We start from the raw sequence: 57671 nt of genomic DNA, 5'->3' as shown, positions 1-57671 counted from the left end.
GGGGGCTTTAAAGGACGTCGTTCTTTTCCGCTTTTCCTCGGGTTAGGCTGGTAGCGCAGCTTGCTCAGGAAAGGTGGTTTCGCATGCGTGGTTCACTGAAGCGGTTCGCGCTCCATGGCGCTGTGTTGCTGGCCGTCGCGGGCCTCACGGCTTGTGGCGTGGTGGATGAAGACGGCGCGGCGTCCGACGGCGTGAGCGAAGAGGCGGCGCTCAACACGGGGTGCTGTACGGCGCAGGGGGGGACGACCCAGGCCTTCTGTGACTCGATTCCCCAGACGCCCGGGCGCTGTAATGAGGTCAACCAGGGCACCTCCTGCATCTGGACGTGCACGGGGTGCTGCCAGGCGCTGCCTGGGACGACTCAGGCCTTCTGTGACTCGCTTCCCCAGACGGAAGGGCGCTGCAACCAGGTGTGGGGCGGCACGGCCTGCACCTGGACCTGCTGAGTCGCACCGCCGTACCGCGTCCACCGCCGCGCCAGTGTCCGGGCGGCGGTGGATGCAGTCCTCACGCGGCTACTGCGGCTTGGGCGCCGCGACCTTCTTCGCCGGGGGCTGGTACTTCATGCCCAGGGCGTTGAACACGAACGAGTACACGTCGACCTCCTCCTCGATGCGCGCGTTCAGCGGCGTGCCGGCGCCGTGGCCCGTCTCCGCGTTGGCGCGCAGCAGGATGGGGTTCTTCGCCTTGGTGGCCTCCTGCATCCGGGCCACCATCTTCCGCGAGTGGAACGGATCCACGCGCGGATCGTTCGCGCCGGACGTGAAGAGCACGGAGGGGTAGGCCGTGCCGTCCTTCACGTTGTGGAGCGGCGAGTACGCGTGCAGCGCCTTGAACTGCTCCGGGTTCTTCACGGTGCCGTACTCGGTGATGTTGAACTGGCCGTTGGGCGTCAGCTCCACCCGGAGCATGTCGTAGATGCCCACGCGCGCCACGACGGCGCCGTACATCTCCGGGTGCTGGGTGACGGACGCGCCCATCAGCAGGCCGCCGTTGCTGCCACCCTGGATGGCCAGCTTCTTCGGCTGCGTGTACTTCTGGTCCACCAGCAGCTTCGCGGCGGCGTAGAAGTCGTCGAAGACGTTCTGCTTGTTCGTGAGCGAGCCCTCGGCGTGCCACTTCTCGCCGAACTCCGAGCCGCCGCGCAGGTTGGCCACCGCGAACACGCCCCCCTGTTCCAGCCAGAAGCCGGCCAGCACGTTGAAGTTCGGGCTGATGGAGATGTTGAAGCCGCCGTAGCCCGTCAGCAGCGCCGGGTTGTTGCCGTTGAGCTTCGTGCCCTTCTTCTTGAGGATGCTGACCGGCACCTTCGTGCCGTCCTTGGACGTGGCGAACGCGCGCACCACCTCCACGTTGCTCAAATCCAACGGCGACGTGCGGGCCAGCGCCGTCTTCTTCACCGTGTTGTCCTTCGCCGAGTACCGGTACCAGGCCATCGGCTGGGTGAAGCTGGTGTTGATGAAGAGCACGTCGTCACCGCCCTGGCTCACGAGCCCGCCCACGGAGGACACGGGCAGGGTGGGCACCGTCCCCAGCGCCTTGCCCTTCAGGTCCACCATGCGCAGCTGCGAAGGCCCGCCGAGCTGCTCACTCACGTAGAGCCGTGACTTCGTGGGGAAGAAGCCCTGGATGCTGGCCTCGCCCTCCGGCACCACCACCGTGGCCTTGTCCAGCGTGGGCGTGGCCAGCGGCAGCCGCAGCACCTTGCCGCGCGGCGCGTCCTTGCGGCTGAGCAGGTACATCGCGCCGTCGTGGCCGAAGCGCGCGCGGATGACCTTGTCCTCGAACTTCGACACCTGCGACCACTTCCCGGCGGCGTCGCGCAGGTACACCATGTACTCGCCGCCATCGCCGTTGGCCACGACGGCGGAGATGTGCTTGCCGTCGTGGGACGTGTCCAGCTCCGTCATCGCGATGCGCGGGAAGTCCTTCCCCAGCACATACGTGTCCTTCTGGGTGGGCGTGCCGAGCTGGTGGAAGTAGACCTGCTGGAAGAAGTTCCGGTCCGCCTCGGGGCGCTCCTCGCCGCGCGGGTGGCGCGTGTAGAAGAAGCCCTTGCCGTCCGCCGTCCACGTCAGGCTGCCGCCCGCCGTACCGCTGTTCACGCGGGGCACGGTCTCATTCGGCAGTGGCTTGCCGGTGGCCACGTCATAGACGGTGACGTCGCCGCTCTCCGTGCCGCTCTTCGACATCGACACTGCGATTCGCTTGCCGTCCAGCGTGGGGACGTACCAGTCGATGGTGGTGTGGCCCGACGGGTCCACCACCATGGGGTCCAGCAGCACGCGCTCCTTGGACGTGTCATCCACCGAGCCGAGCACGACCAGGAAGGCCTGCTGCTTGGGCGGCTGGTACTTCACGGCGAACAGCGTGCCGCCGGCCTCGTGCAGCCCGCCGTAGCCAGGGGACTTCCAGCTCAGCAGCTCGGAGACGCGCTGGCGGATGGACTCGCGTCCGGGCAGCTTGTCCAGCAGCGCGCGGGTGTACGCGTTCTGCGCGTCGTTCCACTGCTTCACCTGCGCGTCGGACGAGTCCTCCAGCCACTGGTACGGGTCCTTCACCGCCGTGCCGTGGTAGGTGTCCACCTGCTCCTTCTTCGGCGTCGCGGGCGCCTTGGAGGCGGCGGCCTTGCGGGGCGCCGCCGCGGTGGGCGCGGGGGCGGGGGCGGCCGGCGCAGCCAGCGGCAGGGTCAGCACCGCCGCCGTCAATGCGGTCTTCAGCTTCACGGTTCACCTCGGGGTTGGAAAACGCGCGGCAGCCTGCCACGTCCCTCGGGACGGGAAACGGCTTCGTTGCGTCGGGAATGCCGCCGCGCGCCGGGTGTTCGCTCGCGCCTGCGCCGTGTGACTGTTGAGGATGAGACGGTGCGTCCTGACCGTCAGCGCAGCGGCAGCGTGACGAGCCCCGCCGCGAACCGGTCGAACGCCTCGTTGGCGGGCAGGGCGGTGCCATCGTCCATGTTCCCCAGCATCAGCGCGAAGACGACGCGCGGGTGCCGCGCGTCTGTCGGCCGGTCCACCACCCCCACGAAGCACCGCTGGCCGGACAGCGTGCCCGTCTTCGCGCGGATGTGGCCCGCCGTGTCAGTGGTGACGGGGCGGGCCGCGAGCGTGCCGTCCTGGCCGGCCACGGGCAGGCTGTCCAGCAGCGCGGCGCCGTAGGCTTCGCGCAGGCTGGTGAAGAGGACGCGCACCAGTCCCCGCGCGGTGGCCAGGTTGTACCGGGACAGGCCGCTGCCATCCACCGGGCGCAAGTCACGCGAGGGGATGCCGCGGCGGGCCAGCTCCTCCGTCAGCGCGGCGCGCAGGGCGCCATAGCTCTCCGTGCCCGTGAGCTCGCGCGCGAAGCGCAGGCCCAGGCGCTCCGCGTACAGGTTGAGGGACTCCTTGTTCGTCACCTTCACCAGCTCGGACAGCGGCGGGCTGACCAGGGTGACCAGGGGCGCGGGCACGGCGGGTTGCATGGGCGTGGGCGCCTCCAGCGTCATGGGCAGCCGGGGGATGCCGCGCTCCAGCAGGGACGCCTCCACGCAGGCGGCGAAGAGCTGCTCGGGGTCGTCCACCGACAGCCTCACCGCGGCGGAGCGGGGGCAGGTGTCCGCGGCGGAGCGCCACAGGCAGCGCACGCCGGGCCCGCCACGCTGGCGCACGCAGGCCAGGGAGGGGCGCTCCGCGTTCGTGTCCACGCCCACCACGGCCGTCAGCGTCGCGAAGGCGGGCGTCACCTGGATGACGGGGGGCTGCGCGCAGTCCGCGCCCGCGGCCCGGGACAGGGCCACGTCCACCACGTTCTCCCGGAAGACGAAGGCCGTGGGCGCCGCGCTGTAGGCATAGGCGGCGTCATCCCAGGCCCAGCCAGGGCCAAACGGGAGCTCCGCCTCCTTCGCGCCGCGCACGCGCACCTTCCCGCGCCACTGGCGGACGCCGCGCGCCTGGAGGGCCTCCGCCACCTGCTCGCACGCCAGGGCCGTCTCGGGGAAGCGCCACGAGCCCAGGGACGGGTCCCCAGTGGGGTCCACCACGATGTCGCCCAGGAAGAGGCCGCCCTCCAGCGTGCCCTCCAGGGCCACCGGCGTCTGGAAGCGGAAGTCCGCGCCCAGCGCGGAGAGGACGGACGCGGTGGAGACGACCTTGAGCGTGGAGGCGGGCAGGAGCCGGACGTGCTCGCGGTGGGTGAAGAGCGGCTCGCCTGTCCGCGCATCCACCACGTAGGCGCTGGCCAGGGCGCCTTCGGCCTCCAGGGTGTCGAAGAGCGCGCGGGCCAGGGAGGGGAGGGTGTCGCCCTCGGGCCGCGTCTCTCGGAAGCAGCCGGAGAGCACCAGGGGGGCCATGAGCAGCAACGAGGCGGACAGGACGCGGCGCATGTCGCCCGCCACGCTACCGCCGTGGGGCGGACCTGTCATGGGGCCGAGGTGGGCCGCCACCCACGCCGAGTGCCTTGACGGCACGGCGCTCGCCCCCCATCCTGCCGCGCCCCATGCCTGTCCTTCGTGGTGCTGTCACGCTGTCGCGCTTCCGGGTCGAACCGGCAAAGGAAGCGCCCTCGGATGTCAAACGCTGGCTGACGCGCGGCCTCAAGGCGCACGCGTTCGAGCCCATCGACCGCCGCTCCGAAGAAGAGCGCGCCGTCGGCTTCGTGGAGCTGGAGAACGAGGAGTCCAGTGAGTTCTCCGCCGGCCGTCTCTACTACGGCGAGTACGCCCTGTTCGCCTTCCGCATCGACACCATCAAGGTGCCGGCCGCGGCGCTCAAGGCGGAGCTGGCGAAGTGGGCCGCCGCCTTCGAGAAGGAGAATGGCCGTCCGCCCAGCCGGGGCGAGAAGACGCAGAGCCGCGGCGAAATCCGCCAGATGCTCCGCAACCGCGCCACGCCCCGCACGTCGACGGTGGACGTGAGCTGGAACCTGAAGACGCAGCAGGTGCAGATCTGGTCCGCGTCGCGCAAGGTGGTGGACGAAATCACCGTCGCGCTGGAGGGCGGGCTGAACGTGAAGTTCTTCGGCATGACGCCGTCGGCCATGGCGCAGACGGCGGGCATCGACGAGTCCCTGCTGGGGCCCACCACGGAGCTGATTGGCATGGACCTGCCGACGACGGCGGAGGTGGCACATGGCGAGGCGTGACGAGGCGCGGGCCGAAGCGGCCTTCATGCGCGGTGATGTCGGCGTGGACGGCGGCGCCACCGAGGAGACGAAGGACGAGGCCGAAGCCGAGAAGGGCAAGGCGCAGGACCAGCTCCTGCGTGGCCGCGCCTACCTGGGCCGGGAGTTCCTCACGTGGCTCCTGTGGCGCACCGAGGCGGGCGGGCCGCTCGTCGAGGTGGAAGGTGAGGGGGTCAGCGTCCTCTTCATGGGCCGCGTGGTGCTGCGCGGCGTGGCGGGCGACGTGACGGAGATGAGCGCCAAGGGCACCCTGGCGCCGTACTCCGAGCAGGTGAAGCACTCGCTGGACCGCGGGCTGCTGGTGGCCCAGGCCCGCCTGCGCTTCACCCAGGGCGAGAAGGAGTTCGAGGCCACGGTGGACTCCGAGTTCCTCGACATCCGCGCGGGCAAGCTGCCGGCGCTGATGAGCGAGGAGGAGGATGACCAGCTCTCCGAGCGGCTCTTCCTGATGGAGCAGCTGTCCGCCATGGTGGACGCGCTGGTGAAGGACTACCTGTCCGTGCGCGCCGGCAAGGGCTGGAGCAAGAGCATCGTCCCCGCGATGAAGGAGTGGATGCGCGGTGACGAGAAGGGCGCGGACGCGCTCGCCAAGGCCGCCCGCGCCCGGGGCCGTGACGCGCGCGCGGCGCGGAGCTGAGCAGGCCGCCCTAGCGTGGCGCCGGGGCCGGATGCGGTGGTGTCCTTCGCCGCATCCATGCCAGCGCCAGGCCGGGCAGCAGCACCATGCCCGCGAAGAGCAGCAGGAACGACTCCAGCCGCGCGGCGCTGGCGCCCAGCGCGGCATAGGTCACCGAGACGCCCAGGTTGGCCAGGGCGCTCACGGTGAGGAACGTCCGGGGGCGCATGCGGCTGGTGCCCGCGAAGAGCACGGACGTCTCCGCCAGCACCGGCACCGCGCGGAAGGCGAGCAGGAACCAGGGCCCCACCCGGTCGGCGGCGCGGGCCAGCCGGTTCAGCTCGGCGTCACCCACCATGCGCCGCAGCGCCGCCGTTCCGGCTCGCGCGCCCAGGCCATAGCCCACCGCGCAGCCCGCCATCATCCCCAGCCAGGACGTGGCCGCGCCGCCCCAGAAGCCCAGCAGGCCCCCGGCCGCGGTGCCCACCAGGCTGGAGGGCACGGGCAGCACGGCATCGCAGGCCAGCAGTCCCCCGAGCAGCAGCGCGACCTGCCAGGACGGTGGCCGCATGGCCAGGAAGTCTCCAGCCGCGGTCTCCAGGCTGGCGCCGAACCAGGCGAAGGGCACCAGGATGGCGGCCAGCAGCAGCCCGCTGAAGGCCGCCCAGCCCATGACGGCGCGGCCGGACAGCCCGCCTTCACCCGCCGCCGTCAGGCCCGGCGTGGGCTCAGCCATCCGCGATGGGGAGTCGGGACGCCGCGGCCATCAGGGACGTCTCGCGCTCGATGGCCAGCGAGCCTTCCTCGGTGAAGGCGATGCCCACCACCGCGCGCACCCGGCCTGTCGCGTCGAGCACAGGAATCGCCACCGCCGCGCGCGCGTCCACCGCCTTCGCGCCCGGCTTGATGTCGCTGGACGTGTCCTCCTTCAGGTTGCACGTCTGCACGGGCTGCTTGCGCACCTGGGCGAGCCCCGCCATTCCCTTGCCGTGTGGCACGTGCTGGACGGCCGTCATCAACGGCGGCGGGATGTTGAGGGCGGCCACGAGGAAGAGGTCATCTCCCCGCTGAAGGTGGATGGTGCCCGCGGTGGCGCCGTGCTCGCTGGCGAACGACTCCAGCCACGACTGGTAGGACGCGCTCTTTTCGTTCATGGCGCGGAAAACTGTGCGCTTTTGCTTCACCCGCAGTCAACGCGACCCTGGCCCTGGCCTCGTGATGGGAGGCGAGCAGGCATCCGCAAGTCGACGCTTGAGCTCACCCTCCGCGAGACTGTTCAGGTCACGTCATTCCAGTGTACTGGAGGGCACCTCGTGCTCCCGTCCGTGCAGGATGCGGCGCGATGCTTCCCTGGAAGGTCGCCGGTCGATGAAGCCGCGTTCGCTTCGCTTCTATCTCGGGTTGCTCGCGCTCGGCCTGCTCGTGCCGCTCGTGCTCTTCGCGGCGGGGGCGGTGAGCCGCTTCGCGGTGTCGCAGCGGGAGGCGCGGGCGCAGGGCATGCGTGAGACGGCCCGGGCGCTGACGCTCGTCGTGGAGCGGGAGCTGGGGCAGTCGGTCCGGGCGCTGGAGGTGCTGTCGCATTCAGCCCCGCTGTCGCAAGGCGACCTGGAGACCTTCCATGCCACCTGCCAGGCCGTGGTGGCGTCCCAGGCACAATGGGGTTCGCTCTTCCTGCTGGATGTGGAGGGCCGGACGATGTTCTCCACGGACCAGCCCTTCGGAACCGACCTGACGGCGCTCGTGGATGAGCGGCCCTACGTGCGCGAGGTCGTGGAGACGGGGCGCGTGGTCATCTCCGACTTTCCCTCCCCGCGCCTCCAGGGGGCGCCCACCGTGGCGGTGGCGATGCCGGTGCGGCGTCAGGGCGTGCTCGCGGGCGTGCTGGTGGCGACGTACGCCATGCAGCACTTCGACAAGCTCTGGGACGAACAGCGCGTCCCGGGGGACTGGCTGGGCGCGCTGGTGGACGAGGAGGGCGTCATCCTCTCGCGCAGCCGGGGCCGCGCCCGGTTCGTCGGAACGAAGGCCCGGCCCGAATACGTCGAGAGAATCCGCGCGAGCCGCGAGGGCTTCTTCGCGACGCAGACAGTGGATGGGATGAAGTCGTTCACGGCCTACTCGCGCTTGCGGTTGGTGCCCTGGACGGTGTCGTTCTCGGGGCCGCGCGAGGTGTTCGCCGCGTCGGTGAACCAGTCCCTCTTCGCGCTGCTCATCGCGGGGCTGGGGTGCTGTGCCGTCGCCACCGCCTGGGCCGCCTGGGTGAGCCGCCGCATGACGCGTCCGCTCCGCGCCCTGGCCCGCGCGGCCCGGGAGCGCCCGGATTCGGCGGATGCCTTCACCAACGTGGGGCCCACGGGCATCTCCGAGCTGGAGGACCTGCGGGCGACGCTCGCGCTCACCGCGGCCATGGTGATGGAGCGCGAGGCCGCGCTGCGGACGAAGATGACGGAGGCCGAGGCGGCCAACCTCGCCAAGGACCAGTTCCTGGCCATGCTGGGCCATGAGCTGCGCAACCCGCTGTCCGCCATCACCAGCGGCGTGAAGGTGCTGTCGGTGACGGAGGGCGCCGCCAGCCGCGAGCGGGCGCGCGCCCTGGTGGAGCGGCAGGCCCTCCATCTGGCGCGGCTGGTGGACGACCTGCTCGACGTGGAGCGGGTGAGCAGTGGCCGCATCCTGCTCCAGAAGCAGACCATGGACCTGTCGGAGTGCGTGCGGCGCGCCGTCGCGGCGCTGGAGTCCTCCGGACGGACGCAGGCGCACCAGGTGGAGGTGGAGGCCCCGCGGGCCTGGCTGGAGGGGGACGCGAGCCGCCTGGAGCAGGTCGTGACGAACCTCGTGTCCAACGCGCTCAAGTACACGCCGCACGGCGGCCGCGTCCGCGTCCGCGTGGTGACGCGGGAGGAGCCCGGCCACGTGGTGCTGGAGGTGTCCGACACCGGAGATGGCCTGTCACCGGACCTTCAGGAGCGCGTGTTCGAGCTCTTCTTCCAGGCCGAACGCACCCTGGACCGCGCGCAGGGAGGCCTGGGCATTGGCCTCACGCTGGTGAAGCGGTTGGTGGAGCTGCATGGCGGCTCCGTGCGCGCGCACAGTGACGGGCTCGCGAAGGGCAGCACCTTCACGGTGCGGCTGCCGCGCGGCCAGGTCGAACAGGCGCCTGTGCTTCAAGACGCGCCCGTGGCGCCAGCCTCCGGACGTCACGTGTTGCTGGTGGATGACCACACCGACAGCAGGCAGCTCGTCCGCGAGCTGCTTGAGATGGAAGGGCACACCGTCAGCGAAGCGGAGGACGGCCCCTCGGGGCTTGCGCGGGCGCGCGAGCTCCGTCCCGAAGTCGTATTGCTGGACATCGGCCTGCCCGGGCTCGACGGCTACGAGGTGGCCCGCGCGCTCCGTTCGACGGACGAAGGGCGCGACCTGGTGCTCATCGCCGTGACGGGCTACGGCCTGGAAGAGGACCGGCGCCGCGCGCTGGAGGCAGGCTTCGACGAGCACCTGGTGAAGCCGGTGGACCTCGCGCGCCTGCGGGAGTTGCTGCTACCGACGAAGCGAGCCGCGCCGGCCTACTCCACGTAGCCGGGACAGCTCTGGACCGCGGGCTGGCACAGTTGCAACACGCGCGCTGGGGCCGTGAAGGTCTGCTCCCGGGCCTGGAGGTAGCAACCCGCGGGGTCTTCGTCGGGCGCGGCGAACTGGCACAACTGGACGGCCTGGCTTTGCGTGAGTGAGCCTTCATCCTGGGCGCGCACGAAGCAGTCGGCGGGCGTGGATGAACGAGCGCCGCGGCAGAGCTGGGTGGCCAGGGAGTCGCCGAGTCCGCCGTCGGTCGCGCGCTGGTAACAGGACACCTGGGGCACGACGCCCTGGGCGACCGCCGCCGCGGGCACTCCCATGAAGGCGAGCACGGCGGCGGTGAGCGCAGCGCCCGCGAACGGACGAACGAAGCTGGATGTCCCACTGCCTGTCTTCATGAGGCCTCCTCTCCGAGCAATCTAGGGGCTTGCGCGCGGTGAGGCCGGCCCCCGCAGGGCCGTCCGCCCCGGGACGGCGCGACACGGGAAGGGGTCGCTCCGCTGTCTGCCTTTTTCAGCGGGACCGTCAGGCAGCGCGCCGTGTCCGGGGGAAGACGTCCCAGGGACGATGCGCGGTCCTACTTCACGACGCCTGCCAACCACGAGGTCCGGCATCCGGCAGAGGCCGCCCCAGCCGCGAGGTCCAGTCCCTGGCGTTTCGCCCCATGCCGAACCACCACAGCAGCGCCATGAAACAACGACGACCGTCTGTCCTGATGCTGCTGGGCGTGGTGGCGCTCGCGATGGGCCTGCTCGGCATTTCGCTCGCATGTCCTGGCTCCTCGGGTGACCGCTCCGGTCGCCCTGGGGACGAAGATGAAATCATCGACCCACAAGCAGACGGAGGGCCAGGCACGGATGGAGACGGGAGCACGCCGACGGTGCCAGATGGTGGGGGCCCGGATGCCCATGCGCTCTTCGGGCTCGACGTGCGCCCCGCGAACCCGACGTGTGTCGCGCCTCCCCGGCCCCCGGACCCCGCGGGGGCCACGCTCTCGCGCGCGTTCCCGGAGCTGAGCTTCACCCAGCCCTTGTTCGCCCTCCAGGCGCCGGGGGACAGCCGCCGCATCTACGTGGTGGAGCGGGGGGGAAGGGTGCGCATGTTCGACAAGGACGCCGCGCCGCCCACCAGCTCCGTGGTCATCGACCTCTCCGGACAGGTGAACATCGAGCATGACGAGACGGGCTTGCTCGGGATGGCCTTCCACCCGGCGTTCGCCACCAATGGCCAGGTGTTCCTCTCCTACGTGGGGAACAACGCGATGGGGGGACTCCGCTCGTACATCGTCCGCTACCTCAGCCCGGATGGTGGGGCCACCCTGGACCCGGCGAGCGCGGAGGTCGTGCTCGAACAGGACCAGCCGTTCTCCTTCCACAACGGCGGCCACCTCGCGTTCGGACCGGATGGCTTCCTCTACTTCGCCTTCGGTGACGGCGGCGGACGGGTGGACCCGAACCAGACGGCCCAGAATCCGGAGCTCCTGCTGGGGAAGATGCTGCGGCTCGACGTGGACAGCGCGCGGCCCTATGCCATTCCGCCCACCAACCCCTACGCCACCAGCGGTGGGCGGAAGGAAATCTACGCCACCGGCTTCCGCAACCCGTGGCGCTGGAGCTTCGACCGGAGCACCGGCGCGCTCTGGCTGGGCGACGTGGGCGAGAAGCTCCTCGAGGAAATCAACCGCGTCGAGCTGGGCGGAAACTACGGCTGGAGCATCCTGGAGGGGACCGAGTGCGCCCGTGGGAGCGGCTGCGGCACCGCCGGGTTGACGCCGCCCGTGGCCGTCTATGGCCGGACCGAAGGCGTCTCCATCACCGGCGGCTACGTGTACCGCGGCGCCGCCGTGCCGGCGCTCTCCGGAAAGTACGTCTTCGGTGACTTCGGCTCGGGCCGCATCTGGACGTTGCCGGGCGACGCCGTGCCTGGCGCCGCCGCGGTGCCGCAGGTGCTCGTCACCACGCCGCTCAGCATCGCCTCGTTCGCCGAGCTGAACGACGGCGAGCTGTTGGTGGTGGACTTCGCCGGGGGCGGACTGCACCGCATCCACGCGTCCACGCCCCCCGCGCCCGGCGGCGAGGCGTTCCCCGCGCTGCTGTCCGTCACGGGCTGCGTGGACCCGGCGAACGCCAACCTCCCCTCGGCGGGCCTCATCCCGTACGGCGTGAATGCCCCGCTCTGGTCGGACGGCGCGCAGAAGGAGCGGTTCCTCGGCGTGCCGGACGGGACGGTGATGACGGTGGGGCCGGAGGGCGTGCTGGACGCGCCTCCCGGCACCGTGACGGTGAAGACGTTCCTCCTGGGCGGCAAGCGCGTGGAGACGCGCCTCTTCATGCGCCATCCGGACGGCGTCTGGGCGGGCTACACGTATGAGTGGAACGAAGCGGGGACCGACGCGACGTTGCTGGAGACGGGCAAGGTGAAGACGGTGGGGGCGCAGACGTGGACATACCCCAGCCGGGGCGAATGCATGCAGTGTCACAACGCCACCGCGGGCTTCGTGCTGGGCCTGGAGGTCGCGCAGCTCAATGGGGACTTCGAATACCCGGGCGGGCGCATCGCGTCGCAGCTCCGGACCCTGGAGCACATTGGCGTGCTGACCCTGCCGGCCCCGGTGGAGCAGCTCCCCCGGATGCCGACGTACACCGGGCCGGAGCCCGTGGAGGCGCGCGCGCGGGCCTACCTGCATGCCAACTGCGCCGTTTGTCACCGGCCCAATGGCCTGGGCCGCGGTGAGTCGGACCTGCGCTACGCCACGTCGCTCGCCGCCGCGAAGATTTGTGGCGTGGCGCCGCAGCAGGGCGAGCTGGGCGTGCCCGGCGCGATGCTGGTCACACCGGGAGACCCGTCGAAGTCGGTCCTGTCGCGGCGCATGCACTCGCTGTCGATGACGCGCATGCCGCCGCTGGCCAGCGCGGTGGAGGACACGGAGGGCGCGGGGCTGGTGGATGCGTGGATTACGTCCCTGCCCGCGTGTCCCGCGGGGCCCTGAGGCCTCGCGGGACGGGGGCGCCAGCGCCGGTGCGGCTGGCGCATCAGGTGGGCCGCTGGACGGTGCCGGAGGCGGGCTTGCCGTCCTTCAGCCCCGGGGTGCGCACGTCGTAATGCGCCACCACGGGCTGGTGGTCGGAGGACTCGGTGCAGCGGTCCACCTCGAAGAGGCGGGGGACCAGTCCAGGGCTGGCGTAGAGGTTGTCGAAGCGCTTGCCCGTCGCGGGCACCACGCCATTCTCATCCGGCAGCGAGGTGAGGGTGGCGCTGTCGGCGATGTCCTGGAGCCGCAGCCAGTGTTCGCTGCCGCGCTGCACCCGGCCGGAGCGCAGCTCGGCGCACGCCTGCTTCGGCGTCATGAGCGCCCCCCCTGGCAGGCGCACCTGCGCGGTGGTGGCGTGGGCGATGGTCTCCGGCAGGCTCTGCTCCAGCACGTGCAGTTCGTGCCGCAGGCGCGGGTCGGCGATGTTGCCCACCCCTTCGTCCCCCACGCTGGCGTGGGGTTCGCCGTAGCGCACCTCGTATTCCTCCACCGTGTCGGTGTCGTCGTACGTCCTGAGGTGCGCCATCAGCCAGGAGCCGCCCGTCTTGATGGCGGTGTTGGCGTTGAAGTCCCCCAGCACCACCGCGTGCATGACCTCACGGTGGTGCAGCAACGCGTTGAGCTGGCGGAGGTTGCGGGCGTTGATGCCGGAGTCGCCCAGGGTGTGGTGCACGTTGTAGAGCACCACCGGGTGGCCCTCCACCTCCAGGCGCACGTACAGCGCGCCCCGGTCCTCGGGAATCTCGCAGGGGTCGCCGCCGCGCCGCATGATGGCCGCGTCCCGCTCCGCGTCGGGGGTGGCGTACGTGAAGTGCGCCGCGTCCACCAGCGGGTGCCGGGTGAGGAAGGCCTTTCCGTTCACCAGCCGCGCTCCGGGACCGCCGTCATGCCCCTGGTACGCCAGGTGGAAGCCGTAGCGCTCCGCCAGGAGCACGGAGCTGGGGACGTTGGCCTCCTGCAGGCCCAGCACGTCCGGCAGCCGCCCCTGGGCCTCCAGGTCGTCGAAGTAGCCCAGCAAGGCCTCGCGGCGCTGTCCACCGAGCAGGATGTTGTACGTCATCACCGTGAGCCCTGGACCGCGAGGCGAGCGCACCGCCGGGTTGCGGACCACCAGCGTGCGGCCGTCGCCCAGCGCCCGCTCTGTCTTCGGTAGGGGTACGGCGGCGAAGTCCGGAAGCGTCACGGTGGTCTCCCGGCGCGGCACGGCGTCCTCGTGCCCGTGCGCAATCCGGCCAATCAGGGGGCCGACCCCCGGCAGGTGCTCCAACATCTCCGGAACCTTCATCGGGGCTCCTGCCGCGGGAGCGGCTGCGCGGGTTGAGGGCGGAAGGTGTCTTCGTGAAAGGCAACTGGCGCCACAGGTCCTCCTCCATGCCCTCAAGGTCTGTGCTCGCCCTCCCCATGACCAGGGGGCTCCCAGGGAATGGAGGGCTGGCCGGGCTGCCCCGTTCGGGTGGAGGGCGACCAGGCACCCGGGCGCGGCGTCCCGGGCTTGGAGACCGAGGAAGCCCGGGCGCGCTTGTGGTTGAATACCGGACATGCGGCAACTGGCGTTCCTGGCGGTGATGTGTCCTCTCCTGGTGGCGTGCGTCACGACCCAAGCGTTGCCCCGCAGCACCTCCTGCGAGAAGGGCCACCTGTGGGCCTGCAACGAGTGGGGCGAGCAGCTCCTCCAGGACGGCGACCGGAGCCAGGCGGAGACGGCCTTCTCCAAGGCCTGTGACGGTGGCTCGGAGCAGGGGTGCCTGGCCCTGGGGCGCCTGCGCATGGCGGACGGCAACCTCGCGGGCGCCGAGGCGCCGCTCGTCACGGTGTACGAGACGGACAGCGAGGAAGGCGCCCTGGCGCTCGCGGACCTCTACGACGCGCGGGGGGGCGAAGCGCACGCCCTGGCGGCGGCCCGGCTCCGGTGGGAGGCGCCGGCGCTGGACAAGCCGCCCTTCGACTTCGCCATGCAGTACCGGGTGGGGGCGTGGCGGCCGACGGCGGACCTGGCCCTCACCATCCAGCCCATGGCCTTCCTGAGCCGGCGGCTCAACATCGGCTCGAACCTGGCCTACACGAGCCGGGGCATCTCCGAGTTCAACGGCTTCGTCGGCTACCAGCACTTCGTCAATTCCTGGGTGGTGCCCTACGGCCGGTTGATGATGGGCACCGCGACGCGCGCCTCGCGCGACCCGGGCTTCAACGTGGGCGCGGAGGTGGGCACGCGGCTGGCCCTGGGGTACTTCGGCCATGTCAACGTCGCGGCCGGCCTGTCCCGGGCGAGCGGCAACTACATGTCCGTGGGCGTGGGCCTCAACGGCCTCTTCGTGCTGCTGGCGCTGCTGCACGTGCGCTGACGCCTCAGCGCGTGGGCCGCCCCAGCACGTAGGTGATGGCGGCCTTGCCCGGGGCCTTCGCCTCGCCCACCTCCCAGGTGTATCCCTCGCGCGCCAGGGCCGCCGTCATCCGCCGGAGCTCGTCGGGTTGGTGCGTCCTCAGCGCGGACACCAGCCCGTCCCAGAAGATGATGAGCGGGGCCACGGGTACTACGTAGGTGAGCAGCAGCCGCAGCGGCGTCAGCGGCCTCACCAGGGGCGTGAAGAGCAGCACCAGCAGGGGCACCAGCAACATGGACAGCAGGGCCGGGGGCGTGCGGCGCACCGTCTCGAACGCGGCGATGGGAACGCCGCGGGCCTGGGCGTCCACCAGCACCGCGCGGGCCTCGTCCGGCCGGAAGTGGTGCAGGGCGTTGAAGAGGGTGCGCATGCCCCGCAGGTCCGTTGGAACCTGGAGCGCGTCCACCGAGCGCTCCAGGTACTGCACGCCCTCTGCCCGCGCCCGTTCGGCGGCCTGGGCGTTGGGGAACTTGTCGGTGAGCACCACGCGCGCGTCGATGCCGTGCTTCTCCGCGAGCAACTGTCGCAGGCGGGGCAGGGGGCCTCGGCCGCCGGAGCCCAGGTCCACCAGCTCAGGGCCCTGTGCCGCATTCAGCCCGCGCGCCAGGACTTCCGCCGCGGCGTCGAACATTCCCAGGCGCGTGCTGACGGTGTGGAGGTAGTCGGTCGTCAGGTCCCGCAGCACGGCGGGGAACCACGCCTGGTCGGTGAACTCGAAGAGATGCAGCCGGGGGAGCAGCGAAGGCGTGTCGTCCATGAGAATCCAAGCGTGCGCGCCCCCCGTCACCCGCGCACTGACGGATGGCGACAGACCGGCTTGCTGTCCGCGCCACCGCGCCATTAACGTCCCGTTCGTGGCGCGGCCGCCTCCGTCCTCATCCTCCGAGCCGTCCTTGTCCGCGCGGATGGCGCGGCAGGCGCTCCGGCTCGCGGCGACGCGAGGCTTGCCGGTGGAGGCGCTCTGCCGGGAGGCGGGCTTCCGGATGGAGGACCTGGAAGACCCGGAGCTGCGAATTCCCTACGCCGCGCTGGACGGACTGCTGGAGCGGGCGGAGGCGCTGTCCGGGGACGCGAACCTGGGGCTGCACATCGCCCGCGTGGACGTGGTGGACCTGGATGACCCGGCCACCTTCGTCGTTCTCACCTGCGCGACGCTGCGGGACGCCATGGAGCGGGGCTGCCGCTACCAGCGCGTCTGGGGAGACGGGGAGCGCTTCCTGCTGGAGGAGACGGAGCGTGGGGTGCGCATGCGCTTCACGCCCGTGGGCGCGCCCCGGCCCGCGCACCGGCACCTGGTGGACGCGGCGCTGGTGCAGTTCGCCACCGGGGTGAGGGCCTTCACGGGCGTGGAGGTCCGGCCGCTCGTCGTGCGCTTCACCCACACCGCGCCCGCGGACCTCCGCGAGCACGAGGCGCTCTTCGGGTGTCCCTTGGAGTTCGGCGCGCCCTTCAACGCCATCGAGTTCTCCCACGAGGACGCCCAGCGGCCCTTCCTCCACGCGAACGCGCTGCTCAACGCCATGTTCCAACGTCAGGCGCAGCGTGCGCTGGAGCGTCTGCCGGACGTGTCCACGACCACCGAGCGCGTCCGGGAGCAGGTCCGGCGCGAGCTGGCCGGCGGGGACTTCTCCTTCGTGGCTGTCGCCCGGGCTCTGCGGCAGCCGCCGCGGACGCTCCAGCGGCGGCTCGCGGCAGAAGGGCAGCGCTACGCGGCCATCGTCGAGGCCCTGCGCCGCGAGCTGTCCGAGTCCTACCTCCAGCGCCGCATGTCCATCGCCGAGGTGTCCTTCCTCCTCGGCTACGCGGACCCGGTGGCCTTCCACCGCGCCTTCAAGCGCTGGTGGGGGCTGAGCCCGGAGGGCTTCCGGCGGGAGCGGCTCCAGGCCCCACGCTGAGCCATGGCCGCCGTCCGTCCGAGCGGCGGCTCAGGCCGCCTCGCGTCCGCTCTCCGCCGCCGCGCGCGCCAGCCGCTTCTGGATGGCGAGGAACAGCGCCTCGTGCGTGGCGGGGGAGGCGAGCTCCACGTCGCCACCGGCCTGTCCGAAGGCGGCCACCGCCTCACGCAGGGCCTCGCGCGCGGACATGGCCAGCATCAGCGGCGGCTCACCCACGGCCTTGCTGCCGTGGATGGTGTTGTGCTGCTGCGCCCGCTCCAGCAGCCGCACCCGGAAGTCGATGGGCGCGTCGCTGAAGGCCGGCACCGCGTAGGTGCTGGCGGAGTGCGTGAGCAGCCGGCCATTCGCGTCCCAGCGGAGCTCCTCGCCCGTGAGCCAGCCCAGGCCCTGGACGAAGCCGCCTTCAATCTGCCCGCGGTCCACGCCGGGGTTGAGCGAATCACCCACGTCCTCCAGCAGGTCCACGCGCAGCACGCGCTTGATGCCCGTGTGGCCGTCCACCTCCACCTCGCACACCGCCGCGCCGTAGGCGAAGTAGAGGAAGGGGCGTCCCCGGCCCTTGGCCTTGTCGTAGCCGATGCCCGGCGTCTGGTAGTAGCCCGTCGAGGACAGGCCCACGCGCGACAGGTACGCCGCCTCCACCACGTCCGCGAAGGGCAGGGCGACCTCGGGCTCCCCGCGCGGGCCCACCTTCCCGTCACTGAACAGCAGGGCGTCCGGCGCCACGCTCCGCCCGTGCCGGTCCGACAACAGGCGCACAGCCACCGGGGCCAGCCGCTCCCGCAGCGTGACGCAGGCCACGCGCACGGCGGCGCCGTTCAAGTCAGAGCCGCTGGAGGCCGCCGTGGCGGAGGTGTTGGGCACCTTGTCCGTCGCCGTCTTCGCCATCCGCACCGCGTCCGCCGTGACGCCCAGCTCGCGCATGACCACGCCCAGCACCTTGGTGTGCAGGCCCTGGCCCATCTCCGTGCCACCGTGGGACACCATGACCGAGCCGTCCCGGTACACGTGCACCAGCGCGCCGGCCTGGTTGAGGAAGGTGGCGGTGAAGGAGATGCCGAACTTCATGGGGGTGATGGCGAGCCCCCGCTTGATGAAGGGGGACTGGGCGTTGAACGCCGCCACGTCGCGCCGCCGGCGCTCGAACTCCGACGACTGCTTGAGCTCCTCCCACACGCGGAGGATGCGCTCGTCCTCCAGCTCCTGGCCGTAGTGCGTGGTGTTCGTCTCTCCGGCGCCGCGGTAGAGGTTGCGCTCGCGGACCTCGTCCGCTGGCAGCCCCACGGCCCGGGCCACGCGGGCGAGGACCTCCTCCGTCACCAGCATGCCCTGTGGACCACCGAAGCCGCGGAAGGCGGTGTTGGAGACGAGGTGCGTCTTCGCCACCCGCCCGGAGTACGCCAGCGCCGGCACGTAGTACGCGTTGTCCAGGTGGAAAAGCGCGCGGTCCAGGATGGACTCGGACAAGTCCAGGGACCAGCCGCCATTGGACACCAGCTGGACGCGCAGGGCCAGCAGCCGCCCCTGGTCGTCGAAGCCCACCTCGTAGGAGGCCTGGAACGGGTGGCGCTTGCCCGTCACCGCCATGTCCACGTCGCGGTCCAGCATCCACCGCACTGAACGCCCCGTGTGCCACGCGGCCAGCGCGACGAGCGCGGCGGGCGCGTTGCCCTGCGTCTCCTTGCCGCCGAAGCCGCCGCCCATGCGCGGCGACTTCACCACCACGCGGCTGCGCGGCAGGTGCAGCACATGGGAGATGATGGCCTGCACCTCGGACGGGTGCTGGGTGGAGGACACGACGGTGATGTCGCCGTCGTCACCGCGCTCGGCGAAGGCGGCCTGGGTCTCCAGGTAGAAGTGCTCCTGCCCGCCAATGGCCAGCGTGCCCGACAGGCGGTGGGGGCTGCTGTCCAGCGCGGCGTCCACGTCGCCCCGGCGGATGACGTGTGGCTCGGTGTGGTAGCTGCTCCGCGCCACGGCGTCCTCCACCGTGAGGATGGCGGGCAGGGGCTCGTACTCCACCTCCACGGCGCGGGCGCCCGCGCGGCAGGCCTCCACGGACTCGCCCACCACCAGCGCGACCATCTGCCCGTGGAAGAGCACCTCGCGGTCCGCCAGCAGCGGCTCGTCGCGGCGGATGGGGCCGGTGTCATTCATGCCGGGGATGTCCTCGGCCATGAGCACCTTCACCACGCCGGGCACCTTGCGCGCCGCCGTGGGGTCTCTCTTGAGGATGCGGGCGTGCGCATGGGGCGAGCACACCGGCCAGACCTCCAGCATGGGCCGCTGCTGCGCCTGGTCGTCCACGTACCGCGCGCTGCCCGTCACGTGGCCCAGCGCGCTCTCGTGCCGCAGCGCGCGCCCCGCGTCCGCGGGGGCCTGAACGTCACCCGCGTCGAAGCCCGGCGCGGCGTCCAGGGCCGGGCTGTGCGAGCCGGAGAAGAACTTCTCCAGCAGGCTCGCCACCAGCCCTCGCCGGTACTCCGCGCTGCCGCGCAGGTCGCTGATGGGCGTGAGCTCCTCCGCGAGCACGGGCAGCGCGCGCGCCACCGTCTCGGCCGTCCAGGGCTGCCCGGTGAGCACCGCCTCCGCGCGGCGCGCACGCACGGGCGTGGCCGCGACGCCGCCGTAGCCCAGGCGCGCCAGCGTCACCACGCCGCCCGCGTCCAGCTCCACGCGGAAGCCCGCGGCGACGATGCTGATGTCCAGCTCGCGCCGCTTGGACACCTTGAAGGAGTCGGAGAGCCGCCGTCCTCCCTCGGGCACGGCGGCGTGGGGGATGACGATGTGGCGAACCACTTCGTCCGGCTGGAGCGCCGTCTTCCGGTAGGCGAGGAAGAAGTCGGACAGCGCCACCGTGCGCTCGCCGCGCACCGAGCCCAGGACGAGCGAGGCCTCCAGGGCGAGCAGCACCGGCGCCATGTCGCCAATGGGCGACGCGGTCACCAGGTTGCCCGCCAGCGTGGCGCGCTGGCGAATCTGCCGGGAGGCGAAGACGTTGAGCATCTTCTTCACCTCGGGCAGCTCGTCACCCAGGGCCTCCTCCAGCGCCACCAGCGAGGCCGCGCCGCCCACATACCAGCCGTCATGCTCACGGCGGACGGCGCGCAGGGACTCCACGCCCTCGGTGGAGATGAGGAAGGGGTAGCGGCGGGCCTTCTTGGTGATGTCCACCCCCAGCTCGGTGGCGCCCGCCACCAGGTGGGCCTCCGGGTGCTTCGCGCGCAGGTCGAGCAGCTCCTCCCACGACGTGGGGCGCAGGAACGTCTGTCCACCGGCCTCGTAGCGCAGCGGGGACAACGGCTCGGCGGGGCCTTCGAGCGGCGCGGAGGGAATCGCCGTGGCGGGCGCGGGTCCTTCGTCGCGCTGGGCCAGCGCCTCCATCATCGCGTCGCGGATGGGGCGGTAGCCGGTGCAGCGGCAGAGGTTGCCACAGAGCTGGTCCGCCACGGCCGACGGGGTACAGACGTCCTTGCGGGAGTACGCCTCCGCCATGGAGACGATGAAGCCCGGCGTGCAGAAGCCACACTGCGAGCCGTAGTGCTTCACCATGGCCTGCTGCACCGGGTGAGGCTTCTCGCTGCTGCCCACGCCTTCCACCGTCACCAGCTCACGGCCGGCCACCATGGGCACCAGGGCGATGCACGCGTTGAAGGCGCGCAGGCAGCGGTTGCCCTGGGCGTCCCGGTCCACCAGGGCCACGGTGCACGCGCCGCAGTCGCCCTCGGCGCAGCCCTGCTTGGTGCCGGTGAGGCCGCGGGCCCGCAGGAAGTCGAGCAGCGTGGTGTTGGGGGAGACGCCATCGACGTGGACCGTCGCGCCATTGAGCCGGAACTCGAACATGTTGCTCATTCTCCTGACGAGACCCCGCGCAGGCGGGGCGTCTCCGAGGACGGGGCCCCGGCGGTAGTTTCGGTGTCTTCACCCGGGGCGCCCAGGTGATGGAGCTGGAGGAGGCCGGCGGCGATGCTCACCGCGACCTCCTGGGGCGACTTGCCGCCAATCTCCAGCCCCATGGGGCAGCGCACGCGGGCCAGCTGCGCCGCCGTCGCGCCCCGGGCCTCCAGGCGCTGACGGAAGCGGGCCCACTTGGTGTTGCTTCCAATGAGGCCCACGTAGCGCGCGGGCTTCTCCAGAGCGAAGGCGATGATGTCCTGGTCCAGGTCATGCCGGTGCGTCATCACCGCGAGGTACGTGCGGCGGGCGTCCCAGACGGCGCGCGAGGCGAAGATGTCCCACGGCTCCTCGTGGCGGATGACGGAGGCGGGGATGCGCTCGCCGTGGACCCACTCGGGGCGCTCATCCACCAGGTGGACCTGGAAGGGCGTGCCGTCCAACGTGCGGCACAGGGCCTGACCCACGTGGCCGGCGCCGAAGAGGTACAGGCGTGGGCCGTGGTTCACCGGCTCCATGAAGACGTCCACCACGCCGCCACAGCACTGGCCCAGCTTCGAGCCCAGCGGATACCGGTAGGCACGGGCTTCCCCTTTCTCCAGGCAGGCGCGGGCGTCCGCGAGGACGAGCTGCTCCAGGTGGCCACCGCCCACGGTGCCGTGGAACGTGCCGTCCGCGCGGACAAGCAGCTTCGCGCCGGGCTCGGCGGGGGTACTTCCCTGACACACCGTCACGGTCGCCACGGCGAACGGAACTTCGTCCCGCGACCACTCCGCCAGTTGGCGGACCCAATCCCACATGGTCCGGCCGAGTCTGCCACAGGCCGGGCCGCCCACGTCACGCCCATGACGCGGAGTCCGGCTCAAAACGCGTAGCGCACCTGGCAGTAGGGCAGGCGGCGGGCCAGCAGTTCCTTGAATTCAGCGACCAGGCGGCCCTTGAGGCCGGTGCGGTAGCGCACGTTGTGGCCGCCGCCCTGGGACACCTTGGCCTCCTGGGTGTCCGGCGTCCACAGCAGGGACTCCGCCTTCGGGTGCCAGCGGAGGTTCACCTCGTGGAGGCCCGGGTGGTGGGTGAGGAAGATGACCTCGGCGGCCAGCTGCGCCTTCGCGGCGGGGCCCAGGCCCGCGTCCACCTGCTGGAACAGCGCGTCGTACTCCTCCTGCCACCCCTCGTAGACGACGACGGGGGAGAAGTTGAGGTGGACCTCGTAGCCGGCGGCGACGAACGCGTCGATGGCGGCGATCCGTTCGGCGATGGGGCTGGTGCGCACGTCGAGCAGCTTCGCCTTGGCCGCGGGCATCAGGCTGAAGCGGAGGCGTGTCTTGCCCTTGGGGGCGTAGCGGAGCAGCTCGGGGTTCACCAGCTTGGTGGCGAAGGTGCCCATGGCGTTGGGCAGCGTGGTGAACAGGCGCACCAAATCCCGCACGTTGTCGCTGAGGGCGGCGTCCGCGGCGCAGTCGCTGTTGCAGCCGATGTCATAGGCCCAGTAGCGCGGGTCCACGCTGTTGGGCTCCGTCTTGGGCCCCAGCTTCCCCGCGTGCCGGCGGATGGCGGCGACAATCCGGTCGATGTTGACGAAGACGGTGACGGGGTTGGCGTAGCCCTTGTGCCGGGGGACGTAGCAGTAGGCGCAGCTCATGACGCAGCCGTTGGCGGCGGAGGGCGGGATGAAGTCGCAGCTGCGCCCGTTGGGTGTGAAGGACATCGTCTTCTTCACGCCCAGCACCAGGGTGCTGCCCTTGATGCGGTTCCACGCCTCGGCGTTGCCCGCGTTGCCGAACAGCCCGGGGATGCCCTGGTGCGAGGCCACGGGGATGCGCTCCGCGTCCGGGAAGCGCGCGAGGAGCTCCCGGCCCCGCAGGTGCTCCTCGACGCCCGTCTCCACGTAGATGCGGGACACCTTGAGCAGCCGGTCCAGCGGGCCGGGCTCCGAGGGCGGCGGGGCCGGGGGGAACAGGTCCAGGTTCGACATGGGCCGTGAAAGTGCTCACTGCTCGCGCAGGGGGAAACTCCAGGCTGTCGCGCGCGTCAGGTAGGGCTGCTGAGACTTGAGCTCTGCGACGTACGTCCCGGACGATTGGGCCGTGAAGGTCTGGTTCTCCGTTCCCGCCTCGTACGCCAGGGGGGCCTGCGCGCCATGGGGATCCAGGATTCGGAGGGTCGTTCTGCTGCCACTCACGACGTAGCTCCGGCCCGCCTCCAACTCGAAGGAGAGGACGTCCACGTCCGAGCCCAGCTCGAAGACGCCGGCCGTGCTCATGGGAACGGCCTGCGGCGTGGCGTGTCCAGCGTCGTCACCGTGGTCATCCGTGCTCGTCGGGTCCAACCGGAAGGTGAAGGTGTAGGGAGTCGACCTCGCGCTGACGATGAACGTGACGAGCCCCGAAGTCAGCGTATGGACGTGCCACAAGCCGTCCTCGGCCTTCAGCATGTAGAGGGGGGCGCCGGAGGTGCGCGTCGTCAGCGTACAGTCCCGGGTGCAGGACAGCCGGTAGAACACATTCGCGTCGAGCGGAACCGAGATGGCGTCCAGGTCCGGCACCTTGTGGATGAGCCCGGTGACGGTCTCCCCTACGTCGGCGAGGGTCGCCGTCTGGGGCGTGTCGCCATGGTCATCCATCCCCAAGTCGTCGACCCGCATCTCGATGTCGCTCCCCCAGGATGGATTCGGCAGCAAGTGCACGTAATACGTCCCCGTCGCCGCCGCTTCATGGACGATTCGGTTCCACTGCGTCTCCGCCAGCGTTTCGCCGTCCGCGTCCGTGAGTTTGAAGCGCCGCTCATACACGGCGGGGAGGAAGCGGAGGTCGTAGATGTGTCCCGCGGTGGCGAAGAAGGAGAAGACGTCCGCGTCGTTGGGGCCGTGGAGTCGTACGGCCATGGGGCTTCCCACCGTCAGCGGCGTCGCCCCCTGAAGCGCATTGGCGTGGTCATCCTGGCCCAGGTCGTCCAACTGGCACTGGGTGGCCAGGGTCGCGTCGAAGCTGCTGTAGACCCTGACGAACCAGGTGTTCGCGTCCGGGCGCAGCTGGCCCGCGCTGACGCGTGACGCGTCCCTCGTCACCCCATTCACCGGGGTGCCCTCGGCGTCCATGAGGTGCACCGAGACACTCTGGCTCTCGCAGGAGAACCGGAAGCCCTGGTTCGGCTCGGTGCGGAAGGTGAAGACATCCGCGTCATCCTGGAACTCGAGGGCGAGCGGGAAGGGGGTGTTCATCAGCGCGAGCGGCGTCGCCGTGGCGAGCGTATCGCCGTGCGAGTCCCGGCCCAGGTCCTCCAATCGGTACGCATACGTCCCCGAGGCACCGCTGCCTTCCGGGGCGGCCACGGTGATGAACCGCGGGGCCTCCTCCGTGGAGACGAACTCCACGCGGGTGCCTTCATTCGTCTGGAGGGACCACGTCCGCACCTCGCGCCCCGATGTCTCTACGAGGCGCACGTCCACGGAGGCCAGCGTTCCGGACCGGACGATGATGCGATAGCCGTGCCCAGCCGCGGTGGGCATGGCGAAGACGTCCCGGTCCGCCTTCGCTCGGAAGGGCGGGTGGATGATGCCCTCTTGGAAGTCCACCGAAGGGGCCAACGCCGTGGCGGTCTCCGGGGTGTCACCATGGTCGTCCGACTGCCGGTAACCGACGATGGCGCAGGTGAGGCCCGCGGCCTGCTCCCAGGCGCCGCAGCGGCAGACGGGCGCGCTGTTTTCGGCGACGCAGCGCCCCGCGCTGCATTCCACGTTGGCACAGACGCGTGCGTCCTCTTCAGCGGAGGGGCCACCACAGGCGGCGAAGAGGCCAACGGCCATCAGCGCGAGCAGGGGCGTGAGGTTGTCGGAGCGATTTCGGGGCACTGGGAAACCTCGGATTGACGCCGGTCGAGCGACCGTCATAACCGAACGCGTGCCCATGCAAACGCTCTCTCGTCCCGCCGCGCGGACCCTGGTCTTGCTGTCACTCCTGGTGTCGTGGCCGACCTTCGCGCAGCAGCCCGAGGAGCGGGACCCGGGCTTTCCTCGCTGGCTCGCCCTCTCCGCGCGAGGGGGCTACCTCATGCCGGGCGGGCGCATGGACGGCGCCGCTGAGCCGCTCTATTTGTATGAGGTCTACAAGGGGCTCTTGGCCGCTATCGTGGAGCCCACCATCCGGCTCGGCTCCAGCATCGAGGTGGGACCCTGGGCCCAGTTCTCCCATGCGCAGATGCGCATTCGCTGCTCCGCTGAGCGGGCGTGCAAAGGCAGCAACCTGCGCTTCGGCCTCCAGGGGAACTACCACTGGAACCCATCGGGACCCATCGACCTCTGGTCGGGGGTGGCACTTGGATACGATACGAGCTCGTTCTCGGTGCCCGCGGCGGAAGTTACCTACTCGGGGCCTGACGTCACGCTCCAGGCCGGGTTCGACAAGAACTTCGGCGGGAACTTCTGGGCCGGGCTCTTCGTCACCGGCACAGGTGGCCAGTACAACAAGCTGGAGGTGCGCCTGCTCAATGGCGCGGGGAGCGAAAGCCTCCGCGAGCGCGCCTTCCATCTGTGGCTCGGCTTCGGTTTCCGGGTGAGGGTGGCCGTTCCTCACCCGGCGGCCACGAACTGACGTCGCCAGGTCGAGCCCGTCACGCCGCCAGGGGCGCGGGCGGTGGGGCGGACACGGCGCGCCGCATGGGCTGTGCCTTTCCGTACGTCAAAGAGCGCCACGCCCACTCCACGGGCCCGAAGCGGAAGCGTGACAGCCACAGGTGGCTCCACAGCACCTGGACGCAGAAGACGCCCACGCAGATGACGACGCACGCGAACGGTCCCCGCTTGCCCGCCTGTCCCAGGCCATAGCCGTAGAAGATGAGCAGGCTGATGACCGTCTGCGCCAGGTAGTTCGTCAGCGCCATGCGCCCGGCGGGCGCGAGCAGCCCCAGCGCCCGCTGCCAGGTGGCGCGCTGGAAGAGCAGGGTGATGCCCGCCACGTACACGCCCGCGAGCCCCACCTGTGCCAGGTTGCGCAGCGGCGCGAGCACCAGGGGCAGCCACACGGGCATCGTCTCCGGCGTGAGCACCTTGTTCTGCATGAGCACCGTCACCGCCAGGCCGGGCGCGGAGCCCACCACCGCGGCCACCAGCCCCCAGCCGAGCAGGCGACGAAAGAACCCCAGGTGCGCGGGGACGTCCTGGAAGATGCCGCGTCGTCCCGCCCAGAGCCCGAGCGCGAAGCGGCCCAGACAGGTCAGCAGTCCGGACAGCATCATCAAGAAGAACTCATCGCGGTAGAACCCGGCGCTGGTCTTCGTCACCTCCCACCAGCTCCCCCCGGTGATGGCCGTCAGCATCCGCGCTTGAAGGGCGGTGGACTTCTCGCGGGCCGCGGCCATGGCCGCGGCACCGGCCTCGGGTGACTCCGCCAGGAGCTGCGGCAGCCGAAAGAGGAGGTTCGTGAGCACCGGCAACAGCAATACGAGCACCGCCGCGATGATGAGCACCGTCCGGTCCGAACGCCGCCGCAGGAGCAGCAGGGCGAAGCCCATCAGCGCATACGAGGAGAGGATGTCGCCGTACCAGAGCAGGAACAGGTGCAGGACACCCAACACCAGCAAGACGGTCAGCCGCCTCGCGTAGAGCGGGACGAACCCGCCACCGCGCGCTTCGGCCCGGCCGAGCTGCACCGCGAAGCCCAGGCCGAAGAGGAAGGCGAACAGGGTGATGAACTTCCCGGAGACCAGCACCTCGAAGGCATACCGGGTGACGGTGTCCAGGAGCGAGGCATTGGCGATGGACGCCTCGGCTTGTTCCCGGGGCAGGAACACCCTGCCGCTGAACCACATCTGCACGTTGGAGATGAGGATGCCGAAGAGCGCGAAGCCACGCAGCGCGTCGAGCAGCTCCAGTCGCTCACCCGCCTCGACTGGGCGGGCTTCGGCGAGCGGCGCGGATGCAGCGGAGGAAGGGGCGGTGGGCATGATGGCGTAACAACGTCATACAGCGACCGCCATTGCGAATTCCTTCGCTTTTGATGCGTGTCTTTCCGCGTCCCAGAAGCGGACAGGGATTGGGTTACACGCCGATACGCGGACATACATCCTTCACGAGGCAGTCATCGCATTTCGGTTTCTTTGCGGTGCAGGTGTAACGCCCATGGAGGACGGTGGCGGGGCCAAAGAAGGTCCACTGTTCCTGGGGCACCAGCTTCATCAGGTCTTCTTCAATCGCCTCGGGTTTGTCTTTCTTCGTCAGGCCCAGGCGCTGGCTGACGCGCGCCACGTGTGTGTCGACGATGATGCCGGACGGGAGATTGAAGGCGGTGTTGAGGACGACGTTGGCCGTCTTCCGCGCCACGCCTGGGAGCGTCACCAGCTCGGCGATGGTGCGGGGGACTTCACCGCCGAACGTGTCGAGCAGCGCGCGGCTCATGGCCTGCACGGACTTCGTCTTCTGCTTGAAGAAGCCGGTGGGCTTGAGGTCCTCCTCCAGCGCGGCGGTGTCCGCGTCGGCGAAGGCCTGGGGACCTGGGTACTTGGGAAAGACAGTGGCGGTGACGCGGTTGACGCGCTCGTCGGTGCACTGCGCGGCCAGGATGGTGGCGACGAGCAGCTCGAAGGGTGTGGACCAGTTGAGTTCGTAGCGCGCATCCGGATGGGCTTCACGGAGGCGCTCGAGGAGGAGGGCGGCTTTCTCGGCGGGATTCATGGTGGCGTGCGTGGGCGCCACCCTACCTGGAGCGTCTGACAGGAGCCACGGTGTTGTCGCCTCTTCTTCTCGCGCTCCGACATCGAACACCCTGTCTTCACATAGGGGGCCACGGATGGGCGAAGCTCAAAGTGACCAAGTCGTATTGGTCGATAGTCGAGGATTCGCGGCATGGCACGACGCAACCGCATTTCGGAATCAGGAGAAAGGTGGGGCGTGAATGCCCCACTTGATGCGCCATCCTATGGAAGCGGGTCCCGGTACTCGAATTGGCTAAGGTACGCATCGTCGAGCATGCCGGATGGCTGAAGACTGTGTTGGCCTAGCGCGAAGCGGCCCGAGTCCGGATCCCAGAGGCGATACTGGTCGATGCTTGCTCGCTTGAAGGAAAACCACGGGCTGATGTCGACCGTCTCAGCGGGCGTCGTATTGCAGGGATTCGGGCTCAGGTGGTGGTAAATGCGATAGCCCTTGAAGTCGGTGATGAGCCCCTCCGCCTTGACCAGAACGGCGCCGTCCCAGATGGCCTTGTGCGCGCCGTTCGGCGTGGTGCAATTGCCATTGGCATCCAGAATGATGTCATGGGCGCCACTCGGGACCTTGTGGGAAGCCCCCGGGAAGCGGGCTTCGAACTTCTTGATGATGTCCGCGACCATCAGCGGACTGGTCGCGACCGCTGCGTCACTGAATCCCTTGCCAGTGTCCTCGATGAAAACGTCTTTCACACCGAGAACCCGGGCGCTGTTGAGCAACTCCACCCGCCGCATCAGGCCGATGTCCTCCTCCGACATGTCGTGGTTGTGGTGGGCCGGGTGAGCGCTCGGATTGGAGGGGTTATAGAGGGGGCAGTTGGCGACGCTCGCGGAAAAGTCACATTCGGAGCTGCCAGGCACCATCGGCTCCGAGTTCAACATGGCCCGAAGGCAACTGTTGTGCCCGTCAGTGATGAGGACGAGATAGACGGGCCGTCCCGCCTCGACGTGCTCGCGGATTCCTCCCGCCATGCCAATGGCCTCGTCGTCGGGATGCGGGATATAGAAGATTACGGGCCACTCGCTCATGGCTCGCTGTGCACTCGCGCGATGGAAGAGCTCCGAGGGCGAGCTCCCTTCCTGGCATGCCGGAGTCAACGCAAGGAGGCATACTGCCGCGATCAACTTTTTCATCGTACCTACCTGGGAAAGAAGACACGTACCCCACTGAGCTGCGGAGTGCCGGAAACGAAGCACCAGGGAAATGATACCCCACTCCTTTGTCTCTTTGGGGCTGGGGCCGAGTCACTCACGACAGGCTTCGGGCTACTTGGACATTTGTGTCTGAGGTGCGTGCGTGAGCTACCCTCGGGAGCATGGCGCCAGATCAGATGCGCTCGGTCGATGCCGCGCTTCGCGAGTACCTTGAGCGAAGGTGTAAGGGGCGCGTAAGCGTTCACGGGGGTAGTGCTCGCCTGAGGGGGCAGTTGGGTTGCGACCGGTGGGCCCTACCACGCTCGACGTAGGCCGGGGGCGAAATAGAAATACTGAGACGTGGCCACGCTCGACCCGAAAGATGCGCGCATCGCGGAACTGGAGCAACAGTTGAGCGAGGCGCACGTGCGAATCGAGCAACTGGAGGCGCGCATCGTGGAGTTGGAGGTGCGGCTGCGTCGCACTTCGCGCAACTCCTCGTCGCCCCCTCCTCGGACCCGCCCGGTACGCCGCCCAGGAAATCGGAGCCAACCGGCCGGAGGCCAGCCCGGCCACAAGGGCCGCAAGCGCGAGTTGCTGCCATTGGAGCGGGTGAGTGAGGTCGTCGAGGTGCCAGCGCCGGAGCGGTGCACTGGACGCGCCTGACGGGGTTCATCGCGCTTTGTACCGGACGCTTTCGGTGAGCGTCAAGGTTGATGTCGCGTGAAAGGATTCAGCCAATGCGCTTCAACTCGTGCACTGCCGGGCTGAGTCTGTTCGAGGGCAAGACCCTCTGCAGCAACTGCCATCCAAGCCAGCGCGGTCCCAATGACGAGCCTCCGCTCTTCACCGATTACACCTTCGACAACCTCGGCGTACCTCGCAACCTGCTCAACCTCTGGTACTGGGAGTTTCGGTTCAACCCGGAGGGGCCATTCTGGCTCGACCTGGGCCTGGGCGCCTTCCTGCATACGCGGCCTGACTACGCGCCCTATGCCCGCGCCAACCTGGGCAAGGTCAAGGTCCCCACGCTGCGCAACGTGGACAAGCGCCCCTTCCCGGCCTTCGTCAATGCCTACACCCACAACGGCTACTTCAAGAGCCTCGAATCCATCGTCCACTTCTACAACACGCGGGATGTACTGCCTGTATGCCTCGCGGGTGACTCCAGTGCCCCTGGCGTGGATTGCTGGCCTGCCCCCGACGTGGGGTTGAACCTCAACACCGACGAGATGGGCAACCTGGGGTTGTCGCCGCAGGAGGAGCAGGCCATCGTCGCTTTCATGAGGACGCTCTCGGACGTGTACTACGCGCCCACGGCGGATTGAGGGGCTGCCGGGGGGGGGCGCTCAGCCACCCCGGGGCGCCATCTGCTGGAGCAGCCGCACGGTCTCCGGCGCGGCCAGTGTGGGCGCATACGCCGTGAGCGCGACCCCGGACACCACGCGGGTGATGTTGTGGTCCACCTTTCCAGCCTGGGACCAGACCGCCCCGGGCGGCGCGGTGATGTACGCGGAGAAGGTGTGGTGCCCTGTACCGGGCCGCTCGCCAATGACGTGGATGAGGGCCCGGCGACGGGCCGCGTCCTCCAGGCCCGCGTACAACGCCTCGCCCACGCGGTAGCCCGCGCGAACGCGCCCGGACGTGAGCACCAGATGCTCCGGCGCGGGCTGGTACCCCGCGTCAATCAGCGCCGCGCGCAGCGCCTCCAGATAGGGCGCGAGTTGTCCCTCGTCCATGATGGCCAGCGCGTTGAGTCCATCGGACACCATCAACTGCACGTCATACCGTCCCGCGTGCCGTGTCCTCAGCGCGCGCACGACCTCCAGCGACGCGGCATCGAGCTGCTCTCCGGTCTCCGGATGAAGGATGTACTCCGTCCGGTCTTGCGACTTCGACACCAGCCGCACGCCCTCCGGCACGGTGGTGATGAACGCGGGCGTCAGCTCCGTCCACAGGCTCTTCTTCGAGTCCGCATAGACACGGCGCAGCTCCGCGTCCAGCGTGGGCTCCAGGTCCCAGGGGTGCGCGCCGTATCCACGCGCCATGGGCACGCCGCGCGCGCGAATCGCGGAAAGCTGCTGCTCCGCGTCCGCCCGGATATCCGCCTCCGGCCGGGCATCGCCCTTCGCGCGCAGGTACTGGAGGTAGACCCAGATCGGATCTCCGAAGTGAGAGGTGGGTTTCCCCTGTGCGTCGATGACGCCCAGGCGCTGGAAGAAGGCCCACATCCGGTCATCCACCTTGTAGCCGAACTGCTCGCGGACGCGGACGTGGTCCTGGAACCCGGTGGTGAGGTAGCCCAGCATCGGGTCGTTCTTCGTGGGCAGCGCCATGAGGTACGCCGGATTCGCCGGCATGATGCGCTCGATGCACCAGTCCAGGTCGTCCAGTGACACGTCCATGTGCAGCGTGGAGCAGATGTCCAGGCCGATGGTGAGCCCGTGCAGCTTGCCCATGGCGATGTCTTCCAGGCAGCAGCGCACCAGTTGCTCGCGGGTGCGGAACACCTCCGGTCCAATGAAGCCCGCCACGTCGTTGAGGTGCACCCACGGCGCCGCGCCCTGCCGCGCACGGGCCACGCGTTGGGACAGGGCCCTCGCGAAGCCGTACTTGCGCGACTCATGGAGGACCATGTCGTAGCCATGGCCGTGGCCGTTGGTGAAGTCCGCGCCCTGGCCCGTCTCGAAGTAGAGCCCATAGGGGCCGGTGCGCGCGTCCGCATAGGCGAGCATCTTCTCCACGGAGATGTCGAAGGTCGCGTTGGCGCTGTCGCTGCCCGCGATGCTCTGGAACCAGACGCCCGTGGTGCCGGGCTGCCGCCGCTCCACCTCCGCCTGCACGTCGATATGGGACAGCACGCAGTGGGGCAGCACGTCCGTCAGCCCGAAGGTCACCAGCACCTCGAGCAGCGCGGACTCGATGGCGGCCACGGACTCCGGCGAGGAGGACACCGGGTTGCACCCGAGCACCACGTCGCCCACCGCGTATGAGAAGCCGTCGAACACCTGCCAGCGGATGTCGTCCACGTTGTCGGTGGGCGAGTTGGGCTGGATGCGCGCTCCCATGTAGCCGCGCGCGCCCACGTTGCTGCCCGGCAGCGGGTTGAACACCTTTCTTCCCAGCGCGATGAGCTCCGCGTCGCTCATCAACTTGACGACGCAGCCAATGGCGTCGCTGCCCAGGCCGGGACTGATGGCATGAATGGCGGCCTCGTCGGACTCCAGCAGGAATCGCCGCAGCCGTCCCAGCGTCCAGTCCGCCGTCCGCGCCGTCGCCTGAGGGTCCTCGGCCTCCAGGCTCAGCGCGTGCAACGCGTCCTGGAGCAATGGGTGTCGCCGCACGTCCGCCAGCCGCGTGTGCCCCAAGAGCCTGCGCGCATTCGCACGCGAGTGCTCATCCGCGGCGGCGACGCCCACCAGCGAGTCGCCTTCCTTGAAGGTATTGGCCGCGCCCAGCACCTGCTTGTAGAGCGTGTCGTCGAAGCCGCCCCGGAGCCGCTGGACGTAGCCGAAGACGTCCTCGCCCGACTTCACGTCGGGGATGTAGACGCCCTCCGGCGTGGGGGTGGGCGTCGGCTTTCTCCGGCAGCCCAGGACGGAGGCGGCCGCGCCTCCCACCATCGCGGTCAGCACTGCGCGCCGGTGCAGCAGGAACCTCGGGTCCAGGTGCATGGTTCTCCCTCGCTCAGGACTCACCTGGCGGCAGGGAACACCCGTCTTCCCGCCGCGCACAAGCAGGGCCCTGGCGCTGCCGCGTGTCGCTGTAGGGCGCCCAACGGAGCGCTACGGCTGGGGTCTGAGCACTCCCGCGAGGTTCGGACAATTGGCCCCCGTGCGGGCTGCGCGCGCATCCCTGGACGGGCGCTGCCGCTGCGCCTAGGGTCCGCGCGCATCCACTTCTCTCCCCCCGAGTGAGAACACCATGGTCTCGGACATCTTCAATCCAGCGCGCTGGAAGGCCGTCGAGGGCTTCAAGTGCAAGGACATCACCTTCCACCGCGCGGTGGACCAGGGCACGGTCCGCATCGCGTTCAACCGCCCCGAGGTGCGCAACGCCTTCCGGCCTCGCACCGTGGACGAGCTGTCCCGGGCGCTGGAGGCCACGCGCTTCATGACGGACGTGGGGTGCGTGCTGATCACCGGCAACGGGCCGTCGCCCAAGGATGGCGGTTGGGCCTTCTGCTCCGGCGGTGACCAGCGCATCCGCGGCAAGGACGGCTACAAGTACGAAGGCGAGGAGGGCGAGTCCGACCCCGCGCGCCTGGGCCGGCTCCACATCCTGGAGGTCCAGCGGCAGATTCGTTTCCTGCCCAAGGCCGTCATCGCCGTGGTGCCGGGCTGGGCCGTGGGGGGTGGGCACAGCCTCCACGTCGTCTGTGACATGACCATCGCCAGCAAGGAGCACGCGGTGTTCAAGCAGACGGACGCGGACGTGGCGTCCTTCGACGCGGGCTACGGTTCGGCGCTGCTGGCGCGGCAGATTGGCCAGAAGCGGGCGCGGGAGATCTTCTTCGTGGGCGCCAACTACTCGGCGGAGGAGGCCTTCCAGATGGGCATGGTCAACGCCGTGGTGCCCCACGCGCAGCTGGAGGAGTTCGCGCTGGAGTGGGCCGCGGAGATCAACACGAAGAGCCCCACGGCGATCAAGATGCTGAAGTACGCGTTCAACCTGCCCGACGACGGACTGGTGGGCCAGCAGCTCTTCGCGGGCGAGGCCACGCGCCTGGCCTACGGCACCGACGAGGCGCAGGAAGGCCGCGACGCCTTCGTCCAGAAGCGCAAGCGCGACTTCAAGCGCTTCCCCTGGTCCTACTGAAACGGCGGACGCCGAGGCGGCGCGGACGCCCTGGCCATACCCATCCAGGGTGATGGTCGGCGGAGGGGGCCTCGTGTTCTAGGCATCTTCCATGCCGAACCTCTCCGCGTCCCTCCTCGTCGCGCTCGCGAGCCTGGCGCTGGGCTGCTCCAGCGGCGCCACGGGCCCTGTCAGCCGTCGCGCAACCTCCGCGCCCGCTCCGGCTTCCACCACGGCGTGTCTCGACACCACCTCATGTTGCCTCCAGCGTCATCCGACGCAACCTGAGCTGTGCGGCCTCTCCGCCTCGGAAGCTGTCGTCTACCTGTCGGAAATCCGGGCCGTGACGAAGGAGCGCGAGGTGAATCGGGACGACGGCGCGAATGCCGGATGGAAGCGGCGCTGCGTGGACACCCATGCCCATTGCAGGGAGGCGGGGAGGGGACGATGGGCGGGAGACTGCTACGCCTGTTTCGTCCGCTGCGAGCGCGAGCGGGAATGGCCCTACGCCAGCTGTCACCGGAGATAGCGCTGGCGTCAGGCGCCGCCCACGATGTCCAGGATGACGGCGTAGTGCACGCCCGCCGCGGCCACGACGAGCAGGTGGAAGATTTCGTGGTAGCCGAAGACGGTGGGAATCGGGTCGGGCCAGCGGCGCGCGTAGATGACCGCGCCCACGGCGTAGAGCACGCCGCCCAGCACGAGCCACGCGACGCGCCCGGAGCCAATCACCTCCGGCAGTCGCAGCATCACCGGCGCGGCCACGGCGCCCAGCGCGACGTAGAGCGCGGAGCGCAGCCCCCGCGAGGTGTGCACCCCCATGAGCGTGAGGCCCGCGCCCGTCAGCGCGGCGACCCACATCAACCAGAGCAGATACCGGCTGGTGTCACCCGTGGTGTCCAGCGTGGCCATGGGGGTGAATGAGCCCGCGATGAGGATGTAGATGGCCGCGTGGTCGAAGCGCTGGATGCGCCGGTACGCGTCCATGCCCCAGGTGAAGCGGTGGTAGGTGGCGCTCACGCCGAACATCAGCACCAGGCTGCCGCCGAACACCAGGTCGGCCACGTATTGGGGGCCGCGCGCCGGCAGCAGCGCCAACTGGATGCACCCGAGCAGCGCCGCCACGAAGGCCACGGCGTGGGACACGCCTCGCAGCCGGGGCTTGACGCTCTCGATGAGGAGCAGGGTATCGGTGCCATCTGGGGACGACATGGACTGCTCGTAATCATTGAAGGTCATCACCGCGTCAGCGCGCGGTACGTCTCGTCCACCTTCTGACGCCCGGGGCGCCCGAGCGTCCAGCGCCGCGCGATAAAATCGCTTGCTGGTATCGAGGTCCGGGAGGCGCGGATGGACGTGATCGAACAGCCGGCCCTCGTGGAACGCCCTGAGGCTCCTCCACGGTGGTATGCCGCACTGTCCCCAAGCGGTGCGTAGGGAGGCGCGGGGCTGACATGAAACCTCACATGCTGACCTTCTTTTGCGAGCTGGAGGCGGAGCCTCTGCGCGAGCTGTTCGCCACTGCTGGCGTCGTGGAGGACCTGGCGGCGCTGGAGGCCGGGGTGAGCCTGGGCCTGCTCGACCTGGGGCCGGAGCGGGCGCAGGTGGTCCAGCGGCTGAACCGGGTGGGCATCCCCGTCACGGCGTGGCTGCTGCTGCCCGACGACGAGGGCTACTGGTTCCATGCGGGCAACGTGGCGCAGGCCACGGCGCGCTACGAGGACTTCCAGGCCTGGACGGCCGAGCACGGCTTGACGTGGGAGGGCGTGGGGCTGGACATCGAGCCGGACCTCCGCGAGCTGCGGCGGTGGATGGAGGGCGGGTGGCGGCAGCTGGGCGAAATCCTGCCCAGGCTCGTGCAGGGGCGCCGCGTCCGGGACGCGCGGGCAGGGTACGCGCGGCTGATGGAGCGCATCCGCGCGGACGGCTACCGGGTGGATGCCTACCAGTTCCCCATCATCGTGGACGAGCGGGAGTCGCGCTCCACGCTGGTGCAGCGGCTGGCGGGCGTGCTCGACCTGCCGGCGGACCGGGAGGTCCTCATGCTCTACACCAGCTTCCTGCGGCCCTACGGCCCCTCCGTGCTCTGGAGCTACGGGCCCGGAAGTCAGTCCCTGGCGGTGGGCGTCACGGGCGGCGGCGTGGAGCTGCCCGGCGCCTTCGCCGCGAAGCCCCTGGATTGGACGGAGTTCTCGCGCGACCTGCGTCTGGCGGTGCGCTGGACGCATGACCTCCACGTCTTCAGCCTGGAGGGCTGCGTCCAGCAGGGCTTCTTGAACCGGCTCCGCACCTTTGACTGGGATGCGCCCGTCACCCCGCCAGCGACCGCGGCGCGCCGCGTGGATGCCGTCCGGCGCGCGGCCCGGCTGCTCCTCCGCACGAGCGCCTGGGTCCTTCGTTGAAGGACGGACGGACAGCCCGGTAGCCGCCGTGCGTCATCACCGTGTCGTGGCACATCGCGATTGACGCTCGGGGAGGGCGGGGGTGTCATGCGCCCCGGCCACCTCCACCCGATGCCCGGCGTCCCTTCCGGGCTGGGAGCCTCATGTCCGCTTTTCGCATGACGTCCAAGCTGCTCGGCGCGCTGCTGCTGTCCGCGAGCACGCTCCACGCGGCACCCTCATGGGCCGCCGCGCCCGCCTCCTCGCCTGTCGCCGTGCCCAACGGGAACTTCGAGATTGCGGGGGGCTCCGGCTCGCTCCCCGCCTTCTGGAAGGCCCGAGGCCAGGGGAAGGCGTCCGGAAGCGCCGCGGCGAAGGTGGAGGGCGCTCGCGGGCTGGCCATCGAGAACCCGGTGGGCGGCGCCGAGACGACGGTGGAGTCCGAGGCGATGAAGCTCCAGGTGGGCCAGCTCTACCGGCTCAGCGCCTGGGTCCGCACCCGAGGCGTCCAGGCGGACCCGCAGGCGCGCTACCCCACGGCGCACGGCGCCTGCCTGTCGATGAAGAGCTTCCCCTTCACCAACTGCTCGCCCGCGCCCGCGACGGAGGCGGGAGGCCGCGCGTCGGTGCTCTTCTTCGCCACCCAGTCCTCGGACCGGGTGCAGCTCCACCTGGGCCGCAACGGCAAGGCCACGGGCACCGCCTGGTTCGACGACGTCCGCATGGAGAAGGTGGACGACATCACCGCCTACATCCCCCTGGAGTCGGTGCGCTGGGCCGGCAAGGGCTTCCGCTATGACGAGGGCGGGTGGATCTATGTCCACATCGAGGGCGAGCCCTACGAGCGGGGTCACCAGTTCGGCCGGCTGGTGCCACAAGAAATCGTCCGCTACATGGAGAAGCTCGGCATCGAGAAGGACAAGACGGACGCCTCCAAGGGGTGGAACCACCGGCGGCTGCTCGCGGACGCGCTCTTCCTGCGCAAGTACGACACGGAGTTCCTGGAGGAGATGAAGGGCATCGCGGACGGCGCCAACAAGGCGGGCGCGAAGTTCAAGGACCGCGAGCTGGACCTGCTGGACATCGTCACGCTCAACTCCGCCGTGGACGCGGGGCAGCTCGCCGAGGCGAACCGCGCCACGGGCACGCCGCTCACCGGCCGCACCTTCCTCAAGGCGGAGGAGGACGCGGAGCGGGCGGGGAAGGGGGACCACTGCTCCTCCTTCGTGGCCACCAAGTCCGCCACCCCGGATGGCCGCGCCATCATGGGGCAGATCTTCATGTGGGGCGGCTACACGGGCGTCCACTGGGACGTGGTGCTGGACGTGAAGCCCACCAGGGGCCACCGCTTCGTGATGCAGACCTTCCCCGGGGGCATCCACAGCGGCGCGGACTGGTACGTCAACGCCGCCGGCATCGTCATTGGCGAGACGACGGTGGGGCAGTCGCCGTTCGACATGAATGGCACGCCCCAGAGCAACCGCATCCGCAAGGCGGCGCAGTACGCGTCGTCCATCGACGACGTCGCCCGCATCATGAAGGACGGCAACAACGGCCTCTACACCAACGACTGGACGCTGGCGGACACGAAGACGGACGAGGGCGCGTGTCTGTTGCTGGGCACGAAGAAGACGCGCCTGTGGCGCACCGGCGGCAAGGGGCAGGCCGGGGACACGCCGGGCAACCTCAAGGACTTCATCTGGGCCAACAACAACAACCGGGACCTGGAGGTGCGCAAGGAGTACGTGCCCAACCCGGACAACGCCCCGGTGGACCTGGCCTTCAACACCTGGAACCGCGACATCGCCTTCCAGGAGTACTACGCGAAGCACGGCAAGAAGGGCTTCGACCTGGACACCGCCATCCGGATGCTGGCCTCCAGCCCCATCAACCGGCCGCACGCGTGTGATGGCAAGGTCACCACGTCGGAGATGGCCCAGAAGCTGATGTTCCTGGCCCACTACGGCAAGACGACGCTGCGCGAGAAGATGGTGGGGGGCCGGTGGATTCCCGACCTGCCCGGCGCCACGCCGCACCTGTCGCTGGGCTACACGGCGTTCAGCCCCGTCGTCGTCGCGGAGAAGCTGGAGGCCGCTCGCAAGGGCTGGACGCCTCCCGCCGCGCCGGCCGCGCTCAAGCGTGACGTGTCGAAGGTGAAGGACGCGTTCGTCTTCGGCCGGCCCCTGCTGTGGGCCAACACCGTGTTCCCCGCGACGGATGGGGAGAACTGGCTGGTCAGCGGCACCGCCGCGTACTGGAAGCTGCTCAAGGGCTTGCCGGCAGGTGGAGACACGTCCGACAAGGCCTTCGAGTACCAGCGCGACGCGCTGGCCGACCTCAACGCGCGCTACCTCTTCACCACCTCGCGCGAGGCGGACGTGGTGCCGGCTTCCGCGAAGACGGACTACGGCCGCTACGGCGCCTACATGCTGCCGCGCATCAAGGGCACCTTCCTGCTGCACCAGCTCCGGCTGCTGCTGGGCAACGCCCCCTTCTCCAAGGCGATGAACGCCCTGCATGGCCGCTACGCCAACAAGAACGTCACCACCGCGGACTTCAAGCGCGCGGTGCTGGAGGCCACCGGCCGGGACGTGGGCCTCCTCGTGTCGCAGTGGGTGGAGCAGACGGGGCTGCCGCAGCCGCGCCTCCGCGCCAGCGCCGCGCAGGTGAAGGACGGCTACGAGGTGACGCTGAAGGTGGAGCAACCCGGCTCGCGCCCCTGGCACTTCGTCACGCTGGTGGAGGTGCGCACCGCGAAGGGCGCCACGCTGGAGCGCGTGGAGGTGAAGGGCCTCAACGAGACGTTCACCTTCCGCACGGCGGAGCCGCCCGTCCGCGTGGTGTTCAACGCCGGCAATGACATCCCGGTGCCGCGCGAGCACCACCAGACGCTGTCGAACCAGCTCGACGCCTGGGAGAAGCTCCTATTGGTGCACGGCACAGCGCGCCAGACGGAGTCCATGCGCACGCTGGCGCTGGGCTACCGCGAGGTGCTGGCGGACGCGTTCGTGGAGTACCTGATGCCCATCAAACCGGACGCAGAGGTGACGGACGCGGAGCTGGCGGACCGGGACCTGGTCCTCTTCGGCGGCGCGGAGGACAACGCGCTGCTGGCGCGGCTGGCGACCGAGAAGCAGCTCCCCGTGGAGCTGGGGCGGCGCTACTTCCGCTGGCAGGGCAAGACGTACGGCCGCCCGGATGATGGCCTGGCCGTGGCGCTGCCGAACCCCTGGAACCCGAAGCGGTCGCTGTACCTGTTCGTGTCCAACAGTGGACTTCAGCTCTGGCACATGACGCGCGCCTACCAGCGCGGCCTGCCGGGCTGGGCCCTGTTTCGCGGCGCCGAGGTGAGCGCCAAGGGCTTCCACGACGTGGACGCCCTGGCCCAGGACGTCGCGGTGACGGTGACGCCCGCTGTACCAGCGCCCACGCCCGCGCCTGTACCGGCGCCCGTGCTGGGCCCGCCGCGGCGGTAGCGCGCGCAGTGAGGGGTCCCACCGCGCGGAAGGTGCGGGTGGGGCCCGCTCCATGGAATAGGGTCCGCGCCCGGATGTTCTTCCTGCCTGCCCGGAGGGACGACGACCCTCCGCGTCTGGCAGCATCCGCCGCCCCTCATTTCTCTCGGAGCCGCATTGAGCCCCCTGAAGACCGTCTCCCGCCGTGCCTGGGCCCGCAGCGCCCTGGGCACCCTGCTCCTCACCGGCTGTGCCACCACGCAGCAGCCGCCCCCTGCAGATGATGCGCCGCCTCCGGCCGTGCCCGCCGCCCAGGCCGCCTCCACGGAGGCCGTGCGTTCGCTGGGCGTGGAGCTGAAGCACCTGGACCGCGGCGTCCGGCCGCAGGACGACTTCTACACCTTCGTCAACGGCAACTGGCTGAAGACGACGTCCATCCCCGCGGACCGCGCCCGGTACGGCACCTTCATCGAGCTGGCGGACAAGGCCGAGCTGGCCATGCGCGCCATCATCGAGGAGTCCGCCGCCGCGAAGGAGCGCCACCCCGGCTCCACCGCGCAGAAGGTGGGGGACCTGTACAACAGCTTCATGGACACCCAGCACATCGAGTCGCTGGGCCTGAAGCCGGTGAGCGACGAGCTGGAGCGCGTGAAGGCCGTGAAGCGCGCGGACGCGCTGCCGGAGCTGTTCGCGACGCTGCTGCGCGAAGGCGTGCCGGCGCCGTTCGGCATCTTCGTGGGCCAGGACCAGAAGCAGGCCACGCGCTACACCGTCTACGCCACGCAGCTGGGCCTGGGCCTGCCGGACCGGGACTACTACACCAAGCAGGAGCCGCGCTTCGTCGAGGTCCGCGCCGCGTACGTGGCCTACCTCGAGAAGCTGCTCACGCTGGCCGGTGAGAAGAACGCGAAGAAGGCCGCCCAGGATGTCATGGCGTTCGAGACGGCGCTGGCCGCGAAGCAGTGGGACCGGGCGCGCAACCGCGACCGCGAGAAGACGTACAACCCCAAGACGGTCGCGGAGCTGGACGCGCTGACGCCGGGCTTCTCCTGGGGCCGCTTCCTCAAGGCGTCCGGCGCGGAGGCCACGCCCTCCGTCATCGTCCGTCAGCCGGACTACATGGAGGCCCTGGGCGGGCTGCTGAAGTCCACGCCGCTGCCGGTCATCAAGCAGTACCTGACGCTGAAGGTGCTGGACACCCGCGCGCCGCTGCTCAGCAGCGCCTTTGAACAGGCGCACTTCGAGTTCCGCGGCAAGACGCTCCAGGGCCTGGAGGAGAACCGCCCGCGTTGGAAGCGCGGCGTGGCCCAGGTGAACGAAGTCGTGGGCGAGGCCGTGGGCCAGCTCTACGTGGAGCGCCACTTCAGCCCCGACTCCAAGAAGCGCATGCAGGAGCTGGTGGCCAACCTGCGCGAGGCCTTCCGCAAGGGCATTGACGGGCTGGACTGGATGAGCCCCGCCACCAAGGCGCAGGCCCGGGCCAAGCTGGAGAAGTTCGGCGTGAAGATCGGCTACCCGGACAAGTGGCGGGACTACTCTTCGTTGGACATCGTCGCCGGGGACTTGGTGGGCAACGTGCGCCGGGGCGAGCTGTTCGACCACCAGCGCGCGGTGGGCAAGCTGGGCAAGCCCATTGACCGCGAGGAGTGGGGCATGACGCCGCAGACGGTGAATGCCTACTACAGCTCCACGATGAACGAGATTGTCTTCCCGGCCGCCATCCTCCAGCCGCCGTTCTTCAACCCGGAGGCGGACGACGCGACGAACTACGGCGCCATTGGCGGTGTCATCGGCCACGAGTTCAGCCACGGCTTCGACGACCAGGGCAGCCGCTCCGACGGCGACGGCAACCTGCGCGACTGGTGGACGCCCGAGGACAAGACGGGCTTCGAGCAGCGCACCAACATGCTGGTGGAGCAGTACAGCGGCTTCAGCCCGCTGGAGGCCATGAGCGTCAACGGCAAGCTCACGCTGGGGGAGAACATCGGGGACCTGAGCGGCCTCACCGTGGCGTACCAGGCCTACAAGCTGTCCACCCAGGGCCAGACGCCGCCCGTCATCGACGGCTTCACGGGCGACCAGCGCTTCTTCCTGGGCTGGGGGCAGATCTGGCGCGGCCTGTACCGGGATGATGCCATGCGGCAGATGCTGCTGACGGACCCCCACTCGCCGCCGCAGTACCGCGTCAACGGCGTGGTGCGGAACATGCCGGAGTTCTACGAGGCCTTCGGCGTGAAGCAGGGCGACGGCAACTGGCTGCCGTCCGAGCAGCGCGTCAAGATCTGGTAGCCCCGCCGGACGGGGCTGGTGGACAGCGGCCACGGACTGTCTAGGCTGGAGGGGTGAACGCCTTCATCCTTCGGCTCGTCTGTGGCTTGCTGTTCGCCATCCTGGCGGCAGGGGCCATCGTGAGGCCCCCTGACAACCTCACGCAGGGGCTGGGAATGCTGCTCCCCGCCACCATGCTGCTGGGCGTGGCCCTCAAGGGGCCGCGCCGCTCCATCATCCCCAAGCGGCGCGCCCCGCCCGCGGCTCCCACGGCAGGGGAGCCGCCTCGGCCCTGAGCGTCAGGGGCGGGTGGCTCCCGCTCAGGCCTTCTTCGCCGCCGACGGCTTGTTGATGTTGGCGAAGAAGTCGTTGCCCTTGTCGTCCACGACGATGAAGGCCGGGAAGTCCACCACCTCAATCTTCCAGACGGCCTCCATGCCCAGCTCGGCGTACTCGAGCACCTCTACTTTGGTGATGCAGTCCTTGGCCAGCCGCGCCGCCGGGCCGCCGATGGAGCCCAGGTAGAAGCCACCGTGCTTCTTGCAGGCCTCGGTGACGGCGGGGGAGCGGTTGCCCTTGGCCAGCATCACGAAGCTGCCGCCCGCGGCCTGGAACTGGTCCACGTACGCGTCCATGCGACCGGCCGTCGTCGGGCCGAAGGAGCCCGAGGCATAGCCCTCCGGCGTCTTCGCCGGGCCCGCGTAGTAGACCATGTAGTCCTTGAGGTACTGGGGCATGCCGTTGCCGGCGTCCAGGCGCTCCTTGATTTTCGCGTGGGCGATGTCGCGCGCCACCACCAGCGGGCCGCTGAGCATCAGGCGCGTCTTGATGGGGTAGCGCGACAGCTCGGCGCGAATCTCGCTCATGGGGCGGTTGAGGTCGACCTTCACCACCTCGCCGCCGAGCTGGCTGTCCGTCGTCTCGGGCAGGTACTTCGCCGGGTCGGCCTCCAGCTGCTCCAGGAAGACGCCGTCCTTCGTGATCTTCCCCAGAATCTGCCGGTCCGCCGAGCACGACACCGCGATGGCCACCGGGCAGGACGCGCCGTGGCGGGGCAGGCGGATGACGCGCACGTCGTGGCAGAAGTACTTGCCGCCGAACTGCGCGCCAATGCCGGTGCGCTGCGTGAGCTTGAGGATCTCCTGCTCCAGCGCCACGTCGCGGAAGCCGCGGCCCAGGTGGTTGCCCTCGGTGGGGAGCGAATCCAGGTAGCGCGCGGAGGCGTACTTGGCCGTCTTCAGCGCGTACTCGGCGGAGGTGCCGCCCACGACGATGGCCAGGTGGTACGGCGGACAGGCCGCGGTGCCCAGCGCGCGAACCTTCGCGTCCACGAAGCTCAGCAGGCTCTGCGGGTTGAGCAGCGCCTTCGTCTCCTGGAACAGGTAGCTCTTGTTGGCGGAGCCACCGCCCTTCGCCATGAAGAGGAACTTGTAGGCGTCACCGTCCGTCGCATAGAGCTCGATCTGCGCGGGCAGGTTGTTGCCGGTGTTGACCTCCTTGTACATGTCCAGCGGCGCCATCTGGGAGTAGCGCAGGTTCGACGTCTGGTACGTGTCGAACACGCCTCGGGAGATGGCCTCCTCGTCATTGCCACCGGTGATGACGTACTGGCCCTTCTTGCCCATGACGATGGCGGTGCCCGTGTCCTGGCAGGAGGGCAGCACGCCGCCGGCGGCGATGTTGGCGTTCTTCAGCAGCTCCAGCGCCACGAAGCGGTCGTTGGACGACGCCTCGGGGTCCTCGAGGATGTGGGAGAGCTGCTTCAGGTGTCCGGGGCGCAGCAGGTGCGCGATGTCGCGCATGGCCTCGCGGGTGAGCAGGGTGAGCGCCTCGGGCGCGACCTGGAGGAAGGTGCGGCCGCCAGCTTCGAAGGTGGAGACGTGGTCCTTGGAGAGCAGCCGGTATGGCGTCTCGTCCTTGCCCAGCGGCAGCATGTCCTGGAACTGGAAGTCGGTCATACCCGTAGGCGTAGCGCTGATGTGGCCCTCGTGGGTAGCTGGAACTCGTGGCGCGAGAAACCTCGCCGCATGGGAGCTACAAGTCCCTTCACTCCTGAAACAGCCTGATACCTGGACAGGGGAGGGAAGGCGGCCGAGGGTTGGCTGGCCGTCAGCCGGGGTGGCGGACAACTCGCGGAGCCGCCAGGTTGTGCGATGCTGTGAGCCCCCGTGGCCGCCATCTCCGCTCAAGTCCCCCTTCTGGTTTTCATGGCCCTGCTCGCCACCTCCGCGCGCGCGGCGGAGCCTTCCGCCGTGGAGCAGCGGGCGCGCGAGGACCTGGACCGGCAGCTCCAGGCGCTGGTGAAGACGCCGCCGCCGGAGATCGTCATCTCCTTCGAGGGCCTCCCCGGCGCGGGCACGTCGCGGGGCTACAAGCTGGTGGAGGCGGACTTCCTCGTCAACGGCCAGCCTCTGGCCATCCCCGGCCTGGACAAGCTCAACGGCCCCGGGGTGCATCGGCTCGCGGTGCTCACCGTGGAGGAGGGCTCCTACACGCTCGTCTCGCACGTCACCTACGCCAACGAGTCCTGGAACCTCTTCAGCGAGGAGAGCGGCTTCCTCTGGAAGCTGACGGCGTCGGTGACGGTGCAGGTGCAGCGCGGCCTTCGGGCGCGGGTGCGGGTGCTTCCCGCCATCAACCCCACCGCGCCGGATCCCCGGCTGAAGCTGAAGCTGTCCCATGACGTGAAGGCGGAGATGACGGCCGCCCTGGCGGACGTGGCCATTCCGGATGTTCCGGACGCGGGTGTACCGGTGGCGCGGGCGCCCGCGAAGCCACCCCCGCCGCCCGTGACGAGCCCCATCTCACCGACGCCGCCCGTGGCCGCGCCGGTGAAGACGGTGGAGGCGCCGGAGCAGGGGCCGGTGGCGCCCGCGAAGCTGCTGCTGAAGGTGCTGGCGGGGAAGCGGCCCGTCGCGGCCACGGTGTACGTGAAGTCCACCTCGGGGGCGCCGCGGCGGGTGATGGTGGACCGCAAGGCGCGCAAGCCGGTGGAGGTCATGTTGCCGCCTGGGGAGTACTGGCTGGACGTCCTGTCCCAGGGCTACCTGGCGCAGACGCGAAAGGTGACGCTCTCCCGGGAGGCGGTGCCCACGGTGTCCTTCACCCTGGCGAAGGCGCCGGTGAAGAAGTCCCAGAAGGTGCGCCTGAAGAAGGACGTGGTGGAGCTGCCGCGCGCGCCGCGCTTCGCGGAGAAGCAGGCCGCGCCGCGCAAGGGAACGACCGCGGGGCTGGCCCTGTTGATGGACATGTTCGTGCGGGACGAGAAGCTCCGGCTCCGCATCGAAGGGCACACCGACAACCGCGAACGCCCCGCCGCCGCCGCCCGCAAGACGCTGTCCGAGGCGCGCGCCGACGCCGTGGCCAAGGCCCTGGTCGCCGCGGGACTGGAGGCGTCGCGCATCGAAACCGTGGGCCTGGGCGACACCCGGCCCAAGGCGCCGAACCTGCTGCCCCGCGGGCGCGAGCTGAACCGCCGCGTGGAGTTCGTGCTGCTGCGCAAGGAGTAGACGGAGGGCAACGTCATCACGCTGGCGTCCGGACGGGCGGCAGCTGCTGGTGCACCTGCTCCAGCAGGCGTTCGAGCGAAAAAGGCTTCTTGAGGAACCCCGCCCAGTCGTAGTCGGGCGGCCGCACCGACGGGTCGATGGCGCTCATGATGAGCACCGGCAGCGACGCGAACTCCCGCGAGCTGCGGATGGCCCGGATGGTCTCGAAGCCATTCATCACCGGCATCATGATGTCGATGATGGCCAGGTCTGGACGCGCGTCCTTCAGACAGTCGAGTGCCTCACGGCCATTCGAGCAGGTGACGACCCGGTAGCCCTCGTCCTCGAGGATGGACTTCACCGCTTCCGCGATGTCCCTCTCATCGTCGACGACCAGAATCGTCTTCATGAGGGCCTCCGCCCCGCGGGCTTCCGCTTGGGCTTCCGGGCCGCCTTCTTCGCCGCCGCCTTGGCGCCCATGGGCGGCTTTCTCTTGGCCTTGGCCTTGGGCCGTGCTCCCCTCACCACGGCATGGCCGGTGAGCACGGCCTCGGCGCTCTCGAAGGTCTCCGCGACGGTGATGCCTTTGTCGGTGATGGAGAACTCCCGGATGCCGCTGTCGTACTGGCTCTCCCGCATCTTCATGATGGAGATCAGCCGGTAGAGCTGGGAGCGCAGCTCCACGTAGCGCAGCAGGATGACGTTCTCCACGTACGCGGTGGCATCTGGCTGCGGGGCGTCCACGTTCGGGGAGAAGAGGGCCGTCTCATCGGAGTAGACGGTGGTGACGTCCAGCATCCGCAGCTGGTGGGACAGGGCGGAGAAGAAGCGGCTCATCCGCTCTGGGTAGACGGACGCCGAGCGGAAGCCCGCGATGCTGTCGACGAAGAGCCGCAGCCGTTTCACCTTGCGCTCCTGGATGCGCTCCAGCAGCCGCTCGGCGAGCGCGTCCAGGTTGTGCTCCAGCGGCGGCTGCCACTGGATTTCGATGAGCCCCGCGTCCACGTACTTCTTGAAGTCGCCCATGCTCACGCCCTCGGCTTTTTCAATGAGCCGCTGGGACGTTTCGTAGAAGCCGAAGTAGACACCGGGCTGTCCCTGTCTGGCGCCCTCCAGGAGGAAGCGCAGGCCCAGCAGCGTCTTGCCCGTGCCGGGAGCGCCCAGCAGCAGGGTGGTGGACCCCGACAAGAGGCCGCCGTGGAGGGACTTGTCCAGGCGAGGAACCCCGAAGGCCATCCGGCTGCGCTGCCCCTCTTCCTTCTCCTGGGGATTGGAGAACAGCACCTCGGTGCGAGGGTGGATGATGATGCCCCGGTTGGAGATTTCGAGCTCGTGCTTGCCGAGCAAGGAGTCACTGCCCCGGAACTTGAGCGCGACCAGCTCGCGGACGGCACGCGGTCCCGACAGCCAGAGGGACAGCTCGAAGACGCCATCCACCGCCGTGGTCTCCGGGGGCATGTCTCTGGCGAAGTGAGGTGACAGCAGTATCGTCGTGCAGCCGATGATGCCGATGAAGGTCTGCAGCTCCTGCAGGAAGCGTTTGTAGGTCAGGTCGCCGCGCGCGAACTCCTTCGCCGCGTCCATGCCGTCCATGATGAGCAGCGTGGCCTGGTGTTGCCGGGCCGCGCGCCGCACCAACTCCAGGAGCCCCTTGAGGCCCTCGGTCTCCAACTGGTGATAGGCGCTGATGTAGTGGAGCTTGTCGGGGATGACGGACGCGTCGAAGAACGACATCGCCTCCAGGTTCGCCAGCATGCGCGCGTGGGACTCCGTGAGCAGCGTCACGTAGAGCGCCTTGCCGCCATGCTTGACATGCCAGAAGGCAATCTGGTGCGCCAACAACGTCTTGCCCGAGCCGGGAGGGCCCAGCACCGCGTAGGATGCGCCCTGGATCAGGCCGCCCTTGGTGATGAAGTCGAGCCGGCGTACGCCGGTCTCCAACCGGGCTGGCATCGCCTTGCGCTCGCTTCCACCGTCTTCCCCTGACGACACGACACGCCTTCCTTTCGGTCAGTACGCTTCCACCCGGTGACGGGGCAGCGTGACTTGAAACGTCGAGCCTTCGCCCGGCTGGCTCTCCACGGTGAGTGTTCCTTCGTGCGCGGCGACGATTTCCCGGGCGATGTAGAGCCCCAAGCCCAGCCCCTCCGTGCCCGCGGTGGTGACCGCGCGCTCGAAGCGGTTGAAGATGCGGGCCAGGTCCTGCGCCGCGATGCCAATGCCCTGGTCCCTGACGCGAATCCGGAGGACGTCCGGATGTTCCTCCACCATGAGGCGGACGGGCTTGCCGTCGCCGTAGCGAAAGGCATTGGTGAGAAGGTTGCTGATGACCTGCTCCAGCCGGAGCCTGTCTCCCGCGAGCAGCGCGGGCCGCTCAGGCAGGGCCAGCGTCAGCTCCACGCCGGCTGCCCGGGCATGCATGGCCAGCCGCTGCGCCACGTCGCGCGCGGCCTCGGCCAGGTCCATCATCTCCAGATGGAGGCGCATCCTCCGGTTTCCCACCCGGGACACATCCAACAGTGTGTCCAGAAGCTGCTGCATTCGGACCAACTGACGCAGCGCGGGTGCGGTGCTGGCTTCAACGGTCTTCCGGGACACCGTATCGCCCGGCGTGCGGGCCAGGTGGTGGAGCACGCGCTCCAGGTTGAGCCGCAGCGCGGTGAGCGGTGTCCTCAGCTCGTGGGCCGCGATGGCGAGGAACTCGTCGCGGAGCTGCACCGCCGCCTGGGCCCGTGTCTGCAGCCGCAGCAGTGCTTCGATATTGGCGAGCAGCTCGTCGTCGCCCAGGGGCGTCGTCCAGTAGGCGTCCGCCCCCTGGGCCAGCCCGCGGAGCCGGTCCTCGCGGCGGACGGAGACGGCGGACAGGTGTGCGATCAGCAGGTCGCGCGTCTCCTCCTGCCCCCGAAGGCGCCGGCAGACCTCGTAGCCGTCGATGTCGGCCAGGTGCACGTCCAGCAGCACCAGGTCCGGGCGCCCGCTCGCCAGCCGGAGCGCCTCCGTTCCGCTGGTGGCTTCCACGACGTGATAGCCCGCGTTCGTGAGGATGCGGCCCGTGAGGTAGAGGATGGCGGGCGTGTCATTGACGTTGAGGATGGTGGCGCGCACTGGCGCGTCCTCCTTCGGTCGTCCTGACGCGCTGCTGGGTTCCATTCCAGGAAGATGGGCTTGGATTCACCCGAACGGAATCCCCAACGTGCGACGGCGTGCCGGGAGAGGTGTGTGGTGTCGCACAGTTCGCCGCCCACCGCGGGGTGATGGGTACTGAATAGATCCGCGGAGCATGCGTCTGTCCTCATGAACACGACGGCGGGCCCTGAGCTCACGAGGACGCACCCCATGAACCGCATCGCTTCCGCGCTGGTCGCAGCCCTTCTCCTCACTGGCAGTGCCCAGGCCCAGGGCTACGGCCCCCGTCCCACGCGCGTGGAGCGGAGCGAGCTGCGCGATGACCGCCGCGACGTGGAGGACCTGCGGAAACTGCTGGCCCGCTTCGATGCCGCGTGGAGCAGCCGGAGCGAACAGCGGATGGCGAACGTGGAGGTCAGTCTGCGCAAGCTGCTCCGTGCCGAGCTGGCGGAGAGCGAGCGGGAGCTGTCCAAGGATTGGGCGCAGTCGCGGCGGTCCCGGCGGGATGCGCGCGTGGCCCAGTGGGGCGGACCCCGGGCGGCCCAGTGGGGCCGGGCCTCCGCCGCCGAAGCTCGGAGCGACCTGCGCGCCGAGCACGCCGCGCTGCGGACACGGAAGGCCATTGCCCGCGAGCTCGACGAAATCGAGGGACTGCGTCAGCCCGGGGCCTTGAGCTACAAGCGCACGCTCATCCTGGAGCTCATCCAGGTGGCGGAGCGGGAGCTGAACCAGTCCCGGCGGGAAGTCCGTGACGACCGGCGTCCCCCCAGCCGGCGCCGCTGAGCGCCCGGCGCGCTGCCCCGCCGGCCAAGGTTACTCCGCCTTCTTCGGCGCGGTGGCGGAGCCCACCACGCGGTGCACCGGGTACAGCTCACCCGGGGTGATGGCGCCGTCGAGGAACTGCCAGCGGCAGAAGCCATCATCGGAGTGGGGCTCCAGCAGGTACACGGCGAGCGTTCCGGCGCGCTGGGCCGTGGGCACGTAGAGCGTCCCCGCGGGGAACTCGCGCGTGGCGCGCTCCGGGGCCACCGTGAGGACCGTCTCGAAGCGCACCGGCTTGGGCTTCTGGCTGAGCGGCACCTCGGCCTCGCCGGGCGGCGGCACATTCGCCGCCACGTCGGGGCTGAACGTCTCCTCGCGCCGGGCCACGCGGTAGCTGTCCACCGTGATCGGCCGGGGCTTGGGCAGCCGCTCGAACTGGATGCCATGGCCCTCCAGTCGGGGCGCGAGCTCCGCGGGGGCCAGATAGGCCTCCGGGGTGCTCACGGACTGGGTGGGGACGAAGGTCCGGTGGTGCGGCATCGTGTAGGTGCGCTTGCGCTTACCAGGGTAGCGCCGCGCGGTGATGCTCGCCTCGTCGAACGCGAGGATGTTCGCCGTGTCCCCGGGCCGGGCGTACGCGGGGTACTCGAACGCCAGCGCGCCCTTGTCATCGCGCGTGGCCACGCCGTAGTTGATGCCGACGAGCGTCTCCACGTCGGGAGCCTTGCCCCGCGCGATGATGTCCGCCTGCGTCTCGTCGGTGATGGCGCGGTAGGTGGCGGCGTTCCGGGCCGCGTCGCGGAAGAGCTCCAGCAGCCACGCGCGCATCACCGCGCAGCGGCGCGGGAAGTCGATGTAGCTGTACGTCTCCAGCAGCACGTCCAGCCGGCCGAGCAGGCCCCGGTAGTGGCTGCCGAAGCGCGGCAGCGCCGGGTACGTGTGCCAGCCCGAGCGCGGGTCGCCTTCGTCCTTGTAGTTGCCGTACCAGAAGCTGTCGAAGCCGTGGCGGCCCTGCACGGCCTTGGCGACGCGCTCCAGCAGGCCCCGGTTGTAGGCGCGCAGCTTGGAGAAGAGCGGCTCGTTGGAATGGGACGTGTCGAACGTCAGGTCGAAGGCGTGGATGCTGCCGTCGGTGGTGTGGCAGTCGATGAAGACGTGGGGCCACCAGGTCTGGTGCAACGCGGCCATGGCGCGCGTCTCCGGGGCCTCCTGCTTCGTGCTGTCGCGGTTGAGGTTCCAGCCCTCTCCCGTGTAGCGGGTGCCCACGCCGCCCTCGGGGTTCACCTGTCCCTCGAGGTCCTGGAGGTTGAGCTTCCGGTTGTTCGGGCTGATGCGGTCGTTGCCGTCGGGGTTGAAGTCGGGCACCAGCACCAGGCACACCTTGTCGAGCAGCGTCTGCCCCAGTCGGGTGAGGGTGAGGTCGCGCGCGAGCGCGAGCACGGCCTCCTTGCCTTCGACTTCGCCCGCGTGGATGTTGGCCTCCACCATCACCACGACCTTCTTCTGCTTGCGCGCCTGCTCGGGCGTGAAGCAGCCGCGGTCGCTCACCACCAACGCCGCCAGGGGCTGGCCCTCGCCGCTCAGGCCGAAGTCCACCCGGCGGGCGAGCTTCGTGCGGGCGCAGAGCGCGTCCACGAAGGCCAGCACGTCGGAGTGAAGGGACGTTTGCGTGTAGTTCGACGCTTCAGCGCGGGTCAGCAGCCGGTTCATGGGGGCGCATCCGAGCGCTCCCGCCCAGGCGCGTCAAGTCCCGCCGCGCCGCTGGAAAGAAGTGAGCCCGAGCAGGGTGTCCTCCTGCCCGGGCTCGGGGTGCTGCCATGGATGAGACCCGCACGTTTAAGTTCCCGCCTGCGGTTGAGACCTCGGGTCCTGCGATTGAACGACCGCCGCGCAAGGTGGAGTGGAGCGGCGGGCTGGAATTGCACCAGCATCACGAGGGAGGGGGCGGGAACGGTTGATCGGGCCTGCGACAGCGAATGCTGAGTCTGGAGTGGGAACTTGAGTTTGGGGTGCTTCGCGCGCTCGTGGTGCCGCCTGCCTCTACCGTGATTGGGCTACCCCGCCGCAGGTGGTGCTGAATGGCGGGGGCAGGGCTCGAACCTGCACTGGGGGACGGCCGGAGAACGCTCGGCGTGAAGCTGCTGCTGAGTTTGAGTCTGGACTCCAAAAGGTCTGCGGCCGTGAGTCTAGCCGAACAGGTAGCCGAGGAGGGCCTCGCCGGCCTTCATTTCCTCCACCTCGACGGCGTTCGCCTCTTCGCGGGCGAACTTGACGGCCTGCTGCAATTTCTCCACGCGCTCCAGCAGGTCATTCATGCGCGTGGCGGGGAGGGCTCCGGAGAACTTCACCGTCTTCCAGTAGCCGACGACGATGTCCTCGTAATAGACCTCCACCTGGGCCGGGTGCTTCTCGGTGGCCTCGGACTTCACGTGGTTGCGGGGGACCTTCTTCGTCTTCGCCGTCTGCACGGGCTCGGTGGCCCACAGGCCCTGCGCCGGGTCGGGAACCCACGACTCCGACGGGTCCAGCGTGGGCAGCTTCATCACGAAGGTGTGGAGGTCCACCAGCTGCTTCTCCAGGAAGAGGAGATAGGTGGCGGGGACACCCTTCAGCAGGACCCTGCCATCCACCCGCACGTCCGCCTTCGCGTGACAGTTGGTGAGGTCCTTGGTCGCGGTGACGTCGAAGAGCCGGGTGAGAATCTCTTGCGTCTTCTTGAGGACGTCTTGCGTGCGCACCTGCACGCGGGTGGATTCGGGGGGGAAGCGCTCACCCTCCTCGTCGCGGGGCTGATACGTGCGGGAGATGCCGCTGAGCAGCTGCGGCTTCTGGAGGTCGTGGTGGGCCTGCGTCAGCTCCTGCTGGGAGCGGTTCTTGACGCCCTTCTCGACGGCGATGATCTGGTTCAGCTTCGGCATGGCGCCCCTGACGCGGCGTGGCGCCTCGCCCTGACAGTCATTGTGGTATTCATGCATTCAAGGGAATTCAAAAGGGGACAGCCATGCGCAGCTCGAAGACGGGGTCCACGCCACCGCCGAAGCCGAAGCCTGTCACGCCGCGTGAGCCGCCGAGGCCCACGCAGCAGCAGTCCGCGCCCCCGGCGCGGAGCACCTTCGAGCGCGCGGCGTCCGCGCCCCTGAACCTCACGGGCTTCGACGTGCCGCGGCCCACGGCGGCGATGCAGGCGCGCGCCGCCCTGATTCCAGCCAGCCACGCGCTTCGAGGCCAGCCGCTGGCAGCGGCGCGTCTGGCGCAGGCGCCGCTCACGATGGGCGCGCAGCCGCTCCTCGCGGAGGACGGCGCGATGGATGCACCTCCGGCGGATGCCGCGGAGGCCCAGGCTCGTGCGGAGGATGCGCGCACGGCGGTGGGGCGCAATCCCGACACGGTGGCCCAGGACGCCGACGCCGCGCTGCGGGCCATGCGAGAGGCGAACGCCCTGGCGCTGGCGGAGAACAAGCCGCCGCCGTACCCGCAGGCGGAGAATGTCCAGGACGCTGCCGCCGCCATCCGCCTGGATGCCCAGTTGCAGACGGAGTTGTTCGGCGCTCCGCTGGCGCTGTCGCAGCAGCAGCAGGTCACCGCGGACGTGGCGACGCTCGGGGCCGCGCAGGACCCGGCGGCCGCCGCCGTCGAGCTCGAGCGGATGCTGGCCACGGCGTCGCCGGAGTACCGTGAGGCGCTGCTGTCGCATCCCGACGTGCAGCGCATGTTGGAGTCCTTCGCGCGGTACGAGCCGCCCTACGAGCAGCGCGAAGCGTACCGGGCCGGTCTGCAGAGCCTGGTTCGCCTGGGCGACGCGATGGGGTCGCAGTCACGCCTGCTGACCGACCCGATTGCGCGTGGCTACCCGAGCAACCCGGTCAACCTCACGTTCCTGGACACCCTCCGGTCCGTCACAGGGACGTCCCAGCCCATGGCGGATTCGTCCGGACTGGGCTTCGCCATTGCCCTGGACGCGTCCCTGACCGCCGCCCAGGGCGAGGTGGTGGCCAGTGATGTGCGGAACATCGCGATGCAGGGGTTGGTCGCCGCGGAGGGTGAGTTCGAACAGGTGGCCGAAGAGGTCGCCGAACTCCAGCAGCAGCTCGCGCTCTGGCTCCAGGACATGGGGCCGGCGATGACGGACGAACAGCGTCAGGCGGCGCTCGACACCTTCATGCAGCAGCACGCGGAGGTCTTCGCCCGGTTCGAACAGCTGGGCGGCCTGCTGACGGGCGCGGCCACCTCCATCGACGCGAACTTCATGCGCGCGGGCAACGAGGCCTACGACAACCACGCCGAGCGCATCCTCTACTCGTCGCAAGCCCTGGGGATGACCCGCGCGGGGAGCCAGTTCTTCCAGGACATGGTCGCCAGCGCCAACCCGGACCAGCCGGGGTTGATCGACCACGCGCTGACCCTCGCGGAGAACAGTCCTGACTTCGCCCAGGGCGCGGCCACGGTGTGGGTCCAGGCGCTTGGCAATCACGCCGCGGAGCTGATGGCGCGCGGAGACACCGCGTCGGCGCGGGTCCTCCTGCAGGGCCCCATTGGCAAGTACGCGGCGTTGTTCGGACTCGACGAGTCGAAGTTCCAGCAGGTGCTCGGTGAGCTCGACACGCTCCTCACGAGCGCGCCCACCACCGGTCCAGCGGCCCAGGCCGCGTTCCAGGACGGGCTGCGGAAAATCCAGGACCTCATCGGCGACAGCCGGCTGCTCAGCGCCTTCGGCGGCGTCGCGCTGGGGCTGGCGACCTTCAGCTTCGCCCAGAGCATGGAGGTGCCCGAGGACCTGGGGGATGCGCTGAAGCTGGCTTCCGACGCGGTGGGCATCGGGCCGGAGATCGCCGCGGTGGCCGCGAAGATGGTGGGCAACACGTCCGTCGCGTCGTGGATCGACAACGTCGGTGGCAAGGTGCTCGCCCGGTTCGGTGTCGGCATTGACGTCGTGCGCTCCATCCACGCCTTCGCCAATGGCAACGCGGAGATGGGCGCGGCGCTCGGGCTCCAGGCTGTGGGCGGCGCGGTGATTGCCTTCGGTGGTCCCGTGGGGTGGGTGGTGGGCGGTGCCATGGTGATTGGCAGCGCCCTGTGGCAGGGCGCCATTGAAGGCGAGAGCGACCGCCGCGAGGCGCGTGAGGCGTTCCTCATCAGCGCGGGTGTACCGCCGGAGACGGCGAAGCGGCTGGCTGGGGCTCCCGACGGCCGCCTGCAGCAGCTGGCCGCCATGGGCCTGGACTACGAACAGATCGTGGCGCTTGCGGAGGCCAACTCGCCGCTGCTCAGCGATGACACGACGCCCGAAAGGCTCACGGAGTTGAAGGACCTGGGCTTCACCGCCAGCCAGCTCGTGGAGCTCAGCCGGACGTCTCCGGACCTGTTCACCCAGGAGTCTGGCAATGGCTTCTCCATGGAGCGCCTGCGCGACTTCATGAGCCAGACGGGCATGGATGCCGCGGCGCTGACGGACTTCCTGGGCGCGCTCGCGGCGACCGTTCCGGAGAGCGGCGCCGGGGCGACCTCGTTCTTCTTCCAGGTGCTCAACGCGCCCGAGAGTCCTCGCACCGAGGCGGAGTGGATAGCGCGGTTCCAGGAAGTCGCGGCGCACTGGCGGGAGCGCGACCCGGACGTCGCCGCGCTGTTCGACGCCGCCGTGGCGCACCTCCAGGCCCACTGACCGCCAGGAGCGCGCTCCTTCCTCGGCTGGCCCGGCGAGCCGGGCGCCTGGGCCTCGGCCGCCGCACTGTGTGCGTCCATGGGGGTGAGCCCTCATGCATGACGTCAGCACAGCGCCGCGCCCGGAAGGTCGCGCGGAAGGAGACACGCGTCATGACGGAGCAAGAGGCCTACGTGAAGCAGATGGATGCGGAGAAGCGGAGGCTCGACGCCCGGATCGCCGAAACGGAGGCGCAGGCAGACGTCCGCCAGGCAAGCGACGAGCTCAAGGACATGTCCGCGATTCGCCGCGTCTTCGACAAGTTCCGCCTCAAGCTGGATGAGTTGGGCAAGCGGCAGACGCAGAACTTCGACCAGGGCAAGGTCGAGCTCCGGAAGTCCTACGACGACACCAACCAGGCTGTCATCGAGATGGAAGCGAAGATGGCGCTCGTCCGTGCCGCCTACGAGCGCAAGCGGGAGGCGGAGCTCCGAGCGCTTGGCGCGCAGGTGGATGGCTGGGAAGCGTCCGCCGCGCAGTCCCGGGCCGAGGACTCACGGCTCACGCGGCAGGAGCTCGAGTTCATCCGTCGCTCGCTCCATGACACGGAGTCCGCGCTCCGCCGGTTGATGAGCAGCCACGGCGAGAACTGGTCGAAGCTGAAGAAGGACTACGAGGACTCGTGGCGCGAGCTGCGGGAGCGCTCCGACAAGATTCGCGCGGGCGCGGACGTGCAGCCGTCCTCTCGCGCCTGAACCTGGACGGCACGAGGACCGGACCGGGTGAGGTCCGGCCTCGCGCCGGGGACCGCGGACGCCGCGTCAGAACGCGCGGTTCACCGCGTAGCCGCAAAGCTTGTGCTCGGCCTTGTACGTGTTGGGGCCGGGGATGCCGTCGTACTCCGTCGTCGTATGCGGCAGGCCACCACCGGTCGGCGGAGGCGTGCCACCGCCCGCTTGGGATTGGCGGCGGCGAAGGCCCGCGCCCTGTCATAGACGGGCGAGTTCAGCTCGGATGTCTCGGTTTCGAGCGCGTCCGGCGTGAGCGCCTCCGTGTCCTCGACGGCGCCGCCCCACGCACCCAGCAGGATGGCCACCGACAACAGCGCCGCGTCCCACGTCATCCCATTCGTCTTCATCCCGTGGCTCCTGTCATCGCCGCTCAACGCGAGGTTGTCGGCGGGAGCACGGCTGGAGCTTCAAGGAAGCTAAGTTTTACCTGTGTCCGAAGTTTTCCTGCGAACGTACTCCCAGGCTTCGATGAGCCTGCGCGTTTCCTCCTGCGCCAGGGCCTGCAGCTTGGGGCCGAGCTGCGCGACCTTGTCTGGATGGTACTGGGCCACCAGCGACAAATAGGCCCGCCGTGCATCCGCGAGCGGAGTGTCGGGCGTGACGCCCAGCACCTCCCAAGCAGACGCCACAGGCTCAGGCTCCGCGACTGGCGAGTCGTCCGCGTCGTCGGCTTCCTCGGTGGTGTCGTCGGCCTTGGCTTCTTCCTCTCCCTCGACGGGAGGCTCGACGGGAGGCGCGGGCCGGTCGAAGCCCACGCCGCAGGTGGCGCACAGGAGCTGCTCCTGGGGCTCACCGGAGGCGGAGGGAACGACGCGTGTGTCGAAGCAGTCCCCACACACGATGTTGCGACAGGACTCACAGCGCGCGGCGGAGGGGGCGTCGTCCAGGTCCTGGCCGCACCGGAGACAGTCGTCTGGCAGGGGGGCCTCTTCGCCACATCGCACGCAGTGGGCCCAGGCGCGGTCCAGGCGGTGCTCGCACTCCGTGCACTCCAGGCCGCCGCCGCTCGCGGGCTCCCAGTGCTTCGCTTCTCCGCACCACGGGCAGCAGGGCATCAGCCACGCCAGCTTCCCGGTGCAGTCGTCCGCGTCGCAGTCGAACTCAAGCCGGTAGCCCTGGGCCACGGGCTCGGGCGCGTTGGCCTCGTCGAAGGGCTCGCCACAGGCCCAGCAGTGATTGAAGCGCGGGTGCGAGGGCGCCTCGCACGCCACGCAGACGGGGTTGCCGTGCTCGGCCTTCCATTCGACTTCGTCGCCGCAGCCGGGGCAGAAGCCCATGGCCTGCGTGACATCCGGGTGCTGGCAGGATGACCTCGCCGCGTGGGCGGCTCGCTCGCGCTGTCCAGGCGGGGCGGGGAAGGGGGGCTTGAGGCCTCGCTCCGTCAGGTGCTCCCACCAGCAGGCGCGGCAGACGCGGCCCCGGGCCTTCCGGTTCGCGTGGCCGGGCGCCACCGGGCGTTGCTGGAAGTCACCGGCCTCCAGGACCTGCGTGCTCAGGCACACCTGACAGACCCTGTCGCCGCAAACCTCGCAGCTTCCCGCGAGGCGGCGGACGCCCAGACCCAGGATGCCGGCGGTCAGCACCTCCCTGCAGCACGGGCAGGCTCGCATGGACTCCTCTCGCGGGATGGCCGGGCCAGGTGGGGCCCCGGGTGGGCCTCACGCATGCCCCATTCAGCCGGCCAGGTCCAGCGCGCTTACTCGCAGCCGATGCGCCGCGGGCCCACGGCGAGCTCGTCCATCCACCAGTCAGTGGGCACGGGGAGCCCCTGGTAGAGGAACACGCCGACCTCGAGCACGGTGAAGTCGCTGACCTTCTCGCGCACCGGTCGCTCCTGGGTCGGTGGATCGGAGAAGACGAAGGTCTCAGGCCACTGAAGCTCGGTGCCGTTGAGCCAGACGCGCGGCTCGGCGGCCTCCGGTTGCGTGCCATTGGCGCCGTCGAAGAGCCATTCCAGACACGCCCATTCGTCGAGTACGAGCGGGGTGTCCGACACCCGCACCCATTCGGGGAACCCCGGCGGCTCGGGTGGGTGCCAGATGGCCATGTAGCGCTGCCGGTACGTGGCGACCTCGTACCAGTCGAGCGTGTCCAGGGCCCCGCCCGCCTGGCCGGGCCTGGGGTAGCGGGCATTGAAGAGGCCCGCGTGGGACATGGGGCGCGCGGGGGACGTGTAGACGTAGACGCGGCCCCACAGCACGGGGCCGAAGTGGGCGGGCAGCTCGAAGCGGAGCGTCTTCTTGGGCCCCCCTTGGCTTCCCTCCGTGCCACCGACGAGCTGACGGGCATGGAGGGCGTACCGGCCCCGATATGCGCGGGTGTCGTCCACGAGCAGCTTGCCGCTGAACTCGTCGCGGTGGGGCGTCCAGCCGTCGGGGATGCGGCCCTCCTCGAAGTCCCAGCAGCGCGTTCCAGGAGACTCGCAGGCGTGCAGGGGACGGTGCCGCGCGGGAGGCGGGCGGGCGCAGGCGGCGGCCAGGAACGTCAACATCAACCGGGGAAACCACCCGCGGTGTCGAGCGCGCATGTCACGACCCTGTTCGGTGAATTCAAGGAAAATAGAATGGGGCGGGGTGGGGGAC

At 69.7% G+C, this 57671-nt stretch carries 45 protein-coding genes (1 of these 45 running past the window's edge); 20 read left to right on the top strand and 25 right to left on the bottom strand.

The annotated features are described in order from the left end of the window. Both HV826_RS18725 and HV826_RS18720 read left to right on the top strand, forming a co-directional pair. Positions 1-11 carry the 3' portion of a winged helix DNA-binding domain-containing protein gene (locus tag HV826_RS18725; protein ID WP_176418396.1) on the top strand. 1090 nt of this gene lie to the left of the window's left edge, so 11 of the gene's 1101 nt are visible here — the last part of the coding sequence; its start codon lies off the left edge, out of view; its stop codon occupies positions 9-11. A gap of 72 nt (positions 12-83) precedes the next feature. Continuing rightward, a complete protein-coding gene (locus tag HV826_RS18720; protein WP_255207796.1) occupies positions 84-446 on the top strand; it encodes a hypothetical protein in 363 nt (120 codons plus the stop codon). A gap of 69 nt (positions 447-515) precedes the next feature. On the opposite strand, the gene HV826_RS18715 is transcribed toward HV826_RS18720, so the two are convergent. Both HV826_RS18715 and dacB read right to left on the bottom strand, forming a co-directional pair. After that, entirely contained in the window at positions 516-2726 is a 2211-nt protein-coding gene (locus tag HV826_RS18715) for a prolyl oligopeptidase family serine peptidase (protein ID WP_176418395.1), read from the bottom strand. Between the two features lie 152 nt (positions 2727-2878). Then, complete coding sequence (gene dacB, locus HV826_RS18710; RefSeq protein ID WP_176418394.1) at positions 2879-4363, bottom strand: D-alanyl-D-alanine carboxypeptidase/D-alanyl-D-alanine-endopeptidase; 1485 nt, start codon at positions 4361-4363, stop codon at positions 2879-2881. Positions 4364-4476: 113 nt separating this feature from the next. On the opposite strand from dacB, the gene rdgC reads away from it, so the two are divergent. Both rdgC and HV826_RS18700 read left to right on the top strand, forming a co-directional pair. Further along, the gene (rdgC, locus tag HV826_RS18705) at positions 4477-5121 is read left to right on the top strand and encodes a recombination-associated protein RdgC (protein ID WP_163778037.1); all 645 of its coding nucleotides are present in this window, start codon (positions 4477-4479) and stop codon (positions 5119-5121) included. Continuing rightward, positions 5108-5797, top strand: coding sequence for a hypothetical protein (locus HV826_RS18700; protein WP_176418393.1), 690 nt, complete (start codon positions 5108-5110; stop codon positions 5795-5797). Before rdgC ends, HV826_RS18700 begins: the two co-directional genes overlap by 14 nt. A gap of 10 nt (positions 5798-5807) precedes the next feature. Here the strand turns inward: HV826_RS18700 and HV826_RS18695 are convergent, their stop codons facing one another. Continuing rightward, positions 5808-6512 carry a TVP38/TMEM64 family protein gene (locus HV826_RS18695; protein ID WP_176418392.1) on the bottom strand — a complete coding sequence of 235 codons (705 nt, stop codon included), beginning with the start codon at positions 6510-6512 and terminating at the stop codon, positions 5808-5810. Beyond that, complete coding sequence (locus HV826_RS18690; protein WP_176418391.1) at positions 6505-6930, bottom strand: GAF domain-containing protein; 426 nt, start codon at positions 6928-6930, stop codon at positions 6505-6507. The genes HV826_RS18695 and HV826_RS18690 overlap by 8 nt, the downstream gene beginning before the upstream one ends. A gap of 214 nt (positions 6931-7144) precedes the next feature. Here HV826_RS18690 and HV826_RS18685 point away from each other — a divergent pair, with 214 nt between their 5' ends. Beyond that, entirely contained in the window at positions 7145-9352 is a 2208-nt protein-coding gene (locus tag HV826_RS18685) for an ATP-binding protein (RefSeq protein WP_176418390.1), read from the top strand. On the opposite strand, the gene HV826_RS18680 is transcribed toward HV826_RS18685, so the two are convergent. Beyond that, complete coding sequence (locus HV826_RS18680) at positions 9340-9747, bottom strand: hypothetical protein (RefSeq protein ID WP_176418389.1); 408 nt, start codon at positions 9745-9747, stop codon at positions 9340-9342. The two genes, HV826_RS18685 and HV826_RS18680, sit on opposite strands and share 13 nt — an antisense overlap. Before the next feature lie 290 nt (positions 9748-10037). On the opposite strand from HV826_RS18680, the gene HV826_RS18675 reads away from it, so the two are divergent. Continuing rightward, positions 10038-12338 carry a PQQ-dependent sugar dehydrogenase gene (locus HV826_RS18675; protein WP_255217283.1) on the top strand — a complete coding sequence of 767 codons (2301 nt, stop codon included), beginning with the start codon at positions 10038-10040 and terminating at the stop codon, positions 12336-12338. A gap of 43 nt (positions 12339-12381) precedes the next feature. Here HV826_RS18675 and HV826_RS18670 read toward each other — a convergent pair whose 3' ends face one another. Then, on the bottom strand, positions 12382-13665 hold the full coding sequence (locus tag HV826_RS18670; RefSeq protein ID WP_176418387.1) for an endonuclease/exonuclease/phosphatase family protein: 1284 nt from the start codon (positions 13663-13665) through the stop codon (positions 12382-12384). Positions 13666-13918: 253 nt separating this feature from the next. Here HV826_RS18670 and HV826_RS18665 point away from each other — a divergent pair, with 253 nt between their 5' ends. Beyond that, on the top strand, positions 13919-14722 hold the full coding sequence (locus tag HV826_RS18665) for a hypothetical protein (protein WP_176418386.1): 804 nt from the start codon (positions 13919-13921) through the stop codon (positions 14720-14722). Positions 14723-14726: 4 nt separating this feature from the next. Here HV826_RS18665 and HV826_RS18660 read toward each other — a convergent pair whose 3' ends face one another. Then, entirely contained in the window at positions 14727-15518 is a 792-nt protein-coding gene (locus HV826_RS18660; protein WP_176418385.1) for a hypothetical protein, read from the bottom strand. 136 nt (positions 15519-15654) lie between these two features. Between HV826_RS18660 and HV826_RS18655 the strand changes: the two genes are divergently transcribed. Then, complete coding sequence (locus tag HV826_RS18655) at positions 15655-16656, top strand: AraC family transcriptional regulator (protein WP_255207798.1); 1002 nt, start codon at positions 15655-15657, stop codon at positions 16654-16656. 30 nt (positions 16657-16686) lie between these two features. On the opposite strand, the gene xdhB is transcribed toward HV826_RS18655, so the two are convergent. The 4 genes from xdhB to HV826_RS18635 form a co-directional block, all read right to left on the bottom strand. Continuing rightward, positions 16687-20508: a xanthine dehydrogenase molybdopterin binding subunit gene (xdhB, locus tag HV826_RS18650; protein ID WP_176418383.1), complete on the bottom strand. Its 3822-nt coding sequence runs from the start codon at positions 20506-20508 to the stop codon at positions 16687-16689. After that, on the bottom strand, positions 20505-21350 hold the full coding sequence (gene xdhC, locus HV826_RS18645) for a xanthine dehydrogenase accessory protein XdhC (protein ID WP_176418382.1): 846 nt from the start codon (positions 21348-21350) through the stop codon (positions 20505-20507). The genes xdhB and xdhC overlap by 4 nt, the downstream gene beginning before the upstream one ends. Before the next feature lie 62 nt (positions 21351-21412). Then, the gene (locus HV826_RS18640) at positions 21413-22525 is read right to left on the bottom strand and encodes a spore photoproduct lyase family protein (protein ID WP_176418381.1); all 1113 of its coding nucleotides are present in this window, start codon (positions 22523-22525) and stop codon (positions 21413-21415) included. A gap of 15 nt (positions 22526-22540) precedes the next feature. Continuing rightward, on the bottom strand, positions 22541-24400 hold the full coding sequence (locus tag HV826_RS18635; protein ID WP_368670952.1) for a hypothetical protein: 1860 nt from the start codon (positions 24398-24400) through the stop codon (positions 22541-22543). Between the two features lie 55 nt (positions 24401-24455). On the opposite strand from HV826_RS18635, the gene HV826_RS18630 reads away from it, so the two are divergent. Further along, on the top strand, positions 24456-25139 hold the full coding sequence (locus tag HV826_RS18630) for a hypothetical protein (RefSeq protein ID WP_217917132.1): 684 nt from the start codon (positions 24456-24458) through the stop codon (positions 25137-25139). Positions 25140-25158: 19 nt separating this feature from the next. Here the strand turns inward: HV826_RS18630 and HV826_RS18625 are convergent, their stop codons facing one another. The 3 genes from HV826_RS18625 to HV826_RS18615 all read right to left on the bottom strand — a co-directional run bounded on the left by HV826_RS18625 (position 25159) and on the right by HV826_RS18615 (position 28278). Beyond that, positions 25159-26490 (bottom strand): DUF418 domain-containing protein, encoded by a 1332-nt coding sequence (locus HV826_RS18625; protein WP_176418378.1) that lies wholly within the window; start codon positions 26488-26490, stop codon positions 25159-25161. A gap of 94 nt (positions 26491-26584) precedes the next feature. Further along, on the bottom strand, positions 26585-27217 hold the full coding sequence (gene nth / locus HV826_RS18620; protein WP_176418377.1) for an endonuclease III: 633 nt from the start codon (positions 27215-27217) through the stop codon (positions 26585-26587). 242 nt (positions 27218-27459) lie between these two features. Then, entirely contained in the window at positions 27460-28278 is an 819-nt protein-coding gene (locus tag HV826_RS18615) for a PIG-L deacetylase family protein (protein WP_176418376.1), read from the bottom strand. Between the two features lie 465 nt (positions 28279-28743). On the opposite strand from HV826_RS18615, the gene HV826_RS18610 reads away from it, so the two are divergent. Next, positions 28744-29049 (top strand): DUF6444 domain-containing protein, encoded by a 306-nt coding sequence (locus HV826_RS18610; RefSeq protein ID WP_176418375.1) that lies wholly within the window; start codon positions 28744-28746, stop codon positions 29047-29049. Between the two features lie 74 nt (positions 29050-29123). Further along, complete coding sequence (locus HV826_RS18605) at positions 29124-29711, top strand: hypothetical protein (RefSeq protein WP_176418374.1); 588 nt, start codon at positions 29124-29126, stop codon at positions 29709-29711. 21 nt (positions 29712-29732) lie between these two features. Here the strand turns inward: HV826_RS18605 and eutB are convergent, their stop codons facing one another. Further along, positions 29733-32057 carry an ethanolamine ammonia-lyase subunit EutB gene (gene eutB / locus HV826_RS18600; protein WP_176418373.1) on the bottom strand — a complete coding sequence of 775 codons (2325 nt, stop codon included), beginning with the start codon at positions 32055-32057 and terminating at the stop codon, positions 29733-29735. A 250-nt stretch (positions 32058-32307) separates the two neighbouring features. On the opposite strand from eutB, the gene HV826_RS18595 reads away from it, so the two are divergent. After that, entirely contained in the window at positions 32308-33201 is an 894-nt protein-coding gene (locus HV826_RS18595; RefSeq protein ID WP_176418372.1) for a 1,4-dihydroxy-2-naphthoyl-CoA synthase, read from the top strand. Between the two features lie 516 nt (positions 33202-33717). On the opposite strand, the gene HV826_RS18590 is transcribed toward HV826_RS18595, so the two are convergent. Next, positions 33718-34392 carry a hemolysin III family protein gene (locus HV826_RS18590; RefSeq protein ID WP_255207799.1) on the bottom strand — a complete coding sequence of 225 codons (675 nt, stop codon included), beginning with the start codon at positions 34390-34392 and terminating at the stop codon, positions 33718-33720. 254 nt (positions 34393-34646) lie between these two features. On the opposite strand from HV826_RS18590, the gene HV826_RS18585 reads away from it, so the two are divergent. From HV826_RS18585 to HV826_RS18570, 4 genes are all read left to right on the top strand, one after another. Beyond that, entirely contained in the window at positions 34647-35582 is a 936-nt protein-coding gene (locus tag HV826_RS18585) for a hypothetical protein (RefSeq protein ID WP_255207800.1), read from the top strand. Positions 35583-35725: 143 nt separating this feature from the next. After that, the gene (locus HV826_RS18580) at positions 35726-39037 is read left to right on the top strand and encodes a C45 family autoproteolytic acyltransferase/hydolase (RefSeq protein ID WP_176418369.1); all 3312 of its coding nucleotides are present in this window, start codon (positions 35726-35728) and stop codon (positions 39035-39037) included. A gap of 156 nt (positions 39038-39193) precedes the next feature. Further along, positions 39194-41305 (top strand): M13 family metallopeptidase, encoded by a 2112-nt coding sequence (locus tag HV826_RS18575; protein WP_176418368.1) that lies wholly within the window; start codon positions 39194-39196, stop codon positions 41303-41305. Positions 41306-41358: 53 nt separating this feature from the next. After that, entirely contained in the window at positions 41359-41580 is a 222-nt protein-coding gene (locus tag HV826_RS18570; protein WP_176418367.1) for a hypothetical protein, read from the top strand. A 24-nt stretch (positions 41581-41604) separates the two neighbouring features. Here HV826_RS18570 and HV826_RS18565 read toward each other — a convergent pair whose 3' ends face one another. Beyond that, the gene (locus HV826_RS18565) at positions 41605-43242 is read right to left on the bottom strand and encodes a fumarate hydratase (protein ID WP_176418366.1); all 1638 of its coding nucleotides are present in this window, start codon (positions 43240-43242) and stop codon (positions 41605-41607) included. 249 nt (positions 43243-43491) lie between these two features. On the opposite strand from HV826_RS18565, the gene HV826_RS18560 reads away from it, so the two are divergent. Further along, positions 43492-44793, top strand: a complete 1302-nt coding sequence (locus HV826_RS18560; RefSeq protein ID WP_217917134.1) for an OmpA family protein — start codon at positions 43492-43494, stop codon at positions 44791-44793. 16 nt (positions 44794-44809) lie between these two features. Here HV826_RS18560 and HV826_RS18555 read toward each other — a convergent pair whose 3' ends face one another. Genes HV826_RS18555 through HV826_RS18545 form a run of 3 tightly spaced genes read right to left on the bottom strand, consistent with a single transcriptional unit; the run spans position 44810 to position 47877 of the window. Continuing rightward, on the bottom strand, positions 44810-45181 hold the full coding sequence (locus tag HV826_RS18555; RefSeq protein WP_176418364.1) for a response regulator: 372 nt from the start codon (positions 45179-45181) through the stop codon (positions 44810-44812). Then, positions 45178-46764 carry an RAD55 family ATPase gene (locus HV826_RS18550; protein ID WP_368670951.1) on the bottom strand — a complete coding sequence of 529 codons (1587 nt, stop codon included), beginning with the start codon at positions 46762-46764 and terminating at the stop codon, positions 45178-45180. The genes HV826_RS18555 and HV826_RS18550 overlap by 4 nt, the downstream gene beginning before the upstream one ends. An 18-nt stretch (positions 46765-46782) precedes the next feature. Beyond that, positions 46783-47877: an ATP-binding protein gene (locus HV826_RS18545; RefSeq protein ID WP_368670950.1), complete on the bottom strand. Its 1095-nt coding sequence runs from the start codon at positions 47875-47877 to the stop codon at positions 46783-46785. 231 nt (positions 47878-48108) lie between these two features. Here HV826_RS18545 and HV826_RS18540 point away from each other — a divergent pair, with 231 nt between their 5' ends. Further along, positions 48109-48681, top strand: a complete 573-nt coding sequence (locus HV826_RS18540; protein WP_176418362.1) for a hypothetical protein — start codon at positions 48109-48111, stop codon at positions 48679-48681. A gap of 30 nt (positions 48682-48711) precedes the next feature. Here HV826_RS18540 and HV826_RS18535 read toward each other — a convergent pair whose 3' ends face one another. Then, positions 48712-50370: a M14 family zinc carboxypeptidase gene (locus HV826_RS18535; RefSeq protein WP_176418361.1), complete on the bottom strand. Its 1659-nt coding sequence runs from the start codon at positions 50368-50370 to the stop codon at positions 48712-48714. A 476-nt stretch (positions 50371-50846) separates the two neighbouring features. Beyond that, positions 50847-51578, bottom strand: coding sequence for a hypothetical protein (locus HV826_RS18530; RefSeq protein ID WP_176410627.1), 732 nt, complete (start codon positions 51576-51578; stop codon positions 50847-50849). An 83-nt stretch (positions 51579-51661) separates the two neighbouring features. Between HV826_RS18530 and HV826_RS18525 the strand changes: the two genes are divergently transcribed. Further along, positions 51662-54319: a hypothetical protein gene (locus HV826_RS18525; RefSeq protein WP_176418360.1), complete on the top strand. Its 2658-nt coding sequence runs from the start codon at positions 51662-51664 to the stop codon at positions 54317-54319. Between the two features lie 152 nt (positions 54320-54471). Then, positions 54472-55053, top strand: coding sequence for a hypothetical protein (locus HV826_RS18520; RefSeq protein ID WP_176418359.1), 582 nt, complete (start codon positions 54472-54474; stop codon positions 55051-55053). 80 nt (positions 55054-55133) lie between these two features. Here HV826_RS18520 and HV826_RS18515 read toward each other — a convergent pair whose 3' ends face one another. The 3 genes from HV826_RS18515 to HV826_RS18505 all read right to left on the bottom strand — a co-directional run bounded on the left by HV826_RS18515 (position 55134) and on the right by HV826_RS18505 (position 57616). Further along, positions 55134-55436: a hypothetical protein gene (locus HV826_RS18515; RefSeq protein ID WP_176418358.1), complete on the bottom strand. Its 303-nt coding sequence runs from the start codon at positions 55434-55436 to the stop codon at positions 55134-55136. A gap of 69 nt (positions 55437-55505) precedes the next feature. Beyond that, entirely contained in the window at positions 55506-56699 is a 1194-nt protein-coding gene (locus tag HV826_RS18510; protein WP_217917135.1) for a DnaJ family molecular chaperone, read from the bottom strand. Positions 56700-56785: 86 nt separating this feature from the next. Continuing rightward, the gene (locus HV826_RS18505; protein WP_255217282.1) at positions 56786-57616 is read right to left on the bottom strand and encodes a hypothetical protein; all 831 of its coding nucleotides are present in this window, start codon (positions 57614-57616) and stop codon (positions 56786-56788) included. Positions 57617-57671: the final 55 nt, after the last annotated feature.

The sequence above is a fragment of the Myxococcus sp. AM010 genome, assembly GCF_013372585.1.
Classification (GTDB): domain Bacteria; phylum Myxococcota; class Myxococcia; order Myxococcales; family Myxococcaceae; genus Myxococcus; species Myxococcus vastator.
The sequence above is the reverse complement of the archived record's forward strand: the minus strand, read 5'-3'. Positions and strand labels throughout refer to the sequence as shown.

What these genes read in the sequence shown, in the direction of transcription:
- xdhB (WP_176418383.1), bottom strand. Translation starts at nt 20,508, where the DNA reads ATGAGCAACATGTTCGAGTTCCGGCTCAATGGCGCGACGGTCCACGTC.
- HV826_RS18565 (WP_176418366.1), bottom strand. Translation starts at nt 43,242, where the DNA reads ATGACCGACTTCCAGTTCCAGGACATGCTGCCGCTGGGCAAGGACGAG.
- rdgC (WP_163778037.1), top strand. Translation starts at nt 4,477, where the DNA reads ATGCCTGTCCTTCGTGGTGCTGTCACGCTGTCGCGCTTCCGGGTCGAA.
- HV826_RS18675 (WP_255217283.1), top strand. Translation starts at nt 10,038, where the DNA reads ATGAAACAACGACGACCGTCTGTCCTGATGCTGCTGGGCGTGGTGGCG.
- HV826_RS18520 (WP_176418359.1), top strand. Translation starts at nt 54,472, where the DNA reads ATGACGGAGCAAGAGGCCTACGTGAAGCAGATGGATGCGGAGAAGCGG.
- HV826_RS18605 (WP_176418374.1), top strand. Translation starts at nt 29,124, where the DNA reads ATGCGCTTCAACTCGTGCACTGCCGGGCTGAGTCTGTTCGAGGGCAAG.
- xdhC (WP_176418382.1), bottom strand. Translation starts at nt 21,350, where the DNA reads ATGTGGGATTGGGTCCGCCAACTGGCGGAGTGGTCGCGGGACGAAGTT.
- HV826_RS18515 (WP_176418358.1), bottom strand. Translation starts at nt 55,436, where the DNA reads ATGAAGACGAATGGGATGACGTGGGACGCGGCGCTGTTGTCGGTGGCC.
- HV826_RS18590 (WP_255207799.1), bottom strand. Translation starts at nt 34,392, where the DNA reads ATGTCGTCCCCAGATGGCACCGATACCCTGCTCCTCATCGAGAGCGTC.
- HV826_RS18665 (WP_176418386.1), top strand. Translation starts at nt 13,919, where the DNA reads ATGCGGCAACTGGCGTTCCTGGCGGTGATGTGTCCTCTCCTGGTGGCG.
- HV826_RS18510 (WP_217917135.1), bottom strand. Translation starts at nt 56,699, where the DNA reads ATGCGAGCCTGCCCGTGCTGCAGGGAGGTGCTGACCGCCGGCATCCTG.
- HV826_RS18625 (WP_176418378.1), bottom strand. Translation starts at nt 26,490, where the DNA reads ATGCCCACCGCCCCTTCCTCCGCTGCATCCGCGCCGCTCGCCGAAGCC.
- HV826_RS18700 (WP_176418393.1), top strand. Translation starts at nt 5,108, where the DNA reads ATGGCGAGGCGTGACGAGGCGCGGGCCGAAGCGGCCTTCATGCGCGGT.
- HV826_RS18720 (WP_255207796.1), top strand. Translation starts at nt 84, where the DNA reads ATGCGTGGTTCACTGAAGCGGTTCGCGCTCCATGGCGCTGTGTTGCTG.
- eutB (WP_176418373.1), bottom strand. Translation starts at nt 32,057, where the DNA reads ATGCACCTGGACCCGAGGTTCCTGCTGCACCGGCGCGCAGTGCTGACC.
- HV826_RS18505 (WP_255217282.1), bottom strand. Translation starts at nt 57,616, where the DNA reads ATGCGCGCTCGACACCGCGGGTGGTTTCCCCGGTTGATGTTGACGTTC.
- dacB (WP_176418394.1), bottom strand. Translation starts at nt 4,363, where the DNA reads ATGCGCCGCGTCCTGTCCGCCTCGTTGCTGCTCATGGCCCCCCTGGTG.
- HV826_RS18695 (WP_176418392.1), bottom strand. Translation starts at nt 6,512, where the DNA reads ATGGCTGAGCCCACGCCGGGCCTGACGGCGGCGGGTGAAGGCGGGCTG.
- HV826_RS18685 (WP_176418390.1), top strand. Translation starts at nt 7,145, where the DNA reads ATGAAGCCGCGTTCGCTTCGCTTCTATCTCGGGTTGCTCGCGCTCGGC.
- HV826_RS18580 (WP_176418369.1), top strand. Translation starts at nt 35,726, where the DNA reads ATGTCCGCTTTTCGCATGACGTCCAAGCTGCTCGGCGCGCTGCTGCTG.
- HV826_RS18540 (WP_176418362.1), top strand. Translation starts at nt 48,109, where the DNA reads ATGAACCGCATCGCTTCCGCGCTGGTCGCAGCCCTTCTCCTCACTGGC.
- HV826_RS18535 (WP_176418361.1), bottom strand. Translation starts at nt 50,370, where the DNA reads ATGAACCGGCTGCTGACCCGCGCTGAAGCGTCGAACTACACGCAAACG.
- HV826_RS18595 (WP_176418372.1), top strand. Translation starts at nt 32,308, where the DNA reads ATGGTCTCGGACATCTTCAATCCAGCGCGCTGGAAGGCCGTCGAGGGC.
- HV826_RS18585 (WP_255207800.1), top strand. Translation starts at nt 34,647, where the DNA reads ATGCTGACCTTCTTTTGCGAGCTGGAGGCGGAGCCTCTGCGCGAGCTG.
- HV826_RS18660 (WP_176418385.1), bottom strand. Translation starts at nt 15,518, where the DNA reads ATGGACGACACGCCTTCGCTGCTCCCCCGGCTGCATCTCTTCGAGTTC.
- HV826_RS18560 (WP_217917134.1), top strand. Translation starts at nt 43,492, where the DNA reads ATGGCCCTGCTCGCCACCTCCGCGCGCGCGGCGGAGCCTTCCGCCGTG.
- HV826_RS18640 (WP_176418381.1), bottom strand. Translation starts at nt 22,525, where the DNA reads ATGTCGAACCTGGACCTGTTCCCCCCGGCCCCGCCGCCCTCGGAGCCC.
- HV826_RS18670 (WP_176418387.1), bottom strand. Translation starts at nt 13,665, where the DNA reads ATGAAGGTTCCGGAGATGTTGGAGCACCTGCCGGGGGTCGGCCCCCTG.
- HV826_RS18615 (WP_176418376.1), bottom strand. Translation starts at nt 28,278, where the DNA reads ATGAGCGAGTGGCCCGTAATCTTCTATATCCCGCATCCCGACGACGAG.
- HV826_RS18630 (WP_217917132.1), top strand. Translation starts at nt 24,456, where the DNA reads ATGCAAACGCTCTCTCGTCCCGCCGCGCGGACCCTGGTCTTGCTGTCA.
- HV826_RS18530 (WP_176410627.1), bottom strand. Translation starts at nt 51,578, where the DNA reads ATGCCGAAGCTGAACCAGATCATCGCCGTCGAGAAGGGCGTCAAGAAC.
- HV826_RS18690 (WP_176418391.1), bottom strand. Translation starts at nt 6,930, where the DNA reads ATGAACGAAAAGAGCGCGTCCTACCAGTCGTGGCTGGAGTCGTTCGCC.
- HV826_RS18525 (WP_176418360.1), top strand. Translation starts at nt 51,662, where the DNA reads ATGCGCAGCTCGAAGACGGGGTCCACGCCACCGCCGAAGCCGAAGCCT.
- nth (WP_176418377.1), bottom strand. Translation starts at nt 27,217, where the DNA reads ATGAATCCCGCCGAGAAAGCCGCCCTCCTCCTCGAGCGCCTCCGTGAA.
- HV826_RS18555 (WP_176418364.1), bottom strand. Translation starts at nt 45,181, where the DNA reads ATGAAGACGATTCTGGTCGTCGACGATGAGAGGGACATCGCGGAAGCG.
- HV826_RS18680 (WP_176418389.1), bottom strand. Translation starts at nt 9,747, where the DNA reads ATGAAGACAGGCAGTGGGACATCCAGCTTCGTTCGTCCGTTCGCGGGC.